Genomic DNA, 41,740 nt, shown 5'->3' with positions numbered 1-41,740 from the left:
GTGATAATTCTTGCTGGTTGAGATATTTTCAGAATAAAAGCACACGCAAACATCCAATACAGCTTATTGCGTAGGTCTCTGCTCTGAAGCCATAGCAATATTATAAGAAAACCACCCACTAATTATGTTATCCAATAGCTTCTAGTAGGCATTCGCCCCATAACACAGCACCCACATCCCTATAACACATTCCCGTAACACATCTTCTCATTGCAATCTGCCATAACGCATTAACACATTTTCTCAATCACTCAAATATTGACATAGTAACAACATCAATATACTTTCGAAGCCACTTATTTACTGTCTTTTTTCATTATACCCATTAAATAAAGGAGGTCTTATGCGACCTCCCTGATTATTCCTATGCTTTTAATGCATTCTTAGCTTCATCTGTTATCTCTCTCTGATAAGCTATCTCATTTTCAATATTTCTTGCAACCTCATTAGCAGTATATGCTGCATCTATTACTTTCTTAAGCACATTTCCAACATCATCTGCTTTTTCCTTCTGCTTTGATGAATTATCATAAATATTCTTCATAGCTGTGACCGTTTCATCAACCGAGGTCTGTACTTTATTAATTGTGTCTGTTATCTCTTTGGACGACTTAGCTGACTGAGCAGCAAGATTTCTTACCTCACTGGCAACAACAGCAAATCCCCTGCCATGTTCACCGGCTCTTGCGGCTTCTATTGATGCATTAAGTGAAAGTATATTGGTTCTGTTAGATATTGAACTAATAACAGCTGCAAATTCTTCAATCTTCTTAGACAAAGCTTCAAGTTCTTTAATCTTAGCTGAAGACTCCTCCACAACTTTATTCATTGATTCTATCATTCCAAGAATCTCTTCTACACTTGACATGCTTTCCTTAACCAGATTAAGAGATGTATCTGACGAATTAATAACATCAAATGCATCTTTTTCAAGCTTTTCCTGTGAATCATCAAGTCCATTAAGAATATTGGTGAGATTATTCACCATTGCTTCGTTACTCATAAGTAATCCCCCATCCTGTGTATTTTATATCAGTTTAATTGCTTCCTGAACATTATTAACACCAATTATTTCAATTTTATCATTCTTCTTTATGTTTTTCAAGCATACACCCGGCAATATACATGTTTTAAAACCAAGCTTAACAGCTTCATTAACTCTCTGTTGTGCCTGGCTTACAGCTCTCACCTCACCTGCAAGTCCAACTTCACCAAATATAACTGTCTTTTCGTCTATTGCCCTGTTCTTAAAGCTGCTCACAAGGGCCATCACAATTCCCAAATCAAGCGCTGGCTCACTTACTTTAATTCCACCTGCAACATTCACATAAGCATCACTGCCTGACATATGTATACCTGCTCTCTTTTCAAGAACAGCCATAAGAAGATTAACCCTGTTATAGTCAGTACCTGCAGCAGTCCTTCTTGCCATTCCAAAATTAGAATCGCACACCAGTGCCTGAATCTCTACCATTATAGGGCGTGTTCCTTCCAAAAGGCACACAACAACTGAACCTGATGCATTCTCTGGTCTTCCATTAAGCATATATTCTGATGGATTCTCAACTTCCGACAGGCCGCTCTGCTGCATTTCAAATACACCAATTTCATTAGTTGAGCCAAATCTGTTTTTTACGCCTCTTAATATCCTGTATGAAGCATATCTGTCGCCTTCAAAATAAAGCACCGTATCAACCATATGCTCAAGCATTCTTGGTCCGGCAACTGTTCCTTCCTTGGTAACATGTCCTACAATGAATATAGTAATGTTCAGTCCCTTCGCAAGCTGCATAAGTATTGATGTTGTCTCTCTTACCTGAGAAACACTTCCAGGCGCTGCTGCCACATCTTCTTTATACATAGTCTGTATCGAATCAATTATCACAATCTCAGGCTTATTTCTTGTAAGAATATCTTCTATGCTATCTAAGCTTGTCTCACATAATAACTTAAGTGTTCCACTGCATTGGCCAATTCTGTCTGCCCTTAGCTTTATCTGCTTTAGCGATTCTTCACCGGATATATAAAGTACATCTTTTCCTGCTGCTGACAGGTTGTAACACATCTGAAGCAGAAGTGTTGACTTTCCTATTCCAGGATCTCCTCCTACAAGCACTAAAGAACCCGCAACAATTCCTCCACCAAGCACTCTGTCAAGCTCAGCTATACCTGTGGATGTTCTGTCATTTTCTTCAAAGCTTACACTATTTATCTCTACAGGAACAGGCGCTGATGATGCCGCTGCCCTCTGGCTTGTGCCTGCTATTCCTTTGGCTGACTTAGGTTTACTTACTGGTTCTTCTACAAATGTGTTCCATTCCTTACACGCCGGACACTGCCCGAACCATTTAGCAGACTCATATCCACATTCTTTACAAAAAAAAGCTGTATTCTTTGCCTTTGCCATACATCCCCCTAAAAAAGGCTGCCACAACATATAAATGTGTAGCAGCCCTGTAAAATCAAAATACTTTTAATTATAATCAAGCCTTCTTAATATCTACTTTAACAGGCTTCTCACCATCAAATTCAACTGAAAGAACAAGCTTACCACCCATATTAGTAGCCATTGTTCCTGCATCTTTATCGTTAATTCTGATATCATATGATGTACCTTCTTCAAGGCCTAATGTAATCTGTGCATCCTCATTACCTTCTACCATAAATGATACACTTGTATCTGTTGCCTTAAAATCATTAACAGCTGTACCCGGAACAGATTCATATACAAAAGAGCCGTTCTTCTCAAGCTTTGTGATTTCGTTAAATGTCTTAACTTTGTATGTATCCCCACAATGTTCGAAATCTGGCAGCTTTGACTTGGTATCCAACTTATAATTACCAAAACTGATTGCTCCATCCGCTTCTGAACGAATCAATTCATTTACTACTGGCATATTATTATCCTCCTATATGTTACGATATGTATGTACTGATTATACAATAAACTGACAAAAAGCGCCAGCAATTTGTCAGTTGTTTATTGTTTATTTATTAATTTATTTATTCATTCCTCTCTTGAGAGTAAAGTTAAGCTTATTGTCCTTTACAGTTATCTTCACTTTATTGCCAGCGTGGACTTTTCCCATAAGAATCCGCTCTGCAAGAACATCTTCAACCTCATTCTGGATTGTACGGCGTAATGGTCTTGCACCATATTTAGAATCATACCCCTTATCAACAAGCCACTGTCTAGCTGCATCATCAAGCTCTATTGATAATTTCATCTGTTCCATAATACGCTTATTGACATTGGCAATCATTATATCGACAATCTGTGCTATCTGCTCTTTTCCAAGAACATGGAATACAACTATATCATCTATTCGGTTAATGAATTCTGGCTTGAATATTCTCTTAACCTCGTCCATAACCTTGCCCTTCATCTCCTCATGATTCTGCTGCTCAGTCATTCCTGACGAGAATCCCAGTGATTTAGGTGATACAATATTTTCAGCTCCAGCATTGCTAGTCATTATAATTATAGTATTCTTGAAATCTATAACCCTGCCTGTTGAATCAGTGATATGCCCGTCGTCAAGCACCTGTAAAAGTATATTAAATACATCCGGGTGGGCTTTCTCAACTTCATCAAAAAGAATTACAGAGTATGGATTTCTTCTTACCTTCTCACTAAGCTGTCCTCCCTCATCATATCCAACATATCCCGGAGGTGAACCTATAAGCTTTGACACCGTATGCTTCTCCATAAATTCCGACATATCAACTCTTATAAGAGAATTCTCTGTACCAAACATAGCATCTGCCAGTGCCTTTGAAAGTTCTGTCTTACCTACACCCGTAGGTCCTAAAAACAGGAATGAGCCAATTGGTCTGTTAGGATCTTTAAGTCCTACCCTTCCTCTTCGGATTGCTTTAGCAACTGCTGTAACAGCCTCGTCCTGTCCAATAACTCTGTTGTGCAGAGTTTCCTCAAGCTTCATAAGACGTTCTGATTCTGCCTGTGCAATTCTCTGTACAGGAATCTTTGTCCATGTTGATACAACAGAAGCAATCTCATCCTCATCAACAATAAGATTATTCTCATTAATGCTGTCCTGCCATTGCTTTGTCATTTTTTCAAGCTGTTCTTTTTTCTTTAACTGTTTCTTCTTAATTTCACCAGCCTGCTCATAAGCTTCTGACTTTATTGCTTCTTCCTTATCCTTGGTAAGCTGCTCTATCTGTGCCTCTAATGTCTTAATCTCATCAGGCATTACATATGCATCAAGCCTTGTCTTAGAAGATGCTTCATCAATAAGATCAATAGCCTTATCAGGAAGGAATCTGTCATTGATATATCTCTTAGATAACTTAACAGCTGCAACTACTGCCTCATCTGTAATTGTAACATGATGATGCTCTTCATACCTGCCCTTAAGGCCTCTTAATATCTGAATTGCCTCTTCTGCCGTAGGTTCTTCAACCTTAACAGGCTGGAATCTTCTCTCAAGAGCAGCATCCTTCTCAATATGTTTTCTATACTCCTCAAGAGTTGTAGCACCAATAAGCTGGATTTCTCCTCTTGCAAGAGATGGTTTTAATATATTAGACGCATCTATTGCTCCCTCTGCTCCTCCAGCACCTATTATTGTGTGAATCTCATCCAGAAAAAGTAATACATTTCCAGCATTTTTAACCTCTGCTATTACCTTCTTGATTCTTTCCTCAAATTCACCCCTGTACTTAGAACCGGCAACCATACCTGACAAATCTAATGTCAGAAGACGCTTGTCCTTAATTGTCTCAGGCACATTTCCTTCAACTATTCTGGCTGCAAGTCCTTCTGCTATGGCAGTCTTACCAACTCCCGGTTCACCTATAAGGCAAGGATTATTCTTAGTTCTTCTGCTCAATATCTGAATAACCCTCTGAATCTCTTCTTCCCTGCCAATAACAGGGTCCAATCTGCCTTCTCTTGCCATCTGTGTAAGATCCCTGCTGTACTGGTCGAGAGTTGCTGTGCTTTTTTTATCATTTCCTCTTGGTCTTCCATTCTGGAAATCTTCTTTAACCCTGCCGGCATCTTCTCCCATAGCCATAAGAAGATCAACATACATCTTCTTGACAGGAACCCCTATAGTATTAAGAAGCCTTGAAGCTACGCTGTCTGTTTCTTTTATTATTGCTATTAAAATGTGTTCTGTTCCTATAAGCTCTGACTTAAATCTTGCTGCCTCTCTTGCTGCATTATCGAGTATATGTCTGACCCTTGGAGTATATCCTGATGGTTCTTTGACATTAACTACACTATCTGGTGCTATAAGCTGGCACACAAGATTAATTATCTTCTCATCCGTAATATCATTGCTAAGAAGAACTGAAGATGCAAGTCCGCCCTCCGCTTTGATAAGTCCTATAAGAAGATGCTCTGAACCTATATAACCATGACCTAACATAGCCGCTGTATCTGCCGCATAATTAAGTGCCTCCTGCGCTTTGCTGGTAAATCTGCTCTGCATATCTATAACCCTTTCTATGATTGATTTCGTAAATATCTGTTAATGTATTGTTGGAAGATGTTCTCTTATAAAATCAGCTCGTGACACTTCCAGTTCCTCTTCATCCATATCCTTGTTAGAAATCATAAGAAGATTTGCCGGATGAATTCCAATCATAAGCTGATATATATTACTCTCATCAAATCCGTCAGCCTTAATAAGCCCTGATGCAAGTCCGAATCTTATCTGGGAAAGCAGCAGCTCTCCATCATTAAGTGTAACCTTTCTGGCATATTTTAACACACCATATGACCTGTACACCATATCAAGTGCTGTCATTTTTCTTTTTGTAATATACTGCTTCCTGTAATTTCTTTCCTGTGCAATAATCTGTTCTGCTATATTATCCAGATTGTCAATTATATCTTTCTCACTCTTTCCAAGTGTTACCAGATTAGTAAGCTGGTATATATCACCTAAAGCTCTGTTATTGTCACCCTCCATTGCTTTTAGCACAAGTCCGAATCTTCCAACCTCAGGAATCAGCCCTGATATTTTATCATTTCCTGCAAGTGCTGGCAAATGTAGCATATAACTTGCTCTCATTCCTGTACCTGCATTAGATGGAAGGGTTGTAAGATAGCCAAACTTCTGATCATACGAATAGTCAAGTACATCTCCGATAACATCATCCATCTTATCAGCCAGTGTATACGCTTTCTGCATATTCATTCCAGCAGCAAATGCCTGTATTCTTATATGATCCTCTTCATTAATCATTATTGACACATCTTCATCAGGTGCAACAAATCCTGCTGCGTAATCCTGCTTTTCAAGATACGGACTTATAACATGTCTCTCCCTCATGCCCATCTTCTGATAAGCATCAAGATAGTCAAAATTATATGAATTATAACCGCTTATTGGCGACACTGTCTTTAACTGGTCAGTAACATTTTTTACCAGCTTTTTAGCATCTGTGTCTGACATCTTGTAAGAAAAATTATATCCATTAATATTACGGGCAAGCCTTACTCTGCTTGATATAACAACATCAGAGTTATTGCCGCCCTCTTCAAACCATCTAAGCATCGTGACCGCCTCCCTGTGTTGAATCATCCGTATTATCCATTTTCTTTAACTGGTGAATCATGTCCCTTAATCTGGCTGCCTCTTCATAATTCTCTATCTCAACAGCCTCTCTTAACTTTATCCCCAGTTCCCTGATACGACTTTCATAATCATCATTTTCATCCTGCATGACTGGCAGAGTATCTGTCTCATTATTTTCATCAGACAGCCCTGAGTATTTCTTATATATCTTTCCCCTATGAACTGAATCTCCATGCAGTCTTTTCATATTATCCTCAATAAGAGGTCCGAATACCCCATAGCACTCAGCACAACCAAATTTACCAACCATAGTAAATTCATCAAATGTCATTCCACAGCCTGGGCATCTGATATGCATCATAGGTCCGTCTTCCACCTGGGCTGAATTACCAGCCAGCAGACCCGTCAGAAGCCTTACAAATGGAAACTCCGCATCTGAACTGTCTGACATTCCTGCAAAATTAAGCCTTCTTGCACAATCCATGCATATATGGTGTTCCTTCTTAACTCCGTTAATTATTTCTGTATAATGAATTGAAGCTTCATTCTGATGACAATTCTCACAAAGCATATTATTCCTTTCCAGTCAGGAATCACATTCCTGCTTTATTCAAATACTCTCATCTTAGTTAAAGCATAGTAAGGACCAAAATATGTTATTAATGCAACCATAAAGGCTATTACCAGTGCCAGAACATTAGATGATGTAAGTGTATACATTCCCTTATATGAAAGCCATGTGAACACGCCCATTATAAGTGCCGATATACCTGGTTTTGCAAATACACTTATATACGGCATCGTATAATCAATCTCCTGATATAAGGTTCTTAGATTAAGTATAAATATTAATATTGGAAATGTTGCATTACCTATAACCACTGCATATATTCCTAGTGCCGAGAACTTAAGAAGCACGAATACCAGCACAATATGAACAGCAAGTGATATAGATGAATGAATCATTGGTACATTTACACGGTCAATTCCCTGCAGTGCTGTACTTGTAACTGTAGAGAGTGTATAGAATACTACCGCAATCGCACCTATTTTTAACATCATTCCACCCTGAGCGCTGTTATAGCGGGAAAATAACAGCTTTATTATAGGCTGACCTATAACAAACAGCCCTACAAATGATGGAACAGCAATAAACATGTTAGTCTTTAATGTCTTAGTAATCTTATCATATATAGAATCATAATCCCTGTCTGTAAATGATGCAACAACGCTAGGCAGCATCGAAGCAGACATTGCAGATGCAACCCCCTGTGGAATTCCTATAAGCAGGCTGTAGCTTGAACTGAAATTACCAAGATCCATAGATATGCTCTTAGTAATATCTCTTCCAACCATTATATTGCTAAACATTACATCGTCTATCAAAGCACTTATCTGATAAAATGTCTGTCCAAGTATAATTGGTATCATTGTATATATGATTATCTTACAAATCTGCCCTGTGCTCTGGTTCTCTGTATGTCTGTCTTTTCTTTTCAGTCTGTTAAATGTCGGTGTATATACCGCATACAAAAATCCCATGAATAAAACAGCCGTAAGTGCTCCCATCGCAGTACCAAGCGTACTTCCTGCCGCTCCATATGCAGCCACATCAGGTGATGAAGCAAATGCTTTCATCATTCCATATCCTGCTGCAATACTAACAATCGCATTAACAATCTGTTCAAGTATCTGCGATACCGCAGTTGGAATCATTGTACTCTGTCCCTGAAAGAATCCTCTTATAACCCCAAGAATTGCAACAAGGAATATTGTCGGTGCAAGAATCCTTAATGGAACCGCAAGTCCCGGAAGTCCTCCTCCATATATAACATTCTCTATAAATGAAGCGCCAAAAAATACAAGAAGTGCTGCGATACCTCCTGTACACACTGCAACCATTAAAGAACATCTTAATACTTTAGCAGCACTTTTATATCTTTTCTTTGTAAATCTTGCTGACACAAGCTTTGATACAGCCATTGGCAGTCCGTACGAAGACAACACAAGCATTATATTATATATGTTAAAAGCAGCTCCATATATACCATTGCCTTCACTTCCTATAATGTTAACTACAGGAATTCTGTAAAGCATGCCTATTATCCTGACAAGAATACCTGCAATTGCAAGAATACTTCCATGAACTATAAAATTACGTTTATTAGACTCCGACATATTCATCTCCAAATCTTATGTAATAATTGTTTTCGAATTAGATTTTACATCTTATATACAATAAAATCCATAAATTTTTTGTTAAAAAAGCCGTTCCAACCACATACGATTAGAACGGCTTATATTTTTATATTAATTAATTAAGAAATCAGCCAGCATCCATGTACCATTCTGTTTTACAAATGTATATGTAAGCGATGTTTTATATGTTGTATTACCTGTCTTGTAATCAACATAAAGGTCATAATAAACATCACATGAGAAACATTTGTCTGAATACTTTCTGAAATTAGTAATAGATTCATTGTTGAACTGATAAGTATATGACTTACCCCAAAGGTACGCCCATATAGCAGGAATATCACTGACATACTCAGCTGCAGTACCAACCATATAGCTTGAAAGCTTAGAAAGACTTCCCCTGTTGATAATATAAGCTCCATACTGTTCCGCTATTGTATATATCCTTGATTCCATACTTTTATACAATTCATCATCCGATGGATAGTAAATTGTATATCCTGTCTTCTTGTCATAATCAACTGTCAGATCTTTACCATTAAGCTTTGCTGTTATATCAGGCTTTGCTATAAGCTGTCCTACATCATACACATCATTAGTTGGTACCGTAACATAATCTGATACATGCAGACAAGGTGCAAACTTAACTTCTGACTCTGTCTTGTATGTATCAGTAACCTGTACTCCATTAATATAAACATCAGCACCTGTTGGAGCTGTTATTTTAACTTCTGCAAGGTTCTTTGTAAAATCTCCAAAAGAAATAGTTCCAAGAGTCCATTTATTAAATTTATGTGCATTCTTTCCTGCCGATTCAAGTTCAACCTTTGCTATCGGCGTATCACCTGCATATACTACATACACAGGAGTTTTTTCAGAATATTCACCAGCCTTTTTCTTATATGATACTGTACCGTCATTTAACCTATCTGTAAAATATGCTGCTATCGTATCATTCGTTTCAAACTCATTTACTTTCACGTCATTATCTGATAAAAGCTTTCCAATCCCATCAGGAGTAAACTGATTCACAATCTTATCCATTGTTCCTGATGGCATTCCCTCTTCATAATCTTTTAAAAGACTATGAAGCATAATTAATGTAATCACACCTGCCAGAAGAAGAATCCCGCAGTATATACATAAGAATTTTTTAAAATTTGAAAGCTTCTTTTTTCTTTTATTATTTCGTGGCATACTACTTTTCTCCTCCTTACTTAATTAAAAATGCTGTCGGACAGCTTCTTGGACCTGTTGGTGAATATGGTACATTTATTACTTCACCATCATAATACATCTGTGTTGATGTTCCACCATCCATTGTAGATGCATTTACAGCTCCATACTGTGCCATAATATCCTGTAGGTCTGAAAATGTAGCACCTATACTGTTAGGCTGTCTTCCATCTACTGCAAGAAGAAGAATCTTTCCATCTGCTGTCTGTCCTATGGCAGTTCTTGGATTAGTTCCCCCTGCAATACCAACAATATCCTGAGCCTCTCCATTAACAATAAGAAATGGACCAATATGATTGCTTATGCTTACGCAGTCTCTTATATTAAGTTCCTTTGCCTTTGCAGCATTCATATTACCAAGAACAAGCTTATTATCAAATGTAATTCCGGTAACATGAGATGTTCCACCATTATCATTAAGAATCTCTCCGTCTTTCATTACAAGGCCAATCGGCATTGCTGTATAAGTTGTTTCTCCATCAACAAATTCTCCGCCATTAACTCCTCCGATTGCATCATATCTCTTTGCAATATCTGCAACAACCATTCCATTTCCATTGGTAAATTCAGGAACTGTTCCCACAAATAATCTACTTGGATCTTTTACAATCATGAGTTTTCCAGAATATGTAGCACCCTTTACATCTACAATCTCAATATCAGGAGTTTCCGGATCCTGGGCTGCTGTATCAATATTTACAAGTCCCGCATCTGTTATCTCATCTGTATCTTTAATTGCGTTATTGGCCTTAATCTGGTCTATCTCATCCTGAGAGCAGAACCAGTTAGCAAGAAATCCTATTGCACTTGTCTCCTGTACAGAAAGTACAAACTGAATCTTTGCTGTCTTAGACGGTCCATACACAAGCATTGCCATAACAGCATACAGAAATATCACCAGAATAAGAATAGTTGACAAAAGTGTCGCACCGACTCTTCCTGCCCATACAAGAACTGGATTCTTCTTTTTATTTTTATTTCTTTTATTAGATGCGTTGCCACCTCGTGGCTTATCGTTACCATACGACTTTTTATCTTCATAGCTGTCATCTAAAACGTCAAATGGATCAAAATCATCAATATCTTCAAGTTCAAAATCATCAACGATATCTATATCGTCAATATTATTCTTTCTTTTTGCCACTATAACTTCCTCCTAAACCGTTACTTAAAAACCCATCTTTTCTGAATCTGATAACTTACAAAGAACAATGCAAGATCAATTATTATCTTGGCAATTCCTGAAAGCACAATGCTTAATGCCAGCAGCTTTGTAGCAATATACACCAAAGCATAAGAACAAGCAAGCTGACAGAACCATAAAATGTAATATCTTACCACCGTCTGTTTAAGACCGGACTGTGATTTAAATACTGCATTTCTGTTAAGCGAGAAATTAAAAACTGATGAAAGCACTCTTGCCGCTGCTGTACTTATGAATATTCTTAAGCTGACTGTAAGCCCTATAAGCACAAATTCAAGCACATTAAATATTATATTATCTATAGCCCACGAAGCAATAGAGCTTCCTACATATTTCATGCCTGTGCTTTTAAATAAATATTTAAATATCACTTTGTATATCTTAATTGAATCTTTGACAGGATTAAAATGTGATGATGAATTATCTTCTATGTACACAGTTTCTATCGATTCTTCCTGAAATCCAATATTATACTTTTTGAAAGCAAGCAGCATATTAGTCTCATACTCAAATCGTTCGCCTTCTACCTTGTCAAATGTCTCAAGGTACTTGTAAGGTATTGCTCTTAAGCCGGTCTGGGTGTCCGAAATATTCAATCTGCAAAGCACCTTAAACACTCCACTAGTCATATTATTACCAAATTTACTTCTTGCCGGTACATCATCACCAGTAAAATCCCTTACGCCTAAAACGACATTGCCTGTACTGACCATTGTTTCACTGCATTTCTTAATATCTTTGGCACGATGCTGATTATCACCATCTACTGTCACAACTCCATCAATATCTTTTCTATTCTCAAGGCAGAATTCAAATGCAGTCTTCAAGCCTCTTCCTTTTCCCTTGTTAACTTCATGTGTAAGAATTGTACATTCACTATGTGCTGCTACTTCTTTAAAAGGAGCCATATGTTCCTCATCACTTCCATCATTAACAATAATGATGTCCTTAAAGCCTTCTTCAAGTAAAGCATCAACTACAGCTACAAGCTTATTATCAGGATTCAGTGACGGTATAATAACCGATACTTTCATAATATTCATCCCACTCTTTGCTAATATTTATAGTGCTTTTCCATTTAAACGCACCGTATTTAGAATATAATAATTTCCTAAAGATTGCAATAAAAATTTCATATACTGTGTAACAGGGTCATGCTGTAAGCCATAATATTGTATTGTAGATTAATTTTGGAGGACTTTTACATGAGTGATTTAGCAGCAACAAACTGCGGAGGATGCGGCGGATGTGGAGATAACTGCAATTCTATTGTATGGATTATCATTCTCCTTCTCCTCTTTGACGGAAATAACGGATATGGATGCAACAATGGTTGTGGAAATGGTTGCAATTCCTTCTGGATTATAATTCTCCTCTTCTTCTGCTGTGGATGTGGCAATGGAACTAACTTCCTCAATGGCTTTGGTTGCGGATGCAACAACGGATGCGGATGCAACAGTGGATGCGGATGCCAGTAATTATTTAATATGGGGCTGCCTTAAACGGCAGCCCTTATATATTAATTATTATTATGTTCCATCATACATTTTCCATCTATTTCATATATGGTATTCTCTTCTTCAACAAGTATATTGCCATTGTCCTGAACATCCATATTAATTACCATATCATAATTCCTTTTTTATATATTATATGGGCTTATTTATTAATTGCTAAGACTTACAGGCATAATTAAGACATATAACCTAATATATATAGAATAAAATATTCCGCCGAGAGTTCACATGAAAGAACTTCCCATAACAGAATTTGATATGCAGACACTGCCACAATTCATACAGCTTGCCAAAGCAATTCTTCCTTTTATGGAATTTAATACCCAGCAGACACTTAGTCCTCTGCTCCGTGCATATGAATTTTCATGTACAATGAACTATTACAGCCGCCCTGAAAGCCTTCGTATTGCGGCATGTTCTGCAAAGCCCCACCTTTCATTAAACAGTCCAATACAGGATATACTTTCAGATGAAAATATCATGAATGTTATTCTTACTTACTGTCCAGACAATCTACGGAATATTCTGAGTAATTTTAAGAACTATAACAAAATGTCCGATTTGTTCAACATTTTAAATCGTGATCAGAATGGCAGTAATAGTTTTCTTAATCCTGCCCAGCAAAAAATGTATGAAGCTTATACAGAACAGTTAAACAATCTTAATCTTTAATATTTGGAGGACTTTATGTCAGAATTAGATTTTAGAAAGCAGCTTCTTCTCAACGAATTCAAGACTTTATCCCAGGGAAAGAAAAATGATGAAATCATTCCTCTTCTTTTCGCTATTAATGATAAAGCTAAAAAATCCGGTATAACCTTCACAAAAGAAGATTGTCAGTTAGTCATCAACAGTATGTCTGGACAGCTAAGCGAAAAAGAGCTCAGGCTTCTGCCTGAGCTTCTCTCTCTTCTTAATATGAATTAATGTTTTATTATTCTTAATTATTTTGCAACAATATTAACAATTCTTCCCGGTACATATATTTCTTTAATAATGTTACCAGAAAGCCTGCTTCCAAGTGCTTCCTTAGCGGCAGCAATTACACTGTCCTTGTCAGCATCCTTGGCGATATTGATAGTAGCCTTAGTCTTTCCATTAATCTGGACTGCTATCTCAACCGTTGACTCAACTGTCTTAGCTTCATCGTATTCAGGCCATGTCTGCTGATATACTCTTCCATTCTCGCCGATTGCTTCCCACATCTCTTCTGTAATGTGTGGAGCAACCGGATTAAGTAAGATAAGGTATGTCTTGAGTTCTCCCCTAGTAATCTTACCTGCCTTGCTGAAATCATTGAGCATAGTCATGAGCTGTGCAATAGCTGTATTGTATTTCAGATTCTCATAATCAAACGAAACTTTCTTAATTGTCTGATGCATCTTTGTCTCAAATTCCTTAGAGAAACCTTCCTCATCAGTCATTATATCCTGAAGCTTCCATACTCTGTCTAAGAATCTGCGGCAGCCCTTAACGCCATCCTCTGACCATGAAGCTGCTGCGTCAAATGCACCGATAAACATCTCGTATGTTCTTAATGTATCTGCACCATAATCTCTTACGATATCATCAGGATTAACAACATTGCCTCTTGACTTACTCATCTTCTCGCCGTTCTCACCAAGAATCATACCGTGGGATGTTCTCTTCTGATATGGCTCTGGGCAAGGTACAACCTTCTGGTCGTAAAGGAATCTGTGCCAGAATCTTGAATAGAGTAAGTGTAATGTTGTATGCTCCATTCCTCCGTTATACCAGTCTACCGGAAGCCAGTACTTAAGTGCTTCCTGACTTGCGAGTGTCTCTGTGTTATGTGGATCTGTATATCTTAAGAAATACCATGACGATCCAGCCCACTGAGGCATTGTATCAGTCTCTCTCTTAGCTGGTCCGCCACAGCATGGGCATGTTGTATTAACCCAGTCTGTCATGGCTGCAAGAGGTGATTCTCCATTATCTGTAGGCATATAACTTTCTACCTCTGGAAGCAGTAATGGAAGTTCGCTCTCATCAACTGGAACATAGCCACATTTGTCACAATGAACAATTGGAATAGGCTCGCCCCAGTATCTCTGACGAGAGAACACCCAGTCACGAAGCTTATAATTAACCTTTGCATTACCAATTCCCTTTTCTGTAAGGAATTCAATCATCTTTTCCTTAGCTTCTTTAACTTCAAGTCCGTTAATGAAATCCGAATTAATAAGGACACCTGTTGCTACATCTGTAAATGCTGCCTCATTAACATCAACTTCTTCACCGTTCTTTGCTACAACCTGAATGATAGGAAGGTTAAATTTCTTAGCAAACTCCCAGTCTCTTTCATCGTGAGCAGGAACAGCCATGATAGCACCTGTACCATAGCTCATAAGTACATAATCTGATACCCAGATTGGAACTTCCTTGCCATTAACCGGATTAACTGCCTTAAGTCCGTCAATCTCTACACCTGTCTTATCCTTTGCAAGCTCTGCTCTCTCGAAATCTGACTTTCTTGAAGCCTGCTCTCTATAGCTTTCTATTTCATCCCAGTTCTTAATCTCGTCCTTATACTTATCAAGATATGGATGCTCTGGTGATACAACCATATAAGTAACACCGAAAAGTGTATCGCATCTTGTTGTATATATTCTTAACTTATCTTCCTTACCAGCAATTGCAAAATCAACCTCAGCACCTGTAGAACGTCCAATCCAGTTCTTCTGCTGTGTCTTAACTCTCTCGATATAATCGACATGGTCAAGTCCTTCTATAAGCTTATCTGCATAATCAGTAATCTTAAGCATCCACTCACTCTTGACCTTACGGACAACAGGTGAACCACATCTTTCACATACACCATTAACTACTTCTTCATTAGCAAGACCTACCTTACATGAAGTACACCAGTTGATAGGCATCTCCTGCTTATATGCAAGTCCAGCCTTAAAAAGCTTAAGGAAAATCCACTGAGTCCACTTATAATAATCAGGATCTGTAGTATTAATCTCTCTGTCCCAGTCAAATGAATAACCAATTGACTGAAGCTGTTCCTTAAAATGATCTATATTATTCTTAGTAACTATCTTAGGGTGAATCTTGTTCTTAATAGCATAGTTCTCTGTTGGAAGACCAAATGCATCCCAACCCATTGGATATAAAACATTATATCCCTGCATTCTTCTCTTTCTTGCTACGATATCAAGCGCTGTATATGGTCTTGGATGACCTACATGAAGCCCCTGTCCTGATGGATATGGGAACTCCACAAGTGCATAATACTTTGGTTTTGAATAATCATTAGTTGCAGCAAAGGCTTTTTCATCCTGCCATACCTGCTGCCACTTCTTTTCAACTGTTTTGTGGTTATATACTGCCGACATAACACATTCCTCCTTAAAAACGCATAAAAACATTCTACACACATCACTTTAATTTGTCAATTAAATAGCCGCCTTTACATTATCGCTTTAAAGTGTTAAAATACCACTATTCGCATGAATATTAATATTTCTTACATGGAGGTTATAACATATGAAGACAAAGGTTGGATTCATAGGTTTCGGACTCATTGCAGGAGCCTTAGCCCATGCCCTTAAAGAAAGCGGCAGGGATTATCATATAACTGCCACAAGCAGACATTTAGAACCAGTAATCGCTGCGGTTGCTGATGGTATTGTTGATGTCGCTGCTCCTGCGGTAGACGAAACATTTGCACAATGTGACATAATCCTGTTATGCACACCTGTAATTACTATCACAGAATATCTTACAAAATTAAAAGCCATTGCCAGTCCGGACTGCATAATTACCGACGTTGGAAGTGTCAAGACTATCATACATGAAGCAGCAGATTCATTAGGACTTAATGACCGCTTTATTGGTGGACATCCTATGGCTGGCTCCGAAAAAACAGGTTATGAGAATTCAGGTTCATCAATTATAAAAGGTGCAAGGTACATAATCACACCGACCAAAGAAACCAAGCCTGAAAAAATCGAATTCATGAAACAATTTGCATCAGATGTTGGCATGCGTCCTATCGTCATGGATTACCATGTACACGACAAATCTGTTGCTGCCATAAGCCATGTTCCACATCTTTTATCAACTGCACTCGTTCATGTAGTATCAGATAATGATGACGAAGAAAAGCATATGCAGTTACTTGCCGCAGGTTGCTTTCGTGACATGTCAAGAGTTGCAGCTTCTTCTCCTGAAATGTGGGAACAGATATGTTTAACTAACAGCTCTGCAATCAGCAACATTCTTGAACAGTATATTGAAATGCTTGAAACAATTAAAGATAACATCGATAAAAAGACCCCAGGCTATGTCGCCAGTCTTTTCGAGATGTCAAGAGAATACAGGAATTCCTTGGAAAGCAGACACCCAGAGCACTAAGCCCTGGGTGTTTGTGTTTATCCAGTATTAAATTGCATCTCTTTTGGACTTCCTCTGTGCCTATCACTACTTTAAAGTCCAATTTATACCAGGCTAGAATATATCATATACACCGTTGGAGCTGCCTGTCTGTGGCACAAAATTGAATTATGGCGAGCTGTGCAGGAGTTAATGTCGCTATATACATAAGTTCAGTGCCCAAAAGCTCGTTCAAACATAGTGCGTTTGCTTTTGGGCACTGTAAAAGACTTTGTAGATAGCGACATTTACTCCTGCTAAGCGCAGTCATACTGAAATTTTGTGCCACAGACAGGCAGCTCCAATGGTGTATTTCATATAATAACTGTCCTCATCACACCTTAAAACAGCCACCACCTACGAATTCCCGTAATATAGAATCGATTGGTACGTTCTCGTAGCCGCATGGAAGGAAATAGTTCATGAACTTAAGCAGTCTGTTTGCTTCCTGATATTCAGGGTCAGCTTCTGTTACCTGAAAAAGTATAGGCTCAACGAATGGTTTTAATACGCATGGTTCATATGGCATTGCTGAGTTAAACATAACATCCGCCTGCTCCTGGAATGGGAAGATGTTCTTCTCTTCACCTCTTCTTACAGACTCCCACATCGAAAGAGTCTTCTTTGCAGATGCTCCTCTTGTCCTGTAATCTCTTACAAGCCTTCTTAAAAGTCTTCCATCTGTAGTTGATACCCTGTTATGTTCGTCAACATTAAGCTGTGTAAGTGCACTAATATATATCTTGAACTTACTGTCTATTGGAAGTGAATATGATAATTCATCATTAAGACAATGAATTCCTTCTATTACAAGAACATCCTCTTCCCCTAACTGTAAGAAATTACCATTATATTCCTTTCTTCCGAACTTAAAGTTAAATTCTGGCAGCTCCACTTTTTCTCCGTTAAGAAGTCTGGTCATATGCTTATTAAAAAGTTCAATGTCTACTGCATGAAGGTCTTCATAATTGTAATCGCCATTCTCATCAATAGGTGTCTGCTCTCTTTCAACAAAGTAATTATCGACAGCAATTGGGTGTGGCTTATATCCATTAGCCATAAGCTGAATTGATAATCTATGTGAAAATGTTGTCTTTCCTGAAGAAGATGGACCGGCTATCATGATGAATTTAGTATGCGGTCTTTTCTTTATCTCATCAACTATCTCAACAATTTTCTGTTCCTGAAGTGCCTCCTGCGTAAGCATAAAAGAAGTCATATCCCCATTAGTTATATGGTCATTAAGTTCTCCAACCGTAGACATGCCAAGCATCTTTGCCCAGCTTGTGCTTTCCTTTAACACATTAAACAGCTTTGTTTGTGGATTAAATTCAGGAACTTCAAGAGGTGCGTTCTTAACCGGAAGCTGTAACACTATTCCCTCGTCATACAGGAATATGTCAAATACCCCAAGCATGCCTGTAGAAGATGCCATATATCCGTAGAAATAATCTTTGTAGCCATTCAGGTCATACACATTAACAAATGAACTTCTTCTGTATTTGAACAGTGATGTCTTATCTGTCATTCCTTTTTCTTTAAAAAGATTCATAGCATCAGATATCTTCATCAGCTCTTTCTTGATTGGAAGATCCTTCTCAACCATACTGTGCATAACTGACTTAACTTCATCTATAAACTCTTTGTCGGGCCTGAAGTCTCCATCAAATGTACAGTACAGTCCCTTACTTAAAGAATATTCAACAACAACTCTGTCAATATTCCTGTCTATCTTCTCTATAGCTGCAAGCATGAGAAGAACCACGCTTCTTCTGTATGTCTCATTACCTATTGATGTCGAAGTTGTAACAAATGTAACATCACTATCAGGGATATATTCTTCTCCAAGTTCTTTAAGCTTACCATTAACATTAGCGAGTATAATCTCATCCTTATATTCGTTCTGCTTCTCTGCTGCAAGCTGTGCCAGTGTCATTCCCATAGCATCCTCCTCTTACGCATCAGTCATAATATGACAATGCATCCATAATTATATTATTCTTCTGCGAAAGCTGCTGTAATCTTAACTTAACCGTAGGATTACTTTCATCTTTCTTTAGACTGTTACTTATCCCATCATTAGTTTCTTTCTCTTTTATAAGATATTCATAAAGAGTCTTATCTTTGCTCTCTAAAAGCTTCCATCCGTACTGATATTGCGTCTCACTATATTCAGAATAAACATTTTCGTCTGACTTTCTGCATTTGATAATAAAATAATACTTACCGTCTTCCTTAAGCATCTTCTCATCATCAACAACCAATCTCTGTGAAACAAGAAAATGTCTGAAATCTCCTACTTCTGACTGCGGTGATACTATAAGTGTTGTATTCCGGGTAATAACATTCATTCCCTTAGTTACAATGTCAGCTATAAGCCTGCCACCCATACCACATATGGTTATAATATCAGCTTCATTCGCTGAAAGCTTTTCCAATCCGTCCGAAAGTCTTGTCTGTATTCTGTCCTCTAAACAATTATCACGTATATGCTTCTTTGCCTTATCGAGTGGACCTTTTCTTAAATCCATCGCAATAGCAGACGCAGCTATTCCTTCCTGCACAAGATATATAGGAAGATAGCCGTGGTCTGTCCCTATGTCAGCCACGACTGCTCCCTTTTCACACATATGTGCAACTGTTCTTAATCTGTCAGATATTCTTACCATAGCTTAATCCTAATCAAGATAATCTCTTAACTTACGGCTGCGGCTTGGGTGTCTTAACTTTCTTAAAGCCTTGGCTTCAATCTGTCTGATACGTTCTCTTGTTACATTGAATTCTTTACCAACTTCCTCAAGAGTTCTTGCTCTTCCATCATCCATACCAAATCTTAATCTTAATACCTTCTGCTCTCTTTCTGTAAGAGTTCCAAGTACTTCAACAAGCTGTTCCTTAAGAAGTGTAGAAGCTGCTGCCTCTGCCGGAACAGGAACATTATCATCCTGAATGAAATCTCCAAGATGGCTGTCTTCCTCTTCACCAATAGGTGTCTCAAGAGATACCGGTTCCTGCGAAATCTTCTGAATCTCTCTTACTCTCTCTACAGGAATATCCATATTATCTGCAATCTCCTCTGGTGATGGTTCTCTTCCAAGTTCCTGAAGCAGCTGTCTCTGTACTCTTACAAGCTTGTTAATTGTCTCTACCATATGAACAGGAATTCTTATAGTACGGGCCTGGTCAGCTATAGCTCTTGTAATAGCCTGTCTGATCCACCATGTAGCGTATGTACTGAACTTGAATCCTTTTCTGTAATCGTATTTCTCAACAGCCTTTATAAGACCTAAGTTACCTTCCTGAATAAGATCAAGGAACTGCATACCACGTCCAACATAACGTTTTGCAATACTTACAACAAGTCTTAAGTTAGCTTCTGCAAGTCTTTTCTTGGCTTCCTCATCTCCTTCTTCCATTCTCTTGGCATACTCAATCTCTTCATCAGCACTAAGAAGAGGTACTTTACCTATCTCCTTCAGATACATTCTTACCGGATCATCAAGACCGATTCCATCAGGAACAGAAAGATCTATCTTCTCAATATCAATCTCATCTTCATCATCAAGAATAATATCCTCATCTTCATCAGGTACATCATTCATTCTTACATCTACTTTTTTTAGCTCAAGAATTTCAAATACCTTCTCCATTCTGTCAGCTTCAAAATCTGTATCCTGAAAATATGTCATAATTTCCTGATAATCAAGTACATTCTTTTTCTTCTTGGCTATTGCAAGAATACCCTCTATCTTCTCCCAGAATTTAGCTTCCTGTGCTTCTGCATCATCTGCGTCACTGTTTTCTGTCTCTTCTTTTACTTCTTCTTTAATCTCATCTTTCTTAGTTGTCTTCTTTGCTGCTGCTTTTTTTGCAGGAGTCTTCTTTTCTGTTGTCTTTTCTTCCTTAGCCTCCTTAACATTCTCTTCTAATGTTTCTACCATTTTCTTAGCCATTTCTCTTCTCCATTCTTCTTCGCGTAACACGCTCTATATATTTATAACTTAATATGAATCTGATTCAGCTTCTGCTGTTCAATTATTATCTCCTGCATACGCTTCGGGTCTACAGTCTTATTAAGTTCATGATTAAGGCTGTTAGCCTTAATTCTGATAACAATGTCATTAAGAGTCTTTTCTCTTTCCAGATTATTAAGGCTCTCATCCAGGTCTGCCGAAAACATTGCTGCGACTTCCGTATGTTCTTCTGTTGTTGCATAATCAGCTATAATTGCAGCAGGGCTTATATTTCCTGTCCCATACTGTTCATATACTTTCTCTGCCACACCCGAAAATAACGGGTCAATAAAATCCTCCGGCTTAATGTAAGCTGCAACCTTATCAAATATGTCCCTGTCACTTATGAGCCATGTAAGAAGCATTTTCTCTGCCTGTCTTAAACCATCTTCACGCTTCTTCTTCGGCTTACGCTCAACAGTTGGCTGCATAGTACCTGCACCTGCATTTCTTGAAATAATCCCTTTCTGATTACCAAGTCTTGATACCATCTGCCTCATGCCATCTTCTGGTATCATAAACTGCCTGCACACTGCTTTAAGGTAATTATCACGTTCCAGCTTTTCTTTAAATGTAACAAGCTTTGCTGCAACCTCTCTTTCAAATGCAGTCTCGCTTTCCGGATCACCCCTGTCGTAATTTCTTAACATAGTTCCTATCTCATACATAAAGCTGTTCTCAGCATTATCAATTCTTTCCTGAAATGCCTCTGCACCCATAGCCTTAATAAACTCATCAGGATCTTTATACGGTCTCATATTAATCACCTTCGTTGATAATCCTGCTTCTTTCAGAAGAGGTATCGCACGAAGTGCCGCCTTAACTCCTGCCTCATCACTGTCATAGGTTATAAGCACATTATCTGTATATCTCTTTAACAGCCTTGCATGTCCCGGTGTCAGTGCCGTTCCAAGTGACGCAACCGCCTGGTTAAAACCCGCCTGATGCATTGATATAACATCCATATAGCCTTCACATATTATCATGTTAGGCTTTCTTGACGTTCTTGCTATATTAAGTCCATATAGATTGCGGCTCTTGTCAAACAACCTTGTCTCCGGTGAATTAAGGTACTTTGGCTTGGCATCACCCATAACTCGTCCACCAAATCCTATGACCTTATTATTAATATCCATAATTGGAAAAATTACTCTGTTCCAGAACTTTTCATGAATACCTCTCTCATAAGTAAAAAGTCCTGATTCCTTCAGAATATCATCATCATAACCTTTGTCCTTCAACAGCTTGTACAGATTACCTGTTGACTGTGTTGCATACCCCAGTCCAAAGCTGTTAATTGTACTGTCAGACAATTCACGCTTCTTAAGATAATCAAGACCGGCTTTCCCATTCTCACTTCTAAGCTGCCTGTAATAATATGTGGCAGCAATCTTATTAATCTCTAAAAGCCTGTCTCTTATCCCTCTTTCTTTGCGGTCTTCTTCTGACATAGACGTCTGCGGCAGTGCAACTCCGGCTCTTTCACCTAGCATCTTAACTGCCTCTAAGAATGTCATATTCTCATATTCCATAACAAATGTTATGACATTACCCCCAGCGCCGCATCCAAAACAATGATATAACTGCCGCTGTCCTGAAACCGAAAATGATGGTGATTTCTCATTATGAAACGGACACAATCCGGTATATGAACTTCCATTCTTCTTCAATTTGACATACCCGGATATAACATCAACTATATCATTCCGGGATATTACTTCATCTATTACTTCTCTTGAATACATTACTTCATCCCTTCCAGGCCTTTGGTACAAAGATTTCCTGAAACTTGCTTATTGAATACTGATCACTCATGCCAGCTATATAATCACACACAACCTGCTCCGGTCTTTCATCAAATTCTGTTATAAATCTCTTATATGTATCCGGCAGTTTATCTGTGTTCGCAACATAGTATCTGTACAATTCTGTTATCAGCTTATCTGCTTTCGCTTCCTCACTTTTGGCTGTCGGATTAAGATACAGACTTTCAAACATGAATTTTCTTAATTCTGTCATTGCTTTACGTACAGGCTCTGACATTACAAGATCATTCTTTCCTATGCTGTTCATTATAATATCGCTAATCATGGTATTAAGTCTTTCCTTGGTTGAATTACCAAGAACATCAGTATATTCTGAAGGAATGTCACTTTCCTTCAATATCCCTGCTCTTATTCCATCATCTATATCATGATTAATATACGCTATCTTATCGGAAAGTCTAACTGCTTTTCCTTCAAGAGTTGATGGATTGCCTGATGTTCTATGGTTCAATATTCCATCACGCACTTCCCATGTAAGGTTAAGTCCCTGACCATCCTTTTCAAGAAATTCAACAACTCTTATACTCTGTTTGTAATGAGCAAATCCCATAGGACATAAAGAATTAAGTGTTCTCTCACCTGCATGTCCAAATGGTGTGTGTCCAAGGTCATGCCCCAATGCAATAGCTTCTGTCAGATCTTCATTAAGATTAAGTGCCCTTGCTATACTTCTTGCAATCTGGGCAACCTCTAAGGTATGAGTCAGTCTTGTTCTGTAATGGTCTCCCTCTGGTGCAAGAAATACCTGCGTCTTATGCTTTAAACGCCGGAATGTCTTACAATGAATAATTCTGTCTCTGTCTCTCTGATATATAGTTCTCATAGGGCATGGTTCTTCATCTCTGTCGCGCCCTCTTGACTCGTCAGAAAAGCTTGCATATGGGCTGAATATCAGATGTTCCCTCTTTTCCTGTTCCTCTCTAATGTTCATCTGTATGTGCCTCCCGCACTGAAACACTAATTTTAAAGCTCACAATTTAATTATTCAACAAAACTTGTGTTTTTCCTTTTTTATTTTTTAAAATTTTTCACAAAATAATTATTTGTTATTATAATTCCCCACATTATGGACTGAAAAATCCACCAAATGCCCCTGCAGCTACACATGCAGCTACTGACATGGCAATATTATTACTACTGTCTGGTGCCTGTTTCTTCATTATTGTAGCTATTACCAATAACACTGTAATATACACTGCTCCATATATAATTCCTGTAACCACTCTCCTCTTTTTTATCATCCATGCACTAAGCATTGCACCTGTAAAGCTTCCTGCCACATATATTCCAAATATAATATTATCAACCGCTTTCTCATCAAGTATAAATTTTCTCATAAAATATGTAAGAAGTACTAGCATAAGCAGAGTTATTACATATCCTGCAATAAGAGATTTAACCATTTTTCTTATATAATCCATTGATTTCCTTTGTTGTCCTCTTTTTATTAATTGTATGATTAAAAATGTTATCTTATGATTATCTCCTGTTTTCTTTAATAGCACTTGACGGCACAATGTGCGTACTGTAGAATGAAAAGAAATATTTTAATTTTATGACTGGAGGGATTTTTCTTGGATACGGATAGTATCATCCAACTTATTGCAATTGTTATTTTATTGGTTTTATCAGCATTTTTCTCATCTGCAGAGACTTCATTTATCACTGTGAACAGAATCAAAGTGCTGTCTTTAGTTGAAGAGGGTAATAAGAGGGCTGCTCTTGTAATTAAGATTATTGACCAGCCGGCAAAGATGCTCTCTGCTGTTCTTATTGGCAATAACATAGTCAATATCAGCTGTTCTGCATTAGCTACATCATTTACAATCAGTGTATGGGGTAATAAAGCGACAGGTATTGTTACCGGTGTTCTTACGCTTCTTGTTCTTATATTTGGTGAGATTACACCTAAGAATACTGCCAACATGTATGCCACTAATATGGCAATGGCTTATGCTCCTATAATATGGGTGCTTATGATTGTTCTTACACCCGTTATATTCATAGTAGACCACCTTGCAGGCTTCTTCTTATGGTTATTAAGAATTGACAATAACAAGAAGAAAGATATATTTACTGAGGATGAGATACGAACCATTGTTAATGTAAGCCAGCAGGAAGGTGTAATTGAATCTAACGAAAAGAAAATCATTAATAACCTCTTTGATTTTGGTGATTCAACAGCTAAAGATGTGATGATTCCAAGAATTGATATGACTCTTGCTGATGTCAGCTCATCATATGATGATATAATTTCTCTGTTCAGACAGACAATGTATACACGTATTCCTATTTATGAGAATACACCTGATAATGTAATCGGCATTCTTAATATTAAGGATTTAATTGTCAATCCTTCTGATAACGATACATTTAACATAAGGAACATTATCAGAAAGCCATTCTTTACATTTGAACAGAAGAATACTTCTGACCTGTTTAAGGAAATGCAGTTAAGTTCAACAAGCATTGCCATTGTCCTTAGCGAATATGGAACAACATCAGGAATGATTACTACAGAAGACCTGCTTGAAGAGATTGTTGGTGAAATCCGTGATGAATATGATACTGACGAAAAGGAAGCTTTATCTAAGATTAATGATACTACATACAGAATTGATGGTTCATTTAAACTCGACGATTTAAACGATGAACTTGGCACTAAACTTGAATCTGAAGATAATGATTCAGTTGGTGGACTTATCGTTGAAAGACTTGACAGACTTCCTAAAGCCGGTGATAAAATCACTGTTGATAATGTCTGGATGTTTGTCGAAAAGGTTGCTTCTAACAGAGCTGAATCTGTTATTGTAAAGATTATACCTGAGAAGAAAGACGAAACTAAAAAAGCTAATTAATTTTATAAAAAATGCTGTGCATTAACATCATCTTGTTAACGCACAGCATTTTTATTTTTAATACTTATATATTACTGATTAAAGTGCCTTGATTCTCTCAAGTGCCTTCACTGTATTCTCATATGAACCGAATGCTGTCAGTCTGAAGTATCCTTCACCACTTGGTCCGAATCCTGAGCCTGGTGTACCAACAACATTAGCCTTTTCAAGAAGGTAATCGAAGAATTCCCAGCTTGTCATCTTATCTGGAGTCTTTAACCAGATATATGGTGCATTAACACCACCTGATACTGTATATCCTGCTGACTTAAGTCCTTCAAGAATTGTCTTTGCATTGTTCATGTAGTAAGCAATCTGCTCACCTGTTTGCTTCTGTCCAGCTTCTGAATAAACTGCCTCGCCTGCTCTCTGTACAATGTAAGGAGCTCCGTTAAACTTAGTTCCATGTCTTCTTGCCCAGAGGCTGTGAAGTGTTACATCTCCACACTTAAGATCCTTAGGAATAACTGTGAAGCCAAGTCTTACACCTGTAAATCCTGCATTCTTAGAGAATGACCTGAGTTCGATTGCACATGTTCTTGCACCTTCACACTCATATATTGTATGAGGAACATCTGGTTCTGAAATGTATGCTTCATATGCTGCATCATAGATAATAACAGCACCAACCTTATTAGCATAATCAACCCACTTCTGAAGTTCGTCCTTAGTGATTGTTGAACCTGTTGGATTGTTAGGGAAGCAGAGATATATAATATCTGGTGTTTCTTTTGGAAGTTCTGGTGCAAAGTTAGTCTCTGCTGTACAAGGCATATAAACAACATTACTCCATGCCTGCTTCTCTGGAATATAATCTCCTGTTCTTCCTGCCATTGCATTAGTATCAACATATACAGGATATACAGGGTCACATACTGCAATCTTATTATCTACTGAGAAGATATCTCCGATATTACCTGAATCAGACTTTGCTCCATCTGATACGAATATCTCATCTGCTGATATATCACATCCGCGCTTCTTGTAATCATGGTCTGCAATTGCATTTCTTAAGAATTCATATCCAAGATCTGGTGCATATCCGTGGAAAGTCTCGGCATGTCCCATCTCGTCAACTGACTTATGTAATGCATCAATTACTGCCGGTGCTAATGGCTGTGTAACATCGCCAATACCAAGTCTGATGATTTCCTTATCTGGATTAGCCTGCTGATAAGCTGCTACTTTCTTACCGATTGTTGAAAATAAATAGCTTCCTGGAAGCTTTAAATAATTATCGTTAATCTTAAACATATATTCCTCCTTATTTTCTGCCTTGTTTTACAAAACTAACGCTTATTATACATCATTTTTTATTATGTTCCAAGATAAAATCTTGATAATCTTTCATATTCTGTATTAATTGCCTGTAAAAGTTCTTTATCTCCATGCATATTATCAGGATGATATATCTTTAAAAGCGCCTTATAACGCTTTTTTAAGGATGCTGTATCCTCAACACCCTTAAAGAATATCTTTACATTTTCAGCATTGGACATACTGCGCCTTGCCTCACGGTAAACCTTGTCCTTATATATAAGCTTTTCCCGCTCGAACTTATCTTTATCAATTGCAAGCTGTCTTGTTTCCCTTTCCAGAATATTCCATTTTTGTTCAAATAAATCTCTCTGACTCTCAAGCTGTTTCTTTAGCAGCATATTCTTACTCTGCTGTCTCTGAAGCATTCCCATCTGAATCTCAATGAGTTTTCTCTCATCTTCCAGATTTCTGCTTAATTCCTGCAGCCTTACATTCTCTTTAAACAGCCATTTCTTCTTCTCATCTTCACTACTTAGTTCATCAAACATTGCAACCTCCATATCAGCTCCCCATCAAGCCAGCCGCAAAATATATCTAATCAGATTCCACTATGAAACCAGAAAACCTTCAATGGCTTTTCTGAGTCAACCGTTTTCATTGTATGTCTGACACCCGGTAATGCTATAAATGAATCACCCGCTTTAACCTCAAACTCTTCGTTGTCAAGCCTGACAAATCCATTTCCTTCCAATACAAAAAATCCCTCCTGGTCATCATGAAATCCTGGTTCTGGATTAAACTCTGTTTCTGAACATATTGTAACTCCTGAACAACAGCCATTGATACATCCATTAGCCTCTGTAAGGAATTTAACGCTTCTCCTTCCTTCTTCTCTTGCTGCAAGTGCTTCTTCTAATGTTATATATGGTTTCTTCATAATTAATCTCCTTCTGAAATATAAAAAACGGAGTCCCAGGCATATGCTGTAAGACCCCGCTTTATTATGTTCTATATTCTGCCTGTTACTTATTCTCGTATCTTAAAAGTTCTGTATATGCAAGAAGGAATGGTCCTACACCTTTGGCATCATCTTCTACGATTGGCTCTGACATATAATAATCATATGTACCAGGTCTTCTTCCATTACCACCAAGTCCTGCAACAAGACAGATACCACCAAGTGATAATGAACCATCTTCCTTAGTCTTAAGGTATCTTTCACAGATACCATCGATTGCTTTCTTGGCATACTGCGCATAATCATCAGAAAGATATCCAAGACGTACAGCCTTAAGAAGTGCATATGCCATAATTGAGCTTCCACTTGTCTCAAGATAGTTCTTATCCATACCACCATAATTAACTACCTGATACCACATACCACTCTCATCCTGATACTTAAGCATTGAATCGACAAGATCCTTAAATGCATCCTCAAGCATCTTGCATTCAGCATCATACTTATGGTCCTTATTATCAACCTGATCAAGTGTATCAATAAGCGCCATTGTATACCAGCCAATAGCTCTTAACCAGCTATGCTGTGATAAACCTGTAACCTTATCACACCAGAATGCTTCCCTGCTTGTATCCATTGCATGGAAATAAAGTCCGTTAATAGGATTCCTCATATTCTCAATTACGAACTTGAACTGTCCGAAAATATCAGAGTAATTCTTTCTGTCATTGTATCTTGTCTCATATTCAAGATAGAATGGAAGTCCCATATAAAGACCATCAAGCCATACCTGATTAGGATATATATCCTTATGCCAGAAACTTCTGGCTTCATTCTGGCATCTAGGCATAATCTCTATCTGTGAATATACTAAATCTACTGCCTTCTTATACTTTTCCTTACCTGTAAGATCATATAATTCAAATAAAGTCTTACCAGCATTAACATTATCAATATTCTTCTCACCTATGCTGTAGCCATCTATTGTACCATCTTCAAAGACTCTGTAATCTATAAAATCATCTGCAAACTTAAGATACTTTTCTTCCTTGGTTAAGTCATACATCTGAAGAACTGCTTTAATCATACAGCCATCAATATAGTTCCACTTTGACTTAAGGCCCTGCCTAATCTTTTCAATGTTCCATACAGGAGCATCTGGTGTGCTTTTTTCCAGAAGCCCGTCAATATACTTTACTACTGCGTCCATTATTTCTGTCTCCTTATCAACTTAAATGGGAAAATATGCATGCTATTTTACCCATATTTTATAGAAATTGTACACTAAAAAATGCCTTTAAGCAACCCATTTTTAACAAATATAGCCAAAAACACAGATTTTTATTGACTATATGCTGATTAAATACGAAAATATAATCAATAATTCATTGTAAATGCTTTTATAAAAATATCATACACATTTTGTATAAAGTTATTATTCAGAAAGGTCAGATTATGAAAACAGGAATTGTATTTGAAGGTGGTGCATTCAGAACCATTTTTTCATGTGGTGTTATGGATGCAATGTTAGAAAATAAAATTATGCCTGATTACATGATTGGTGTATCAGCCGGTGCTGCATACGGTGTATCCATGGCATCAGGACAGATTGGAAGAAACTTAAAGATTCTTATTGATTATAGAAATGATAAACGTTATGTGGGACTTAGCAACATGGTACACAGGGATAACCGTTCTCTTTATGGGCTTAATTTCACATTTGACACCATTCCAAACGAACTTGTACCTTATGATTATGATGCTTTTCACAGATATAAAGGTACTTTCAAATGTGTTGTAACTAATGTACTCACCGGAAAACCTGAATATAAAACATTCACAGGATATGACCGCACCAACCAGCTTTTACGGGCAACGTGTGCTCTCCCACTGGCTTTTCCTCTTATATATCTTGATGGAACACCTTACCTTGATGGCGGTTTAAGTGATTCCATTCCTTTTGAAAAAGCATTTGAAGATGGCTGTGACAGAGTTATTGTTGTTCTTACCCGTGAAGCAGGCTATCAGAAGCAGACAACCAGCTCAGTGCGTACCCTTGCAAGAGCTTTCCTTAAATATCCTGAAATCCAGCGTGATATTCTTCTTCGTGCTGAACGTTACAACCGGTGCTTAAAGCGTCTTGAACGCTATGAAAAAGAAGGCCGTTGCCTCGTTATCCGCCCTACTAAGAGCAAAGGCTTTGGAAAGATTGAAAAAGACTTTAATAAGATTCTTTCAATGTATAACGATGGATATAACCAGACTTATTCTTTAATCAATGAAATACAGAGGTTTTATCATTAAAAATTTCCGAACACAAAGTCTTTTACTATTCCAATTGCTTCTCTTACCATATAGTTTATGAAAAGTACATGGTCGCTTTCTGCTGGCATTCCACAGGTATTGTTTAATCCTGCATGTCTGGCAAGAAGGCGGCTTCTTGCTATATGGAAGTTGTTGGTTACTATGCCAACCAGTGAATCTGTATTCTCTATGTATTGTACTGAATACTTCATGTTCTCTGATGTATCTGTTGACTTATCTTCCTGTATTATGCGCGAGCCATCTATTCCTTTAGACACCATATAATTATACATTGCAAATGCTTCTGTTGTATTTTCACCTTTTCCCCTGCCGCCTGATACTATTATTGTTGTATCAGGGTTATCTATTGCATAGGAAACAGCAACATCTAACCGGTTCTTAAGTGACCTTGTTATGTGGTCACCTCTTATCTGGCAGCCAAGTACTATTATATAATCACAGTTATCCTTTGGCTTTGCCATCATTCCTTTAATTATCAGTGCTTCTATAAAAATAAAAAGAGACGCACCAGTTGCCATTATCACTATAAAACATATTCTTAAGACCTTTGCCACATGAATTATTCCTTTGATTTCTAATACTCTCACTACAAATACTAATCCAAAAAAGACAGCACCCAGCAGCCATATAAATATAAATGATGAACCTACCCCTGCGTATGTTGCACACACTATATAATATCCCAGGCATATAAGTGCCAGCACAAGCCATATTGTATACATAAAACTACTATTCTCCGTTACTTTTTCCATACTTTATTCCACGCTCATACATCAATTATCCTGCATAATCCACATTTTTACCCGCAAATTCAGGATAATCTGCTGATTTCTGGTTCTGTCCGTAAGATGTGGCAGGATATTTAATTGCTGTATTGGTGACACCACCTGACACATACGACCTTCCGCACTCTGGACAAACAGCCGTTTTAAGTGTAACTGTCGCATTCAGTACTTCGCCATCTTTACTGGCAGCCTTCCTGTTCGCATTAGAAACATGCTCCTGTTCATGTGCCATAACCTTTGTGGCCGCTGCTGACGGGTCAATATGTGCTGCACTCTTAAATGAAACATTTACTTCATCTGAACCATCCTTATATTCCCTGTTCGCACATGTTTCACATTCCACCTGTCCGGAACGCTTCATTGCTTTAAGTCTTGCAGAGCTTATATCCTGTGTATCAACACCTGCTACATTAACAGACAGATTTCTATTCATATCATTAACGCCGTTAATAATCATCTTAATGTGCACCCCCTTCATGTAAAATGTTTAAACAATATATCTGTATTTAATATAACATAGTTTGATAATTATGCTAGTTTTTTTTGATATAAAAGTTTAATATATACATACAAACAATCAATAATATAGAAACGAGGTATTATATATGTTTACATTTAACAAAGATGTTACAGCTACTAACTGCGAACCTGGTGTTACAAGAAAAATATTATGCTACTCTGATGACCTTATGATGTGCGAGATTCATTTTGAAAAAGGTTCTAAGGGCAATTTCCATAGCCACAAGCATCTGCAGATTACTTATGTTGCTAAGGGAAGCTTTGAATTCACTATCGGTGATGAAACTAAAATCGTTAATCAGGGCGACAGCGTATACATGCCTTCTGGCGTAACCCATGGTGTTACATGTCTTGAAGAAGGAATCCTCTGTGATGTATTCAATCCTATGAGAGAGGATTTTCTTAAGTAAAATGAAGGTACCATTTAATATTAATCTTTCAGGTAAAACTGCTGTTGTAACCGGAGGAAGCGGAACTCTCTGCTCAGCCATGGCATATGGACTTGCCGTATGCGGTGCTAAGGTTGCAATAATCGGACGTAACAAAGAAAAGCTTGCTTCTGTTTCTGAGAAGCTTACTAAAGATGCTCTGGATGAATATAACAAAAATGTTATTGTTAAAGGCTACAGCTGCAATGTAATTAATAAAGATGAGCTTTCAGCTGCTTATGAAACTATTAAGAATGATCTCGGTAACTGTGATATTCTCATTAATGGTGCAGGCGGCAACCAGCCTGGTGCAATTACTTCCATCGAGATGTTAAAGAAAGAAAAAGAAGATTCTGACTATTCTTTCTGGAATCTTGATGAAGACAGAATCCGTGATGTTATGGATCTTAATTACATGGGAACTCTTCTTCCTATTCAGGTATTTACTAAGGATATGGTTGAAAAGAGAAGTGGCAGTATTATCAATATTGCTTCTGTAACTTCTATTCTTCCTCTTACTAAGGTTATGGCTTATGGCAATGCCAAGAGTGCTATTCTTAATCTTACACAGTGGCTTGCTGTACATTTTGGCGAAAGTGGCATCCGATGCAATGCAATTGCTCCGGGATTCTACGCTGCCGAACAGAATCATGATCTCTTATTCAATGCAGACGGAACATATACAGACCGTGCCAGAAAGATTATTGCCGGAACACCTATGGGACGCTTTGGCAATCCTGAAGAGCTTATTGGTGCTGCACTCTTTCTTGCAAGCGATGAAACAGCCAGCTTTGTCAATGGTATAGTGTTACCTGTTGACGGCGGATATAGTGCTTATAGCGGAGTGTAGGGTTCTTTGGTTGGAAACTGTATATAATTCAGGGCGATGTCAGTTTTGACATCGCCCTTTTTGTTGCGTTTTTTGTTCATTGGACTTTTTGCGTGTTTTTCTGAGCTTCAACATCCAATCCACCACGCCGCCTCACAATAAACCATCTCCAGCCACACAAATGCCTACACTACAACTCAGCCCTGATAATCTCAGCTGCCTTAACCATATTCTTAAGGCTTGCTTCTGTCTCTGGCACACCTCTTGTCTTAAGTCCACAGTCTGGATTTACCCACAACTTGTCTTTGTCTATCTTTGTTAGCATTATCTTTATTGCACGGGTAATCTCTTCAACCGATGGTATTCTTGGAGAGTGAATATCGTATACTCCAGGTCCTACCTCTGTTTCAAAGTTGTTTTCTCTTAATGAATCAAGAATCTGAAGGTCTGAGCGTGATGCTTCAAATGTGATAACATCAGCGTCCATATCGTCTATTGCTGGGATTATATCTGTAAATTCACTGTAACACATATGAGTATGTATCTGTGTTTCAGGTTTTACGCCGCTTGCAGTAAGTCTGAATGCTGGTATTGCAAAATCAAGATATTCTGTATTCCAGTCAGATTTTCTTAATGGAAGCTTTTCTCTTAAGGCTGCCTCATCAATCTGAATAATCTTAATTCCATTTGCTTCAAGGTCAAGCACCTCATCTCTTATTGCAAGTGCAATCTGCGAAATTGATTCCTTGATTGTAATATCTTCTCTTGGGAATGACCAGTTAAGAATTGTTACCGGACCTGTAAGCATTCCTTTCATTATCTTATCTGTAAGTGACTGTGCATACACAGACCACTCAACTGTTATCGGCTTCTTGCGGTAAACATCTCCCCATATAACAGGTGGTTTAACACATCTTGTTCCATATGACTGAACCCATGCTTTCTCTGTGAACAGAAAACCTCCCAACGCTTCACCGAAATATTCAACCATGTCATTTCTTTCATATTCTCCATGAACAAGTACATCAAGTCCGATTTTTTCCTGCCATCTGACACATTCTTCAATTTTCTTCTTATTAAATTCAACATACTGTTCTTCACTGATTTCACCCTTACGGAATGCTGAGCGGTTAGCTTTAACATCCTTTGTCTGTGGAAATGAACCGATTGTAGTTGTAGGCAGCTTCGGTAATGCAAATTCTTTCTTCTGAAGCTGCTGTCTCTCACTTCTTGCAGGAAGCCTTCTGTAATCTGCCTCTGTAACTTCCTCAAGTCTTTTCTTGACAGCTTCATTATCACATTTTCTTGTACCTGCAAATAGCTGTCTGTTTGTCTTGAATCTTTCATCTTCTTCAATATTTCCACACTCGGCAAGCCCGCTTAATTCCTTTAATTCCACAAGCTTTTCTTCTGCAAATGCGAAGTAATTCAGATACTCATCCAAAAGTTTATTCTCATGCTTTAATGTATATGGAACATGCTGCAGCGAGCATGATGTTGACAAAACTGTCTGTATCCCCTTATCTTCAAGCTTTTTAAGCACATTTAAAGTCTTTTCATAATGGTTCTTCCAGATATTCTTTCCATTTACAAGTCCAGCGAATAATACCGTGTCCTTTGGAAATCCATATTTTTCAATGAGTTCTGCTGTCTTCTTTCCCTCAATAAAATCAAGTCCGATTCCGTCAAACGACAGCTTAACAATATCTTCATACACATCCCTCACGTCTCCGAAATATGTCTGAAGCAATACTTTGCATGATTTCTTCTTACCTAAAATATCACTATACATTTTGACAAACAGTTCTCTGTCTTCTTCTGTCATGTCCTGTACAAGTGCAGGCTCATCAAACTGAAGCCACTGGATTCCTACAGCTTCACATTTGCTATAAACATCTTTATATGCTTCAATAAATGCATTGATAAAATCATCTGCCCTCTTCTTGCCTGTAAATCTGCACAGCTTAAATAATGTATACACACCTGTGATTACCGGTTTTGTCTCAATTCCAAGTTCTTTTGCCTCTGCATATTCTGCCCACAGCTTATTACCTGTAAGTCTTATCTGCGTGCTGTCCTCAACCTCTGGAACAATATAGTGGTAATTAGTATTAAACCATTTCTTCATTGCAAGGGCTTTTACATCACCGTTCTCTCCCTGATAGCCCCTTGCCATTGCAAGATATTTATCAAGCTCTGAAACCTCAAGTTCCTTGTATCTTTCAGGAATTATATTCAGTAAAAATGCTGTATCAAGCACTATATCATAATATGAAAAATCATTGCTTGTGATATAATCAATTCCTGCCTCTTTCTGTATAAGCCAATGTGTCTTTCGTAACTCCTTTGCTGTCTGTGTCAGTTCATCTGCACTTATTTCTTTTCTGAAATATTTTTCTAATGCAAACTTTAACTCTCTTAATGTTCCTATCCTTGGATAACCTGCTACTGCTGTCTTCATACCTGCTCTCCTCATCTATTATTTGATGTTGTCATTATAAATTCCAAAAAAGCATTTGTATAATACATAAAAAAACGAGTTAGTCATAGTTTAAAACTATGGCTAACTCATTTTACATATATGCAATGACTACTTAAGATACTTCCTTATAGCCTCAAGATATGTACTTCCAAGCCTGCTAAGCATCCCTTTTCTGTGAGTTATGTAACCAATATGCATATCTGATTCATCAGCAAGTGGCACTGCTATAATGTCTTTTCCGTTGAGCTTCTTGTCAAGAATACCACTGCTCACTGTGTAACCGTTAAGTCCGATAAGCAGGTTAAAAAGCGTTGCCCTGTCACGGACTCTTATATTCTTCTTTCTTGCTGTCTCTGAGAATATCTCCTCTGAGAAATAGAATGAATTATGTTCGCCCTGCTCAAATGACAGATAAGGATATTCTTCTAACTGCTCATTATGAATGACACTGCACTCTGCAAGTGGATGTTTTCTGCTTATGAATACATGTGGTCTTGCTGTAAAAAGCTCATGAAATTCAAGTTCATATGACTTTAAAATCTTTCTAATAACAGCCTCATTAAAATCATTAATGAACAGTATTCCAATCTCACTTCTTAACCTTGCAACATCCTCGATAATCTCATAAGTCTGCGTTTCTCTTAAGCTGAAATCATACTCATCCTGCCCGAACTGCTTTATAAGGTCAACAAATGCGTTGACTGCAAATGAATAATGCTGTGTCGATACGCAGTACTGCTTCCTGCCACCATTACCACCCTTATATCTGTCCTCAAGTATGGCTGCCTGTTCAAGTATCTGCCTTGCATATGAAAGAAAATCTTCTCCTTCCTTCGACACGCTTATTCCCTTATTAGTTCTGTTGAATATCGTAATATTCATCTCTTTTTCAAGTTCATGAATTGCATTGGTAAGGCTTGGCTGTGAAATATATAATTTTCCTGCCGCCTCAGTAATCGTGCCTGTCTCTGCAACCATAACGATGTATCTTAACTGCTGTAATGTCATACTCTTACCTGCCTGAATAATATTTAAAATATTGTAACACATTTTTGTTGTTTTTTAAAAAATATTATGATACAATCAGCCCGTAAAAATTTCTGATTATGAACGGAGGTGGATTTTCATGGATAGTTGCGATCGTATAGGACGAAGTAAGAACTGCGGTGTATACTATAAGTGTAAGCTCGGAATGTGGCTGTCTGTGAGAATCTCATAACCACATTCTAATAAATTGTGCCTTTTATACATCGCATCAGAGGATCCTTACTATCACAATCATCTGTAGCGATGTATTTTTATGCCCAATTCAGGCAAGAAGGAGGTCACAATGAACAAAGTATTATTTCCAAAGAAAGATTATGTAAAAGAACTTGGCAGGATTTTTAAGTCATCTAAGAATTCACAGAAATTAGTTAAGACACTTTCTAAATATCATGAGAAGGATATTGCTGAAGCAATCACTCTTCTTACACCTGCTGAAAGACAGCATATATATAACGTTCTTGATGAACATATGATTGCTGAGATTTTCTCTTATCTTGATGATGCCAAAGATTATCTTGAAGAATTATCTTTAGAGAAAGCAGCAAGGGTTGTCTCTTACATGGATTCTGACGATGCGGTTGATGTACTTGACGATTTGTCAGAAACTAAGAAGAATGAAATTGTTGAACACTTAGACGCTGATGCAAAGGAAGATGTCCAGAAGCTTCTTTCTTATGAGGACGATGAGATTGGTAGCTGTATGACTAATAATTTCATATGCATACCGGATAATCTTACTATAAGAGAAGCCATGAGCGCCCTTGTCAAGCAAGCTGGTGAGCATGATAATATATCAACTATATATGTAGTTAATAGTGCTGACAAATTTGCCGGTGCAATTGACTTAAAGGATTTAATTATAGCAAGACAGAATGATAACCTTGCCGACATAATAAGCAGTTCATACCCTTATGTATATGAGCATGAAAATATCAATGAATGTATTGATAAGATTGCAGATTACGAAGAGGATTCCATTCCTGTACTTACTGAAGATGGAAAGATATGCGGTATCCTTACTGCAACAGATATCGTTGAACTCGTTGACGATGCAATGGGTGATGACTATGCAAAACTTGCCGGTCTTACTTCTGAAGATGATTTAAGCGAGCCAACTCTTGTAAGTATCAAGAAACGTCTGCCTTGGCTTATTATACTGCTGTTTCTTGGAATGGCAGTCTCATCAGTTGTAGGAATATTTGAATCAGTAGTTGCTGTCCTTCCGATTGTAATATGCTTCCAGTCCCTTGTTCTTGACATGGCTGGTAATGTCGGAACACAATCACTTGCTGTAACTATCCGTGTACTTATGGATGAGACTTTAAGTGCCAAGAAGAAGTTATCTCTTCTTTTCAAAGAGATGAAGATTGGTTTCATTAATGGTGCAAGTCTTGGAATCATGGCACTTGTATTCTTAGGTGTCTATATTCATATATTCAAGAAATATGCGTGGATATCAGCATTTTTAATATCTGGCTGCGTCGGATTATCTCTTATTGTTGCTATGGTTGTATCAAGCCTTGTTGGAACAATTATTCCTATGTTCTTCCACAAGATTCACATTGACCCGGCTGTTGCGTCAGGCCCGCTTATCACAACCGTAAATGACCTAGTCGCAGTTGTTACTTACTATGGACTCGCAATGATATTTCTTGTTGAGATATTTCATGTGTGAGGATATATTGATACCGGCACAAAATAAGCATGAGCATGTTACACAATTTCATGTAACATGCTCATGCTCTTTATGTATATCTATATTATGATAAGAGGATATCCACCTGTTATACATTTAAATTAATATATACTATTTAATAATATACCATTGTCCTTCCGCTTTAAAAGCACCTATTGACATGTAATCTATACTGGTATTTTTGTATAAATACGATGAGGTTTTTTTACAAAATTCATCAATATAATAAACACCAATTCCATCATACACTAATGCTTTTCCATTCCAGTATACGCTTGCATCTTTTGCCCTTAATTTTTCATTAAGACTATAATCCATAAAGATACATTCCCCATTTAAATCACCAGCTATAAGAATTTTATCATTTGTAAAATTAACAAATTTATACTTTTGTGTTGATATAATTCTATTTTCATAACAAATGTTATATAAACTACCCTCTAATGAAAGTGCATAGTACTTATCATTACCATAATACCAGCTACTAAATTCATTATAAGGCATACTATATGTATGTCCTGTGTCTACATTCATCAATTTCCAAGCATAGCCCTGTTCTGGAATATATCCTCTCATTTTTATCCAGTGATTATCATATGCAACATTCTCTCCTACAACCTCATTAGAAGAAATTTCTCTCCCATTACAACCATCTTTTGTAATAATATACATAAATAATTTGTCATTTTCTATATCTTCTATAACCGCAACTGCAGAATGGTCATTTGTCTTTGAACTTGTCGCTATTCCATTCCAATTATCGCCCGATATAGGAATATAGCTTTTCCCAAATCCTTGCACAATATTTTTTCCGGTTCTTGCATTTATAAACTTAACATATACAGAATTCCATACACCTGATGAACCATTTGATGACATACTCCAACCGCATTCAACAGTCTCAATTATCATTCCCTGCCAGTACTCTCTTTTTATTATGTTGTCAGGATAATTTACATATTCTGATGATTCTGTTATTTTTTCATACTTATATGCAGAACTATCTTCTATTGTTTCTTCAATAAGATACCGACAAATAAGATTTAGTGTATTACTATTATATACATATCCAACATTATCTTTTACCAAAAGTATTTCATCTACTGCAACTTCCTTTGAATTATCTGCATTGTATATAATTGGTATTATTAAATTTTCATTTGCATCAATAACACCACATAAACCATCTTTCACGACTAAGTATTTTCCTTCAGATATCATTTTAACGACATCATAATGGCCATTAAGTTTAACTATATCATAATCATCATATTTAACTCTATTTAATTTTATTATCCCGCAATCAGATGTTTTATTCTTAAAGACGCTAATGTATTTTGAAACAATTTCATAATCATTTGTACTAATTTCCACTTTATAATTCCCTATACGTACATTTTTAAATAAAAAATCACCTTTCTTTATTTCTCCAGTATTTGATGTACTAGTTACTCCGTTTAAAACCACTTCACCTGTATCAACATTTACAACATTAACTACAGCATTACAAACTGGGTTATTCCAATCATCAACCACCTTCCCATATATTGTTCCATATCCATATGTACAAGCAGGAACAACTTTATTATTTTCAATATGAAGTTTCCATTTTAATGGACTATTATTTTCATTATATACAACCCAATTAAGATTCAGATTAATGTTTAAAAAGCCTCCTCCAAATTTCAATAACTTTGCCAACCTGCATTCCTTGTCAATTCCAAACTCTAAATAAGCATATAAAGAAAAATCTCCACATTCCAATGCAGGATTTATATCTCTATGAATTTCTTTTTTCAAATTCATTGTGCCCCCTACATTTGCATTCATTTGTATTAGATTTTCGTTTCCAATTGTTGTTTTTAATTTACTTACAATTGAAGGTCCCATTTTTGCGTTTGCATTTCCCTGAGAAACTGGTTGTTTTAAATTATCAAGGCGGAATTGCTTTATTATTCTAAATGTCCCATTTTTATATTGCACTCCGCTAGAACCTGAATAACTCCAAACAACAGATGTTTTTCCAGAAATTGATACATACAAATATAAATCCACTTCAACCTTAAATAGACCATTTATAGGTATGGACCAGACTTTACCCAATTTATACATCTTATCGTATTTTTCATTTGAGTTGTCCAATTTGGTATTATATTCTATATTTCCACTTACTTGCCCACTGTAATTCATAATCATTGAAGCTTCATTAATATTCCAATTAACTATATAAGTTGGTATGTCTGCTTCTATCTTTGCATTTACATATTCCGTTCCTATTTTCAGGCTTAATTTACCAGGTTTATTTGGAGTCTGAATTTTTAACAAAGATATATCGCTTTCTTCATCATTATCACAATCCAAGCTAACCCCTTCTTCTAAAACCAAACTATCCGTGTCTATTTGTATTTCTTTAGAAATTTTAATATCTTGAACAATTTCTTCATATTCAGGTTCACAATATACCAGCTTTATTTTTCCATTATATTCATAACTATCTAAAACCTTTCCTGCAAGCACATAAGAATAGCCATCTTTAGCCGACAATACAAATAAATCTCCCATTTTCAAATTATTTGTTTGATTATCTTTATCTATAATTACACATTTTTCATCATTTTCTTCACTAATACTATAATTATCTGTAGCTATTTCAATTACTTCAGACTTATAAGATATATTTGCCTCATCCGTAACTTCATTTAAAGCATCATTAAACCAATCAATTCTTTTTACTATTGTCTGATAATCACTTGACGAAATATATTTGTCTGGTAAAAAAGCTCCATTTATTAGTGGTATAAACTCCTGTGCAGCTACAAGAGCAACTTCATTTCTGTAATTTACTAATTCTGAATCATTATAATCAATTATGTAATCTCCCTCAAATCCCATTATATGATAAACAATATATGCCGCATATTCTCTTGAAATATATTCATTTTCTTTAAATATTTTTTCATCATCTGGTAACAAACCATAACTCCATGCATATTCTGCATCCAAACCATATGTACTGTTATATGTATCTGAAAAATGAAATTCATATGTACTATCATTTAACTCTAATCTTTCAACATCTAAATGATCTAACAGATTATGAATAAACTCTCCTTTAGTAATGTAGTCAGAGTTACTAATTGTATTATAACTAATTTCTATATCTAAATTTTCCTTTAAACCATCTACTGTTATTTCTTTTGATATGCTACTGATTTTATTATTAATCACTTCTGCATGCACATTATCAATAAATAATCCAAATAGAGCAGATAAAAATAATAAAATACTTATAAGCAATGAAATAAATTTATTTCTCTTTTTCTTATCTATAGTAAAATATATTGCCATTAATATTACAACTGTAATTATTACTAACCATATTATAATATGGTGTGAATCTCCTGTTTGTGGACTTACTCTACTACCATTATACACATATTTCAATTCATACGATTTTTCTTGACCTGCTTCAATTATTTCACATTCATCATATTGGAGTTGTCCTTTATAATCTGCGAATTCAGAATATTCTATATGATTTATATTTATATCATCTTTTCCATT

35 protein-coding genes (1 of these 35 running past the window's edge) are annotated in these 41,740 nt (G+C 37.0%); 9 read left to right on the top strand and 26 right to left on the bottom strand.

Annotated elements, in window-relative coordinates:
• Positions 1-364 precede the first annotated feature (364 nt).
• The 10 genes from GKE48_RS12840 to GKE48_RS12795 form a co-directional block, all read right to left on the bottom strand.
• Positions 365-1,003: a methyl-accepting chemotaxis protein gene (locus tag GKE48_RS12840; protein ID WP_055288103.1), complete on the bottom strand. Its 639-nt coding sequence runs from the start codon at positions 1,001-1,003 to the stop codon at positions 365-367.
• A 24-nt stretch (positions 1,004-1,027) separates the two neighbouring features.
• A complete protein-coding gene (radA, locus tag GKE48_RS12835; protein ID WP_055216648.1) occupies positions 1,028-2,407 on the bottom strand; it encodes a DNA repair protein RadA in 1,380 nt (459 codons plus the stop codon).
• Between the two features lie 76 nt (positions 2,408-2,483).
• Positions 2,484-2,897 carry a hypothetical protein gene (locus GKE48_RS12830; protein ID WP_022097458.1) on the bottom strand — a complete coding sequence of 138 codons (414 nt, stop codon included), beginning with the start codon at positions 2,895-2,897 and terminating at the stop codon, positions 2,484-2,486.
• 102 nt (positions 2,898-2,999) lie between these two features.
• Positions 3,000-5,462 (bottom strand): ATP-dependent Clp protease ATP-binding subunit, encoded by a 2,463-nt coding sequence (locus GKE48_RS12825; protein WP_055288102.1) that lies wholly within the window; start codon positions 5,460-5,462, stop codon positions 3,000-3,002.
• A gap of 39 nt (positions 5,463-5,501) precedes the next feature.
• The gene (locus GKE48_RS12820) at positions 5,502-6,533 is read right to left on the bottom strand and encodes a hypothetical protein (protein WP_012738939.1); all 1,032 of its coding nucleotides are present in this window, start codon (positions 6,531-6,533) and stop codon (positions 5,502-5,504) included.
• Positions 6,526-7,125: a UvrB/UvrC motif-containing protein gene (locus GKE48_RS12815; RefSeq protein WP_055216652.1), complete on the bottom strand. Its 600-nt coding sequence runs from the start codon at positions 7,123-7,125 to the stop codon at positions 6,526-6,528. The genes GKE48_RS12820 and GKE48_RS12815 overlap by 8 nt, the downstream gene beginning before the upstream one ends.
• Before the next feature lie 35 nt (positions 7,126-7,160).
• A complete protein-coding gene (locus GKE48_RS12810) occupies positions 7,161-8,732 on the bottom strand; it encodes a putative polysaccharide biosynthesis protein (RefSeq protein WP_243138508.1) in 1,572 nt (523 codons plus the stop codon).
• Between the two features lie 132 nt (positions 8,733-8,864).
• Positions 8,865-9,950 (bottom strand): hypothetical protein, encoded by a 1,086-nt coding sequence (locus GKE48_RS12805; RefSeq protein WP_022097463.1) that lies wholly within the window; start codon positions 9,948-9,950, stop codon positions 8,865-8,867.
• A gap of 16 nt (positions 9,951-9,966) precedes the next feature.
• Positions 9,967-11,133 (bottom strand): phosphodiester glycosidase family protein, encoded by a 1,167-nt coding sequence (locus tag GKE48_RS15050; protein ID WP_022097464.1) that lies wholly within the window; start codon positions 11,131-11,133, stop codon positions 9,967-9,969.
• 20 nt (positions 11,134-11,153) lie between these two features.
• Entirely contained in the window at positions 11,154-12,227 is a 1,074-nt protein-coding gene (locus tag GKE48_RS12795) for a glycosyltransferase (RefSeq protein WP_022097465.1), read from the bottom strand.
• Positions 12,228-12,398: 171 nt separating this feature from the next.
• On the opposite strand from GKE48_RS12795, the gene GKE48_RS12790 reads away from it, so the two are divergent.
• The 3 genes from GKE48_RS12790 (at position 12,399) to GKE48_RS12780 (ending at position 13,637) form a co-directional block, all read left to right on the top strand.
• Positions 12,399-12,671 (top strand): hypothetical protein, encoded by a 273-nt coding sequence (locus tag GKE48_RS12790; RefSeq protein ID WP_022097466.1) that lies wholly within the window; start codon positions 12,399-12,401, stop codon positions 12,669-12,671.
• Between the two features lie 267 nt (positions 12,672-12,938).
• Entirely contained in the window at positions 12,939-13,382 is a 444-nt protein-coding gene (locus tag GKE48_RS12785; RefSeq protein WP_022097468.1) for a hypothetical protein, read from the top strand.
• A 15-nt stretch (positions 13,383-13,397) separates the two neighbouring features.
• Complete coding sequence (locus GKE48_RS12780) at positions 13,398-13,637, top strand: hypothetical protein (protein WP_012738931.1); 240 nt, start codon at positions 13,398-13,400, stop codon at positions 13,635-13,637.
• A gap of 17 nt (positions 13,638-13,654) precedes the next feature.
• On the opposite strand, the gene leuS is transcribed toward GKE48_RS12780, so the two are convergent.
• Positions 13,655-16,072, bottom strand: a complete 2,418-nt coding sequence (gene leuS / locus GKE48_RS12775; RefSeq protein ID WP_055216658.1) for a leucine--tRNA ligase — start codon at positions 16,070-16,072, stop codon at positions 13,655-13,657.
• A 151-nt stretch (positions 16,073-16,223) separates the two neighbouring features.
• Here leuS and GKE48_RS12770 point away from each other — a divergent pair, with 151 nt between their 5' ends.
• The gene (locus GKE48_RS12770) at positions 16,224-17,093 is read left to right on the top strand and encodes a prephenate dehydrogenase (protein WP_154301243.1); all 870 of its coding nucleotides are present in this window, start codon (positions 16,224-16,226) and stop codon (positions 17,091-17,093) included.
• A gap of 352 nt (positions 17,094-17,445) precedes the next feature.
• Here GKE48_RS12770 and GKE48_RS12765 read toward each other — a convergent pair whose 3' ends face one another.
• From GKE48_RS12765 to GKE48_RS12740, 6 genes are all read right to left on the bottom strand, one after another.
• Positions 17,446-19,053: a nucleoside kinase gene (locus GKE48_RS12765; RefSeq protein WP_154301242.1), complete on the bottom strand. Its 1,608-nt coding sequence runs from the start codon at positions 19,051-19,053 to the stop codon at positions 17,446-17,448.
• 19 nt (positions 19,054-19,072) lie between these two features.
• The gene (locus GKE48_RS12760) at positions 19,073-19,780 is read right to left on the bottom strand and encodes a tRNA (adenine(22)-N(1))-methyltransferase (protein ID WP_154301241.1); all 708 of its coding nucleotides are present in this window, start codon (positions 19,778-19,780) and stop codon (positions 19,073-19,075) included.
• A 9-nt stretch (positions 19,781-19,789) separates the two neighbouring features.
• Entirely contained in the window at positions 19,790-21,064 is a 1,275-nt protein-coding gene (gene rpoD / locus GKE48_RS12755) for an RNA polymerase sigma factor RpoD (RefSeq protein WP_022097473.1), read from the bottom strand.
• A gap of 41 nt (positions 21,065-21,105) precedes the next feature.
• Entirely contained in the window at positions 21,106-22,869 is a 1,764-nt protein-coding gene (gene dnaG, locus GKE48_RS12750; protein ID WP_022097474.1) for a DNA primase, read from the bottom strand.
• 4 nt (positions 22,870-22,873) lie between these two features.
• Complete coding sequence (locus GKE48_RS12745) at positions 22,874-23,881, bottom strand: deoxyguanosinetriphosphate triphosphohydrolase (RefSeq protein WP_055216664.1); 1,008 nt, start codon at positions 23,879-23,881, stop codon at positions 22,874-22,876.
• Positions 23,882-24,014: 133 nt separating this feature from the next.
• Entirely contained in the window at positions 24,015-24,371 is a 357-nt protein-coding gene (locus GKE48_RS12740; protein WP_022097476.1) for a TIGR04086 family membrane protein, read from the bottom strand.
• Between the two features lie 153 nt (positions 24,372-24,524).
• Between GKE48_RS12740 and GKE48_RS12735 the strand changes: the two genes are divergently transcribed.
• On the top strand, positions 24,525-25,808 hold the full coding sequence (locus GKE48_RS12735) for an HlyC/CorC family transporter (RefSeq protein ID WP_154301240.1): 1,284 nt from the start codon (positions 24,525-24,527) through the stop codon (positions 25,806-25,808).
• Between the two features lie 78 nt (positions 25,809-25,886).
• On the opposite strand, the gene GKE48_RS12730 is transcribed toward GKE48_RS12735, so the two are convergent.
• From GKE48_RS12730 to GKE48_RS12715, 4 genes are all read right to left on the bottom strand, one after another.
• Entirely contained in the window at positions 25,887-27,101 is a 1,215-nt protein-coding gene (locus tag GKE48_RS12730) for an LL-diaminopimelate aminotransferase (protein WP_055216667.1), read from the bottom strand.
• Positions 27,102-27,163: 62 nt separating this feature from the next.
• Positions 27,164-27,655 (bottom strand): hypothetical protein, encoded by a 492-nt coding sequence (locus tag GKE48_RS12725; protein ID WP_243138507.1) that lies wholly within the window; start codon positions 27,653-27,655, stop codon positions 27,164-27,166.
• A 50-nt stretch (positions 27,656-27,705) separates the two neighbouring features.
• Complete coding sequence (locus tag GKE48_RS12720) at positions 27,706-28,044, bottom strand: cupin domain-containing protein (protein ID WP_154301238.1); 339 nt, start codon at positions 28,042-28,044, stop codon at positions 27,706-27,708.
• Between the two features lie 85 nt (positions 28,045-28,129).
• Entirely contained in the window at positions 28,130-29,275 is a 1,146-nt protein-coding gene (locus tag GKE48_RS12715; RefSeq protein WP_154301237.1) for a glycoside hydrolase family 88/105 protein, read from the bottom strand.
• A 245-nt stretch (positions 29,276-29,520) separates the two neighbouring features.
• Between GKE48_RS12715 and GKE48_RS12710 the strand changes: the two genes are divergently transcribed.
• Positions 29,521-30,369 (top strand): patatin-like phospholipase family protein, encoded by an 849-nt coding sequence (locus GKE48_RS12710; protein ID WP_173016944.1) that lies wholly within the window; start codon positions 29,521-29,523, stop codon positions 30,367-30,369.
• Here GKE48_RS12710 and GKE48_RS12705 read toward each other — a convergent pair.
• Positions 30,366-31,142, bottom strand: a complete 777-nt coding sequence (locus GKE48_RS12705; RefSeq protein ID WP_082414135.1) for a YdcF family protein — start codon at positions 31,140-31,142, stop codon at positions 30,366-30,368. The two genes, GKE48_RS12710 and GKE48_RS12705, sit on opposite strands and share 4 nt — an antisense overlap.
• A gap of 25 nt (positions 31,143-31,167) precedes the next feature.
• Positions 31,168-31,653: a hypothetical protein gene (locus GKE48_RS12700; protein WP_173016943.1), complete on the bottom strand. Its 486-nt coding sequence runs from the start codon at positions 31,651-31,653 to the stop codon at positions 31,168-31,170.
• A 127-nt stretch (positions 31,654-31,780) separates the two neighbouring features.
• Here GKE48_RS12700 and GKE48_RS12695 point away from each other — a divergent pair, with 127 nt between their 5' ends.
• Positions 31,781-32,104 (top strand): cupin domain-containing protein, encoded by a 324-nt coding sequence (locus tag GKE48_RS12695; RefSeq protein WP_012738914.1) that lies wholly within the window; start codon positions 31,781-31,783, stop codon positions 32,102-32,104.
• A gap of 1 nt (position 32,105) precedes the next feature.
• Complete coding sequence (locus tag GKE48_RS12690) at positions 32,106-32,972, top strand: SDR family oxidoreductase (protein WP_154301234.1); 867 nt, start codon at positions 32,106-32,108, stop codon at positions 32,970-32,972.
• A gap of 169 nt (positions 32,973-33,141) precedes the next feature.
• Here the strand turns inward: GKE48_RS12690 and metE are convergent, their stop codons facing one another.
• Complete coding sequence (gene metE / locus GKE48_RS12685; RefSeq protein ID WP_154301233.1) at positions 33,142-35,412, bottom strand: 5-methyltetrahydropteroyltriglutamate--homocysteine S-methyltransferase; 2,271 nt, start codon at positions 35,410-35,412, stop codon at positions 33,142-33,144.
• A 129-nt stretch (positions 35,413-35,541) separates the two neighbouring features.
• Positions 35,542-36,441 (bottom strand): LysR family transcriptional regulator, encoded by a 900-nt coding sequence (locus GKE48_RS12680; RefSeq protein WP_055288089.1) that lies wholly within the window; start codon positions 36,439-36,441, stop codon positions 35,542-35,544.
• A 322-nt stretch (positions 36,442-36,763) separates the two neighbouring features.
• Between GKE48_RS12680 and mgtE the strand changes: the two genes are divergently transcribed.
• Positions 36,764-38,155 (top strand): magnesium transporter, encoded by a 1,392-nt coding sequence (mgtE, locus tag GKE48_RS12675; protein ID WP_330583137.1) that lies wholly within the window; start codon positions 36,764-36,766, stop codon positions 38,153-38,155.
• Between the two features lie 132 nt (positions 38,156-38,287).
• Here mgtE and GKE48_RS12670 read toward each other — a convergent pair whose 3' ends face one another.
• Positions 38,288-41,740: the 3' portion of a hypothetical protein gene (locus GKE48_RS12670; RefSeq protein ID WP_173016942.1), read on the bottom strand. 180 nt of this gene lie beyond the right edge of the window; only the last 3,453 of its 3,633 coding nucleotides appear in the window; the start codon falls outside the window, past its right edge; the stop codon is at positions 38,288-38,290.

It is taken from the genome of Lachnospira eligens (genome assembly GCF_009680455.1).
Taxonomy (GTDB): domain Bacteria; phylum Bacillota; class Clostridia; order Lachnospirales; family Lachnospiraceae; genus Lachnospira; species Lachnospira eligens_A.
Note: the sequence above shows the minus strand (reverse complement) of the source record. Positions and strands in the feature narration are given on the sequence as shown.

Excerpts from the sequence above, each read along its gene's own strand:
- GKE48_RS12815 (WP_055216652.1), bottom strand. The coding sequence starts at position 7,125 with ATGCTTTGTGAGAATTGTCATCAGAATGAAGCTTCAATTCATTATACA.
- GKE48_RS12785 (WP_022097468.1), top strand. The coding sequence starts at position 12,939 with ATGAAAGAACTTCCCATAACAGAATTTGATATGCAGACACTGCCACAA.
- GKE48_RS12805 (WP_022097463.1), bottom strand. The coding sequence starts at position 9,950 with ATGCCACGAAATAATAAAAGAAAAAAGAAGCTTTCAAATTTTAAAAAA.
- GKE48_RS12810 (WP_243138508.1), bottom strand. The coding sequence starts at position 8,732 with ATGTCGGAGTCTAATAAACGTAATTTTATAGTTCATGGAAGTATTCTT.
- GKE48_RS12680 (WP_055288089.1), bottom strand. The coding sequence starts at position 36,441 with ATGACATTACAGCAGTTAAGATACATCGTTATGGTTGCAGAGACAGGC.
- radA (WP_055216648.1), bottom strand. The coding sequence starts at position 2,407 with ATGGCAAAGGCAAAGAATACAGCTTTTTTTTGTAAAGAATGTGGATAT.
- GKE48_RS12745 (WP_055216664.1), bottom strand. The coding sequence starts at position 23,881 with ATGAACATTAGAGAGGAACAGGAAAAGAGGGAACATCTGATATTCAGC.
- leuS (WP_055216658.1), bottom strand. The coding sequence starts at position 16,072 with ATGTCGGCAGTATATAACCACAAAACAGTTGAAAAGAAGTGGCAGCAG.
- dnaG (WP_022097474.1), bottom strand. The coding sequence starts at position 22,869 with ATGTATTCAAGAGAAGTAATAGATGAAGTAATATCCCGGAATGATATA.
- GKE48_RS12740 (WP_022097476.1), bottom strand. The coding sequence starts at position 24,371 with ATGGATTATATAAGAAAAATGGTTAAATCTCTTATTGCAGGATATGTA.
- GKE48_RS12720 (WP_154301238.1), bottom strand. The coding sequence starts at position 28,044 with ATGAAGAAACCATATATAACATTAGAAGAAGCACTTGCAGCAAGAGAA.
- GKE48_RS12715 (WP_154301237.1), bottom strand. The coding sequence starts at position 29,275 with ATGGACGCAGTAGTAAAGTATATTGACGGGCTTCTGGAAAAAAGCACA.
- GKE48_RS12695 (WP_012738914.1), top strand. The coding sequence starts at position 31,781 with ATGTTTACATTTAACAAAGATGTTACAGCTACTAACTGCGAACCTGGT.
- GKE48_RS12690 (WP_154301234.1), top strand. The coding sequence starts at position 32,106 with ATGAAGGTACCATTTAATATTAATCTTTCAGGTAAAACTGCTGTTGTA.
- GKE48_RS12765 (WP_154301242.1), bottom strand. The coding sequence starts at position 19,053 with ATGGGAATGACACTGGCACAGCTTGCAGCAGAGAAGCAGAACGAATAT.
- GKE48_RS12760 (WP_154301241.1), bottom strand. The coding sequence starts at position 19,780 with ATGGTAAGAATATCTGACAGATTAAGAACAGTTGCACATATGTGTGAA.
- GKE48_RS12710 (WP_173016944.1), top strand. The coding sequence starts at position 29,521 with ATGAAAACAGGAATTGTATTTGAAGGTGGTGCATTCAGAACCATTTTT.
- GKE48_RS12725 (WP_243138507.1), bottom strand. The coding sequence starts at position 27,655 with ATGTTTGATGAACTAAGTAGTGAAGATGAGAAGAAGAAATGGCTGTTT.
- GKE48_RS12820 (WP_012738939.1), bottom strand. The coding sequence starts at position 6,533 with ATGCTTAGATGGTTTGAAGAGGGCGGCAATAACTCTGATGTTGTTATA.
- GKE48_RS12790 (WP_022097466.1), top strand. The coding sequence starts at position 12,399 with ATGAGTGATTTAGCAGCAACAAACTGCGGAGGATGCGGCGGATGTGGA.
- GKE48_RS12825 (WP_055288102.1), bottom strand. The coding sequence starts at position 5,462 with ATGCAGAGCAGATTTACCAGCAAAGCGCAGGAGGCACTTAATTATGCG.
- mgtE (WP_330583137.1), top strand. The coding sequence starts at position 36,764 with ATGAACAAAGTATTATTTCCAAAGAAAGATTATGTAAAAGAACTTGGC.
- GKE48_RS12700 (WP_173016943.1), bottom strand. The coding sequence starts at position 31,653 with ATGAAGGGGGTGCACATTAAGATGATTATTAACGGCGTTAATGATATG.
- GKE48_RS12730 (WP_055216667.1), bottom strand. The coding sequence starts at position 27,101 with ATGTTTAAGATTAACGATAATTATTTAAAGCTTCCAGGAAGCTATTTA.
- metE (WP_154301233.1), bottom strand. The coding sequence starts at position 35,412 with ATGAAGACAGCAGTAGCAGGTTATCCAAGGATAGGAACATTAAGAGAG.
- GKE48_RS12780 (WP_012738931.1), top strand. The coding sequence starts at position 13,398 with ATGTCAGAATTAGATTTTAGAAAGCAGCTTCTTCTCAACGAATTCAAG.
- GKE48_RS12705 (WP_082414135.1), bottom strand. The coding sequence starts at position 31,142 with ATGGAAAAAGTAACGGAGAATAGTAGTTTTATGTATACAATATGGCTT.
- GKE48_RS12795 (WP_022097465.1), bottom strand. The coding sequence starts at position 12,227 with ATGAAAGTATCGGTTATTATACCGTCACTGAATCCTGATAATAAGCTT.
- GKE48_RS12830 (WP_022097458.1), bottom strand. The coding sequence starts at position 2,897 with ATGCCAGTAGTAAATGAATTGATTCGTTCAGAAGCGGATGGAGCAATC.
- rpoD (WP_022097473.1), bottom strand. The coding sequence starts at position 21,064 with ATGGCTAAGAAAATGGTAGAAACATTAGAAGAGAATGTTAAGGAGGCT.
- GKE48_RS12770 (WP_154301243.1), top strand. The coding sequence starts at position 16,224 with ATGAAGACAAAGGTTGGATTCATAGGTTTCGGACTCATTGCAGGAGCC.
- GKE48_RS12840 (WP_055288103.1), bottom strand. The coding sequence starts at position 1,003 with ATGAGTAACGAAGCAATGGTGAATAATCTCACCAATATTCTTAATGGA.